General features: G+C 67.2%; 45 protein-coding genes, 6 tRNA genes, 1 other RNA gene and 1 pseudogene (2 of these 53 only partly in view). 41 read left to right on the top strand and 12 right to left on the bottom strand.

The window, feature by feature from the left end:
• The 3 genes from E0W60_RS21560 to E0W60_RS21545 form a co-directional block, all read left to right on the top strand.
• A protein-coding gene (locus E0W60_RS21560; protein WP_133096134.1) for a c-type cytochrome crosses the window boundary here: on the top strand, positions 1–83 show its end. It extends 445 nt beyond the left edge of the window; only the last 83 of its 528 coding nucleotides appear in the window; the start codon falls outside the window, past its left edge; its stop codon occupies positions 81–83.
• Positions 84–271: 188 nt separating this feature from the next.
• Positions 272–739 carry a nucleoside deaminase gene (locus E0W60_RS21555; RefSeq protein WP_195431970.1) on the top strand — a complete coding sequence of 156 codons (468 nt, stop codon included), beginning with the start codon at positions 272–274 and terminating at the stop codon, positions 737–739.
• A 523-nt stretch (positions 740–1,262) separates the two neighbouring features.
• Positions 1,263–2,552: an MFS transporter gene (locus E0W60_RS21545; protein ID WP_133096113.1), complete on the top strand. Its 1,290-nt coding sequence runs from the start codon at positions 1,263–1,265 to the stop codon at positions 2,550–2,552.
• A gap of 106 nt (positions 2,553–2,658) precedes the next feature.
• Here the strand turns inward: E0W60_RS21545 and fabI are convergent, their stop codons facing one another.
• Positions 2,659–3,444, bottom strand: a complete 786-nt coding sequence (gene fabI / locus E0W60_RS21540) for an enoyl-ACP reductase FabI (protein ID WP_133096114.1) — start codon at positions 3,442–3,444, stop codon at positions 2,659–2,661.
• A gap of 211 nt (positions 3,445–3,655) precedes the next feature.
• Between fabI and E0W60_RS21535 the strand changes: the two genes are divergently transcribed.
• The 5 genes from E0W60_RS21535 to E0W60_RS21515 all read left to right on the top strand — a co-directional run bounded on the left by E0W60_RS21535 (position 3,656) and on the right by E0W60_RS21515 (position 10,545).
• Entirely contained in the window at positions 3,656–5,554 is a 1,899-nt protein-coding gene (locus E0W60_RS21535; RefSeq protein ID WP_135705524.1) for an extracellular solute-binding protein, read from the top strand.
• 41 nt (positions 5,555–5,595) lie between these two features.
• Positions 5,596–6,645 carry a microcin C ABC transporter permease YejB gene (locus E0W60_RS21530; protein WP_133096116.1) on the top strand — a complete coding sequence of 350 codons (1,050 nt, stop codon included), beginning with the start codon at positions 5,596–5,598 and terminating at the stop codon, positions 6,643–6,645.
• Positions 6,642–7,778: an ABC transporter permease gene (locus E0W60_RS21525; RefSeq protein WP_133096117.1), complete on the top strand. Its 1,137-nt coding sequence runs from the start codon at positions 6,642–6,644 to the stop codon at positions 7,776–7,778. Before E0W60_RS21530 ends, E0W60_RS21525 begins: the two co-directional genes overlap by 4 nt.
• Entirely contained in the window at positions 7,775–9,442 is a 1,668-nt protein-coding gene (locus E0W60_RS38100; RefSeq protein WP_135705523.1) for an ABC transporter ATP-binding protein, read from the top strand. The genes E0W60_RS21525 and E0W60_RS38100 overlap by 4 nt, the downstream gene beginning before the upstream one ends.
• Before the next feature lie 422 nt (positions 9,443–9,864).
• Positions 9,865–10,545 carry a C40 family peptidase gene (locus tag E0W60_RS21515; protein WP_135705522.1) on the top strand — a complete coding sequence of 227 codons (681 nt, stop codon included), beginning with the start codon at positions 9,865–9,867 and terminating at the stop codon, positions 10,543–10,545.
• Between the two features lie 80 nt (positions 10,546–10,625).
• On the opposite strand, the gene E0W60_RS21510 is transcribed toward E0W60_RS21515, so the two are convergent.
• The gene (locus tag E0W60_RS21510; protein WP_135705521.1) at positions 10,626–11,555 is read right to left on the bottom strand and encodes a patatin-like phospholipase family protein; all 930 of its coding nucleotides are present in this window, start codon (positions 11,553–11,555) and stop codon (positions 10,626–10,628) included.
• A gap of 245 nt (positions 11,556–11,800) precedes the next feature.
• Here E0W60_RS21510 and gltX point away from each other — a divergent pair, with 245 nt between their 5' ends.
• The 7 genes from gltX (at position 11,801) to E0W60_RS21475 (ending at position 14,432) form a co-directional block, all read left to right on the top strand.
• Positions 11,801–13,207 carry a glutamate--tRNA ligase gene (gene gltX, locus E0W60_RS21505; RefSeq protein WP_133096121.1) on the top strand — a complete coding sequence of 469 codons (1,407 nt, stop codon included), beginning with the start codon at positions 11,801–11,803 and terminating at the stop codon, positions 13,205–13,207.
• A 273-nt stretch (positions 13,208–13,480) separates the two neighbouring features.
• Positions 13,481–13,556: transfer RNA gene (locus tag E0W60_RS21500), tRNA-Ala, on the top strand.
• Between the two features lie 66 nt (positions 13,557–13,622).
• Positions 13,623–13,698 (top strand) — tRNA-Glu (locus tag E0W60_RS21495).
• Between the two features lie 68 nt (positions 13,699–13,766).
• Positions 13,767–13,843: transfer RNA gene (locus tag E0W60_RS21490), tRNA-Asp, on the top strand.
• Positions 13,844–14,029: 186 nt separating this feature from the next.
• Positions 14,030–14,105, top strand: a tRNA-Ala gene (locus E0W60_RS21485).
• Between the two features lie 106 nt (positions 14,106–14,211).
• Positions 14,212–14,287 (top strand) — tRNA-Glu (locus E0W60_RS21480).
• A 68-nt stretch (positions 14,288–14,355) separates the two neighbouring features.
• Positions 14,356–14,432 (top strand) — tRNA-Asp (locus tag E0W60_RS21475).
• 105 nt (positions 14,433–14,537) lie between these two features.
• Here E0W60_RS21475 and E0W60_RS21470 read toward each other — a convergent pair.
• The 6 genes from E0W60_RS21470 to trxA all read right to left on the bottom strand — a co-directional run bounded on the left by E0W60_RS21470 (position 14,538) and on the right by trxA (position 21,237).
• Complete coding sequence (locus E0W60_RS21470; RefSeq protein WP_135705520.1) at positions 14,538–15,893, bottom strand: MATE family efflux transporter; 1,356 nt, start codon at positions 15,891–15,893, stop codon at positions 14,538–14,540.
• A 114-nt stretch (positions 15,894–16,007) separates the two neighbouring features.
• Positions 16,008–17,795 (bottom strand): ArnT family glycosyltransferase, encoded by a 1,788-nt coding sequence (locus E0W60_RS21465; protein ID WP_133096123.1) that lies wholly within the window; start codon positions 17,793–17,795, stop codon positions 16,008–16,010.
• Positions 17,796–18,058: 263 nt separating this feature from the next.
• The gene (locus E0W60_RS21460; protein ID WP_133096124.1) at positions 18,059–18,319 is read right to left on the bottom strand and encodes a type B 50S ribosomal protein L31; all 261 of its coding nucleotides are present in this window, start codon (positions 18,317–18,319) and stop codon (positions 18,059–18,061) included.
• Between the two features lie 204 nt (positions 18,320–18,523).
• Positions 18,524–19,375 carry a M90 family metallopeptidase gene (locus tag E0W60_RS21455; protein WP_135705519.1) on the bottom strand — a complete coding sequence of 284 codons (852 nt, stop codon included), beginning with the start codon at positions 19,373–19,375 and terminating at the stop codon, positions 18,524–18,526.
• A gap of 92 nt (positions 19,376–19,467) precedes the next feature.
• Positions 19,468–20,730, bottom strand: coding sequence for a transcription termination factor Rho (gene rho, locus E0W60_RS21450; protein ID WP_042886485.1), 1,263 nt, complete (start codon positions 20,728–20,730; stop codon positions 19,468–19,470).
• A gap of 180 nt (positions 20,731–20,910) precedes the next feature.
• A complete protein-coding gene (trxA, locus tag E0W60_RS21445; RefSeq protein WP_029046118.1) occupies positions 20,911–21,237 on the bottom strand; it encodes a thioredoxin TrxA in 327 nt (108 codons plus the stop codon).
• 458 nt (positions 21,238–21,695) lie between these two features.
• Between trxA and E0W60_RS21440 the strand changes: the two genes are divergently transcribed.
• The 3 genes from E0W60_RS21440 to E0W60_RS21430 all read left to right on the top strand — a co-directional run bounded on the left by E0W60_RS21440 (position 21,696) and on the right by E0W60_RS21430 (position 28,678).
• Positions 21,696–21,968 (top strand): hypothetical protein, encoded by a 273-nt coding sequence (locus E0W60_RS21440; protein WP_116322035.1) that lies wholly within the window; start codon positions 21,696–21,698, stop codon positions 21,966–21,968.
• 174 nt (positions 21,969–22,142) lie between these two features.
• Positions 22,143–25,058, top strand: coding sequence for a PD-(D/E)XK nuclease family protein (locus E0W60_RS21435; RefSeq protein ID WP_135705518.1), 2,916 nt, complete (start codon positions 22,143–22,145; stop codon positions 25,056–25,058).
• A complete protein-coding gene (locus E0W60_RS21430) occupies positions 25,055–28,678 on the top strand; it encodes a UvrD-helicase domain-containing protein (RefSeq protein ID WP_240745884.1) in 3,624 nt (1,207 codons plus the stop codon). Before E0W60_RS21435 ends, E0W60_RS21430 begins: the two co-directional genes overlap by 4 nt.
• 213 nt (positions 28,679–28,891) lie before the next feature.
• Here E0W60_RS21430 and ffs read toward each other — a convergent pair.
• An RNA gene (ffs, locus tag E0W60_RS21425) (signal recognition particle sRNA small type) lies at positions 28,892–28,990 on the bottom strand.
• A 218-nt stretch (positions 28,991–29,208) separates the two neighbouring features.
• Between ffs and E0W60_RS21420 the strand changes: the two genes are divergently transcribed.
• The 11 genes from E0W60_RS21420 (at position 29,209) to E0W60_RS21370 (ending at position 42,642) form a co-directional block, all read left to right on the top strand.
• Positions 29,209–31,692: an adenosylcobalamin-dependent ribonucleoside-diphosphate reductase gene (locus E0W60_RS21420; protein ID WP_135705517.1), complete on the top strand. Its 2,484-nt coding sequence runs from the start codon at positions 29,209–29,211 to the stop codon at positions 31,690–31,692.
• Positions 31,693–31,812: 120 nt separating this feature from the next.
• Complete coding sequence (locus tag E0W60_RS21415; protein WP_135705516.1) at positions 31,813–34,188, top strand: DNA polymerase III subunit gamma/tau; 2,376 nt, start codon at positions 31,813–31,815, stop codon at positions 34,186–34,188.
• A 73-nt stretch (positions 34,189–34,261) separates the two neighbouring features.
• Complete coding sequence (locus E0W60_RS21410; protein ID WP_012353187.1) at positions 34,262–34,594, top strand: YbaB/EbfC family nucleoid-associated protein; 333 nt, start codon at positions 34,262–34,264, stop codon at positions 34,592–34,594.
• Positions 34,595–34,602: 8 nt separating this feature from the next.
• Positions 34,603–35,229, top strand: coding sequence for a recombination mediator RecR (gene recR / locus E0W60_RS21405; RefSeq protein ID WP_133096548.1), 627 nt, complete (start codon positions 34,603–34,605; stop codon positions 35,227–35,229).
• Between the two features lie 56 nt (positions 35,230–35,285).
• Positions 35,286–36,191, top strand: a complete 906-nt coding sequence (locus tag E0W60_RS21400) for a LysR substrate-binding domain-containing protein (RefSeq protein WP_063238140.1) — start codon at positions 35,286–35,288, stop codon at positions 36,189–36,191.
• Positions 36,192–36,377: 186 nt separating this feature from the next.
• Complete coding sequence (locus E0W60_RS21395) at positions 36,378–37,574, top strand: CaiB/BaiF CoA transferase family protein (RefSeq protein ID WP_135705515.1); 1,197 nt, start codon at positions 36,378–36,380, stop codon at positions 37,572–37,574.
• A complete protein-coding gene (locus tag E0W60_RS21390; protein ID WP_135705514.1) occupies positions 37,571–38,539 on the top strand; it encodes a hydroxymethylglutaryl-CoA lyase in 969 nt (322 codons plus the stop codon). Before E0W60_RS21395 ends, E0W60_RS21390 begins: the two co-directional genes overlap by 4 nt.
• A gap of 47 nt (positions 38,540–38,586) precedes the next feature.
• The gene (locus tag E0W60_RS21385) at positions 38,587–39,618 is read left to right on the top strand and encodes a Bug family tripartite tricarboxylate transporter substrate binding protein (protein ID WP_135705513.1); all 1,032 of its coding nucleotides are present in this window, start codon (positions 38,587–38,589) and stop codon (positions 39,616–39,618) included.
• A gap of 207 nt (positions 39,619–39,825) precedes the next feature.
• Positions 39,826–40,869, top strand: coding sequence for an ABC transporter substrate-binding protein (locus E0W60_RS21380; RefSeq protein WP_135705512.1), 1,044 nt, complete (start codon positions 39,826–39,828; stop codon positions 40,867–40,869).
• Between the two features lie 116 nt (positions 40,870–40,985).
• Positions 40,986–41,798 carry an ABC transporter ATP-binding protein gene (locus tag E0W60_RS21375; protein ID WP_135705511.1) on the top strand — a complete coding sequence of 271 codons (813 nt, stop codon included), beginning with the start codon at positions 40,986–40,988 and terminating at the stop codon, positions 41,796–41,798.
• A 52-nt stretch (positions 41,799–41,850) separates the two neighbouring features.
• Positions 41,851–42,642, top strand: coding sequence for an ABC transporter permease (locus E0W60_RS21370; RefSeq protein ID WP_133096542.1), 792 nt, complete (start codon positions 41,851–41,853; stop codon positions 42,640–42,642).
• A 190-nt stretch (positions 42,643–42,832) separates the two neighbouring features.
• On the opposite strand, the gene E0W60_RS21365 is transcribed toward E0W60_RS21370, so the two are convergent.
• Positions 42,833–43,807, bottom strand: coding sequence for an NADPH:quinone oxidoreductase family protein (locus E0W60_RS21365; RefSeq protein WP_063238131.1), 975 nt, complete (start codon positions 43,805–43,807; stop codon positions 42,833–42,835).
• A gap of 220 nt (positions 43,808–44,027) precedes the next feature.
• Here E0W60_RS21365 and surE point away from each other — a divergent pair, with 220 nt between their 5' ends.
• From surE to E0W60_RS21340, 5 genes are read left to right on the top strand one after another with little or no spacing between them, the layout of a single operon-like run.
• Positions 44,028–44,780: a 5'/3'-nucleotidase SurE gene (gene surE, locus E0W60_RS21360; protein WP_133096541.1), complete on the top strand. Its 753-nt coding sequence runs from the start codon at positions 44,028–44,030 to the stop codon at positions 44,778–44,780.
• A 28-nt stretch (positions 44,781–44,808) separates the two neighbouring features.
• A complete protein-coding gene (locus tag E0W60_RS21355) occupies positions 44,809–45,729 on the top strand; it encodes a protein-L-isoaspartate(D-aspartate) O-methyltransferase (protein ID WP_133096540.1) in 921 nt (306 codons plus the stop codon).
• Between the two features lie 8 nt (positions 45,730–45,737).
• Positions 45,738–46,601 (top strand): peptidoglycan DD-metalloendopeptidase family protein, encoded by an 864-nt coding sequence (locus E0W60_RS21350; protein ID WP_135705510.1) that lies wholly within the window; start codon positions 45,738–45,740, stop codon positions 46,599–46,601.
• 6 nt (positions 46,602–46,607) lie between these two features.
• A complete protein-coding gene (rpoS, locus tag E0W60_RS21345) occupies positions 46,608–47,789 on the top strand; it encodes an RNA polymerase sigma factor RpoS (protein ID WP_133096538.1) in 1,182 nt (393 codons plus the stop codon).
• Positions 47,786–48,625 (top strand): 3'-5' exonuclease, encoded by an 840-nt coding sequence (locus tag E0W60_RS21340; protein ID WP_133096537.1) that lies wholly within the window; start codon positions 47,786–47,788, stop codon positions 48,623–48,625. The genes rpoS and E0W60_RS21340 overlap by 4 nt, the downstream gene beginning before the upstream one ends.
• A gap of 43 nt (positions 48,626–48,668) precedes the next feature.
• Here the strand turns inward: E0W60_RS21340 and E0W60_RS21335 are convergent, their stop codons facing one another.
• Positions 48,669–49,523 (bottom strand): endonuclease/exonuclease/phosphatase family protein, encoded by an 855-nt coding sequence (locus tag E0W60_RS21335; RefSeq protein WP_135705509.1) that lies wholly within the window; start codon positions 49,521–49,523, stop codon positions 48,669–48,671.
• A gap of 236 nt (positions 49,524–49,759) precedes the next feature.
• On the opposite strand from E0W60_RS21335, the gene rlmD reads away from it, so the two are divergent.
• Positions 49,760–51,064, top strand: coding sequence for a 23S rRNA (uracil(1939)-C(5))-methyltransferase RlmD (rlmD, locus tag E0W60_RS21330; protein ID WP_240745996.1), 1,305 nt, complete (start codon positions 49,760–49,762; stop codon positions 51,062–51,064).
• Positions 51,065–51,129: 65 nt separating this feature from the next.
• Here rlmD and E0W60_RS21325 read toward each other — a convergent pair whose 3' ends face one another.
• Positions 51,130–51,834: a Bax inhibitor-1/YccA family protein gene (locus E0W60_RS21325; RefSeq protein ID WP_133096535.1), complete on the bottom strand. Its 705-nt coding sequence runs from the start codon at positions 51,832–51,834 to the stop codon at positions 51,130–51,132.
• A gap of 372 nt (positions 51,835–52,206) precedes the next feature.
• On the opposite strand from E0W60_RS21325, the gene ndk reads away from it, so the two are divergent.
• The 6 genes and pseudogenes from ndk to hisS form a co-directional block, all read left to right on the top strand.
• The gene (ndk, locus tag E0W60_RS21320; RefSeq protein ID WP_010809422.1) at positions 52,207–52,632 is read left to right on the top strand and encodes a nucleoside-diphosphate kinase; all 426 of its coding nucleotides are present in this window, start codon (positions 52,207–52,209) and stop codon (positions 52,630–52,632) included.
• 36 nt (positions 52,633–52,668) lie between these two features.
• Positions 52,669–53,818 (top strand): annotated as a pseudogene (gene rlmN, locus E0W60_RS21315) (23S rRNA (adenine(2503)-C(2))-methyltransferase RlmN).
• A complete protein-coding gene (pilW, locus tag E0W60_RS21310; protein ID WP_135705508.1) occupies positions 53,815–54,594 on the top strand; it encodes a type IV pilus biogenesis/stability protein PilW in 780 nt (259 codons plus the stop codon). Before rlmN ends, pilW begins: the two are co-directional and overlap by 4 nt.
• Entirely contained in the window at positions 54,587–55,579 is a 993-nt protein-coding gene (locus E0W60_RS21305; RefSeq protein WP_133096532.1) for a RodZ domain-containing protein, read from the top strand. The genes pilW and E0W60_RS21305 overlap by 8 nt, the downstream gene beginning before the upstream one ends.
• A gap of 52 nt (positions 55,580–55,631) precedes the next feature.
• Complete coding sequence (gene ispG / locus E0W60_RS21300; protein ID WP_133096531.1) at positions 55,632–56,924, top strand: flavodoxin-dependent (E)-4-hydroxy-3-methylbut-2-enyl-diphosphate synthase; 1,293 nt, start codon at positions 55,632–55,634, stop codon at positions 56,922–56,924.
• A 38-nt stretch (positions 56,925–56,962) separates the two neighbouring features.
• Positions 56,963–57,671, top strand: partial view of a histidine--tRNA ligase gene (gene hisS, locus E0W60_RS21295; protein ID WP_133096530.1) — the 5' portion only. The gene runs 686 nt beyond the window's last position; the window shows 709 of its 1,395 coding nt (coding positions 1–709); its start codon is at positions 56,963–56,965; its stop codon lies off the right edge, out of view.

The following is a 57,671-nucleotide window of genomic DNA, read 5'->3' as shown; positions in this document are numbered from 1 at the left end:
TGGCGTATATCAAGAGTACCTGGCCACAGAAAATGGCAGCCGCGCAGCGGGAGGCAACGGAGCAGTACGCCGGTCGCCGGTGACGCGCCGCACCGGGTCCCGGCGAAGGCGTCGCCGTCAAGCCGCGTTGCGGCTCAGCACCGGCAGCGAGCTGGAACCAAATTCGCTGTATAACAACTTGCCGCACGCCGCGCACGCACGCTGGCCTATAGTCTGTCAGCCAGCCACCTCATCGGCCCAACCAGGGCCGAGCCCTCACAGGAGATAACGCGTGTCGACCACGGAAACCTATCTGATCGATTCCATCCGCCTTGCCATGGAAAACGTGCGGGAGCGCAACACCTGGCCCTTCGGCGCCGTGGTGGTCAAGGACGGCAAGGTGCTGGCGCGCGCGGTCAACGAGGTGGAAGCCACCTGCGATCCCAGCGCGCACGCCGAAATGCAGGCAGTGCGCGCCGCGAGCCGTGCACTGGGCAAGCCCGACCTGAGCGGCTGCACGGTCTACGCCAGCGGCTACCCGTGCCCGATGTGCCTGACGGCGATGTACCTGGCCGGTGTCGGGGCGGTCTACTACGCCTATTCCAACGAAGACGGCGCGCCTTATGACCTGTCCGCGGAGCGCGGCTATGTCGAGCTGGCGCGGCCTGTCGAACAGCGCGAGATGAAGCTGGCCTACCTGCCGGCGCGCGACGAAGGCCCAGACCTGTATGAGGCGTGGCGCGAACGGCAGGACCGCTAGGGCATAGGCCTTCACCGGATGCCGCGCGATGCCTTGTCCGCGCGGCCGTGCAGCGCGCGACTTCCTGGCCGCAGGTGCTCCAGCACCCGGGCGGCGCGCGGCGACAGCGGCCACTCGGCACGATGGACCAGCCAGAGCGTATCGACCGCCGGCGGGCCAGCACGACCAGTTCCTGGCGCTCTTCGATAGACGGGCTCGCCGCGCGCCGTGCATCGTCTGGCTTCAGCGTAACCAGCCCAAGCTCATAGCGGTTCTGCAGCACTGCCAGGCGCATTACGCTGGCCTGGCCCGTGGCGGTGCCGGCCTAGTGATCGTCGAAGCGACTGCCGGAGCGCTACCAGCTTCAAGCCTGAGCGCGGGCCGGGCGTGGGCTGAACGCGGCGGCGTGCCGGCACGTTTCCGCGTTTTGCCGCACAATAACGCCTTGCGCGCCGCACAGGAGCACGCTGGATCACCAGAGGCGGGGTCATCGACCCGCCCGGCAGCGGGCGGCATTTTCGTAGAACCCCCTGCAATCCTGTACATGGCCGCCCCACATGCACACGCCGCCGCGGACGCCGTCCGCGGCGTTCCGCCTTCCGGCCCCTCGCGCGATGCGAGCACGCCGAATCTTTCCGACCACCCTGCAAAGGCCAGACGGCCGGCAAGTTCCGGCCGCCTCGCACTGCTGGCGCTTGGCGTCGGCAGCTTCGCCATCGGTACCGGCGAATTTGTCATCATGGGTCTGCTGCCCGATGCCGCGCGCGACCTCGCCATCTCCATCCCCGAAGCCGGCCACCTGATCAGCGCCTATGCGCTGGGCGTGGTCATCGGCGCGCCGCTGCTGGCGGTGCTGGGCGCGCGCTGGCCGCGGCGCAACCTGCTGGTGGCGCTGATGGCGGTGTTCGCGGCGGGCAATCTCGCCAGCGCGATGGCGCCGGCCTACCTGTCGATGCTGGTGGCGCGGCTGCTGACCGGCTTCCCGCACGGCACCTACTTTGGCGTGGCGGCGCTGGTCGCCGCGGGGCTGGTGCCGCGCGAGCGGCGCGCGCAGGCGGTAGGACTGGTGATGCTTGGGCTGACCAGCGCGACGCTGGTCGGCGTACCGATCGCCGCCACGGTCGGCACCTGGCTCGGCTGGCGATCGGCCTTCGTGATCGTGGGTGCGCTCGGCGCGCTGACCGCGCTGCTGGTGTGGCGCTGCGTGCCGTTCGTGCCGGCCGACCGGCATGCCAGCCCGCTGCGCGAGTTGTCGGCGCTCAGGCGCAAGCAGGTGTGGCTGACGCTGGGCATCGGCGCGATCGGGTTTGGGGGCATGTTCTCGGTGTTCAGCTACATCAAGCCGACCATGCTCGAACTGGCGCACATGCCGGCCGCGGGCATCCCCGTGGTGCTGGCGCTGTTCGGCGTCGGCATGGTGGTGGGCAACCTCGCCGGCGCGCGGCTGGCCGACAAGGCGCTGATGCCGACCATCGGCGGCGTGCTGGTGTGGACCGCGCTGGTGCTGGGCGCCTTCACCTTCACCGCGCCGCATGCGTGGCTGGCCGCGGCCAATGTGCTGCTGGTCGGCACCGTGGTGGCACTGGGCCCGGCGCTGCAGATCCGGCTGATGGACGTGGCCGGCGATGCGCAGGCACTGGCGGCCGCGCTCAACCACTCGGCGTTCAACATGGCCAATGCGCTCGGCGCGTGGCTGGGCGGCGTGACCATCGCAGCCGGCTATGGCTGGACCTCGACCGGCTGGGTCGGCCTGCTGCTGGCGCTGGGCGGCCTGGCGATCTATGCCTGGTCGGTGCTCGACATGGACCGCCGCGGCGCCACTGCCACGGCTTGATCTTGCTCGCGGCGCTACGACAGCCGGCTTGCAACCTGCCAGGAAAAAAGGGCGCCATCGCTGGCGCCCCTTGTCGATTCCGGCGCTGCGGCCGGCAGTGCTGCCCTCAGGCGTCCGCGACGCTCGCGCCGACGATATTGAAGCCGCCGTCGACGTAGGTGATCTCACCGGTCACGCCGCTGGCCAGGTCGGACAGCAGGAAGGCGGCCACGTTGCCGACTTCGTCGATGGTCACGTTGCGGCGCAGCGGCGCGGCCTGCTCGAAGTGGCCCAGCAGCTTGCCGAAGTCCTTGATCCCCGACGCGGCCAGCGTCTTGATCGGGCCGGCCGAGATGCCGTTGGCGCGGATGCCGCGCGGGCCGACCGAGGAAGCCAGGTAGCGCACGCTGGCTTCCAGCGCGGCTTTGGCCAGGCCCATGGTGTTGTAGTTGGGAACCACGCGCTCGGCGCCCAAGTAGGTCAGCGTCAGCAGCGAGGCCTTGTCCGACAGCAGCGGCAGCGCGGCCTTGGCCAGCGCCGGGAAGCTGTAGGCGGAAATGTCATGCGCGATGCGGAAGCCTTCGCGCGACAGGCCCTCGAGGAAATCGCCGGCGATGGCTTCGCGCGGCGCAAAGCCGATCGAGTGCACCAGCCCGTCGAACTTCTCCCAGCGCTGGCCCAGCGCGGCGAAGGTCGCGGCGATCTGCTCGTCGCTGCCGACGTCGCACTCGAACACCATGTCGGTACCGAATTCCTTGGCAAACTCGCTGATCCGGTCCTTGAACCGTTCGCCGACATAGGTGAAGGCGAGTTCGGCGCCTTCGCGCTTGCACGCGGAGGCAATGCCATAGGCGATCGAGCGGTTCGAGAGCAAGCCCGTGATAAGGATCCGCTTACCTGCCAGAAATCCCATAAGTTCTCCAAGGTGGTGTATCAGGCACGCTTCCTGCGTCCGCCGTGCGGCCGTGCGCGTGCCCTGGCTGTTCTGCGGCCGTTTTATTGCGCCGCGCAGAGGGAATGTCCGGATGGCTGGCGCCACCCCGGACGCATGTAAAATTGTCTCATACTTGGCCCGGCCGCAGAACGCCGGGACCCCAGAGGTCATAGTGGAGGAATCCAACGGGATGCCTATTCAAGCACGTTGGCCGCTTCAGGCGGCATGGCAGTGCTTCCGGCGGGATGCGGTACTGCGGTTCGGGCTGGCGACCATGCTGGCGGCGGGGGTCTCCCTGGTCTCTCTGGTCTCTTCCCCGGCCATGGCGGCGCATGGGTTCGCGCTGCACGGAGACCTGAAGTACGCCGAGAATTTTCCGCACTTCGACTATGTCAACCCCAACGCACCGGCTGGCGGCACGCTCACGCTCGCCAATCCGGACCGGCGCACCAGCTTCGACAAGTTCAACCCGTTCACGCTGAAGGGCACGTCGGCGCCCGGGCTCAATGCGCTGATGTTCGAGTCGCTGCTGGTCAGCAGCGCCGACGAGACCGCCAGTGCCTACGGCCTGCTGGCCGAGGACGTCACGGTCGCGCCGGACGAGATGTCGGTCACCTTCCGCATCCGCCCGCAGGCGCGCTTCTCCAATGGCGACCCGGTGCTGGCATCTGACGTCAAGCATTCTTATGACATGCTGATGAGCAAGGCGTCGAGCCCCGGCTACCGCAGCATGTGCACCGATGTGAAGGCGGTGGTGGTGACCGGCGAGCGCACGCTGCGCTACGACTTCAAGCAGCGCAACCGCGAACTGCCGCTGATCGTCGGCGCACTGCCGGTGTTCTCGAAGAAGTGGACCGCCAAGGTGCCGTTCGAGAAGCTGACCTTCGAGCCGCCCATCACCAGTGGCCCCTACCTGATCGAGCGCTACGACGCCGGCCGCGGCATCATCTTCAAGCGCGATCCCGGCTATTGGGGCAAGGATCTGGCGGTGCGCCGCGGCACCTTCAACTTCGCGCGCGTGGTCTACCGCCTGTACAAGGACGAGACCGCCAAGCTGGAGGCCTACAAGGCCGGCGAGTTCGATGCCATCGTCGAGTACCGTGCCAAGAACTGGGCCAAGAGCTACCAGGGCACGCGCTTCCGCAACGGCGAGCTGATCAAGACCGAGTTCCCGCACCGCAACGGCGCCGGCATGCAGGGCTTCGTGATGAACATGCGCAAGCCTGTGTTCCAGGACGTGCGGGTGCGCCAGGCGCTGATCCTGGCGCTGGACTTCGAATGGCTGAACCGGCAGCTGTTCTACGGCGCGTACAAGCGGCTGGACAGCTGGTTCTCCAACAGCGAGCTGGCCGCCAGCGCCACCGTCGACGGCCGGCCCGGCCCCGGCGAGATGGCGCTGCTGGAGCCGCTGCGCGCCGAGCTGCCGCCCGAGGTCTTCGGCCCCGACGTGGTGCAGCCCAGCACCGCGGCGCCGCGGTCGCTGCGCGACAACCTGCGCCTGGCCCGGCGCCTGCTGGCGCAGGCCGGCTGGACCTACACCGACGGCGCGCTGCGCAACACCAAGGGCGAGCCGCTGGTATTCGAGTTCCTGGACGATGGCGGCGCCATGAGCCGCGTCATCACCACCTATGTGCGCAACCTGGAAAAGCTCGGCATCCAGGTGCACCAGCGCACCACTGACTTTGCGCTGTACCAGAAGCGGCTGGAAGACTTCGATTTCGACATGGTGTCGATCCGCTTCCCCGACTCGCAGAGCCCGGGCAACGAACTGCGCGACCGCTTTGCCAGCGAGGCCGCGACCACGCCCGGCTCGGACAACCTGTTCGGGCTGAAGTCGCCGGTCGTCGACAAGCTGGTCGACAACCTGCTGCATGCCCATACCCGCCAGGAGCTGATTACTGCCGGGCGCGCGCTCGACCGGGTGCTGATGCACGGCTACTACATCGTGCCCAACTGGTACAGTGCGTCACACCGGGTCTCGTACCGCAAGGAACTGGCTTATCCGGAGCGGCTTCCCTATTTCTATACGGCCGAAGGCTGGATCCTGAGCCAGTGGTGGCGCAAGGACGTCCAGCCGCAAGCGCGCTGACGCTTTCAGTGCAGATTAGCTAAAGGAACAAGGACCGGCCGATGCTTGCCTACCTGCTCAAGCGCATCCTGCTGATGATCCCGACGCTGATCGGCGTCATCACGCTGACCTTTGTCGTCATCCAGTTCGTGCCGGGCGGCCCGGTCGAGCAGATGATGATGGAACTGAAAGGGCGGGGCGGCGCTGGCGAAGCCAGCGGCGGCGGCGCCGAATACCGCGGCCGCCGCGGCGTCGACCCGGAGAAGATCAAGGAGATCCAGGCCCTGTACGGCTTCGACAAGCCGCCGCTGGAGCGCTACTTCCTGATGCTCAAGCGCTTCGCCCAGTTCGACCTGGGCCAGAGCTATTTCCAGCACCGCAGCGTGTGGGAGCTGGTCAAGTCCAAGCTGCCGGTGTCGGTCAGCCTGGGTTTGTGGACGTTTTTCCTGACCTACCTGATATCGGTGCCGCTCGGCATCTCCAAGGCGATCCGGGCGGGCAGCCGCTTCGACGTGGTCACCAGCATCGTCGTGCTGGTCGGCTATGCGATTCCCGGCTTCGTGCTGGGCGTGCTGCTGCTGGTGCTGTTCGGCGGCGGCACCTTCGTGCAGTGGTTCCCGCTGCGCGGGCTGACCTCCGACAACTGGGAACAGCTGTCGCTGATGGGCAAGGTGATGGACTACCTGTGGCACCTGGTGCTGCCGATCACCGCCTCGGTGGTGGGCAGCTTCGCGGTGGTGACCATGCTGACCAAGAACGCCTTCCTGGAGGAAATCCGCAAGCAGTACGTGCTGACCGCGCGAGCCAAGGGGCTGGGCGAGCGCCGCGTACTGTGGAAGCATGTGTTCCGCAACGCGCTGATCCCGCTGGTGACTGGCTTTCCGGCGGCCTTTATCGGCGCCTTCTTCACCGGCTCGCTGCTGATCGAGACACTGTTCTCGCTCGACGGGCTGGGCCTGCTGTCGTATGAGGCCGTGCTGCGGCGCGACTACCCGGTGGTGCTCGGCACGCTCTACCTGTTCACGCTGATCGGGCTGGTCACGCGCTTGATTTCCGACGTCTGCTACGTGCTGGTCGATCCGCGCATCCATTTCGAGGGCCTGCACCGATGAAACCGTTCTCGCACGCGGTGCCCAACGGCCTGCCGCATTCGCCCTCGCCGCGCCAGCGCGCCTGGCAGCGCTTCCGCCGCAACCGCCGCGGCTACTGGAGCCTGGTGATTTTCGTCGCCATCTTCGTGCTGAGCCTGGGCGCGGAGATGTTGTCCAGCAACCGCCCGCTGGTGGTGCGCTACAACGGCGACTACTACTTCCCGATCGTCAAGACCTACCCGGAGACGACCTTCGGCGGCGACTTCCCGACGCAGGCCGACTATCTCGATCCGTTTATCCGCGACCGCATCACCAGCGACGGCAATTTCGCGGTCTTCCCGCTGAACCGGTATTCGTACGACTCGCTGAACTACTTCGCCAAGGAGCCCAACCCGGCGCCGCCGTCGGCCGAGAACTGGCTTGGCACCGACGACCGTGGCCGCGACATCCTGGCGCGGCTGCTGTACGGCTTCCGCGTATCGGTGCTGTTCAGCCTGGCGCTGACCGTGATCGGCGTGGTGATCGGCACGCTGACCGGGGCGCTGATGGGCTTCTTCGGCGGCCGCTTCGACCTGTTCTCGCAGCGTGCCATCGAGATCTGGAGCTCGATGCCCGAGCTGTACCTGCTGATCATCTTCGCCTCGATCTTCGAGCCCAGCCTGGCGCTGCTGATCATCCTGCTGTCGCTGTTCGGCTGGATGGGGCTGTCCGACTACGTGCGCGCCGAGTTCTACCGCAACCGCTCGCTCGACTACGTCAAGGCGGCGCGCGCGCTGGGCTTGTCCAACGTGCAGATCATGTGGCGCCATATCCTGCCCAACAGCCTGACGCCGGTGATCACGTTCCTGCCGTTCCGCATGAGCGCGGCGATCCTGGCGCTGACCAGCCTGGATTTCCTTGGCCTTGGCGTGCCGCCGACCACGCCCAGCTTGGGCGAGCTGCTGGCGCAGGGCAAGGGCAACCTCGATGCCTGGTGGATTTCGCTGTCGACCTTCACCGTGCTGGTGGTGACGCTGATGCTGCTGACCTTCATGGGCGACGCGCTGCGCGATGCCTTCGACACCCGCCTGGGCCTGGCCGCGCTGCGTGGCCGGGTCGAACCCAAGGTCCCGGCCGGCGCGCCGGCGGCGCCGGCGCCGGGAGTCACGCCATGAGCGCCGTGTCGCCGCTGCTGCAGGCCGCCACCGGCCTCGCCCCCGCCGAGATCCCCGCGCCTGGCTCCACGCTGATGTGCGTGGACAAGCTGTCCGTCACCTTCGGTCACGGCGAACATGCCACCCGCGCGGTGCGCGAGGTCAGCTTTGACCTGCGCGCCGGCGAGCGCTACGCGCTGGTCGGCGAATCGGGCTCGGGCAAGACCGTGACCGCGCTGGCCATGCTGCGCCTGGTTGAAGATGCCTACTACGACGGCGCGATCCGCTTCGAAGGCAAGAACCTGCTCGACGTCTCCGACCGCGAGATGCGGGCAATCCGCGGCGCCGAGATCGCGATGATCTTCCAGGAACCGATGACGGCGCTGAACCCGCTGTACACCATCGGCAACCAGATCGTCGAAACGCTGGCGCTGCATGAAGGCCTGGACCGCCGCGCCGCGCGCGAGCGTGCCATCGCGCTGCTGGAGCGCACCGGCATCACCGACGCCGCCCACCGTTTCGACAGCTTCCCGCACCAGCTGTCCGGCGGCCAGCGCCAGCGCGCCATGATCGCCATGGCGCTGGCGTGCCGGCCCAAGCTGCTGCTGGCCGACGAGCCCACCACGGCGCTGGACGTGACCATCCGCGCGCAGATCATGGACCTGCTGCGCGACCTGCAGGCCGAATTCGGCATGGCGGTGATGCTGATCACCCACGACCTGAACCTGGTGCGTTCATTTGCCCAGCGCGTGGGCGTGATGGAGAAGGGCGTGCTGGTCGAGACCGGCGAGACCGCCCAGGTGTTTGCCGCGCCCCAGCACCCGTACACGCGCAAGCTGATCGACAGCCGCCCGAAGCGCGAGGTGCTGCCGCTGGTGCCGCTGGCGCCGGTGCTGCTGGAGGCGCGCAACCTCAGCGTCAACTACGCGCGCAAGCGCCGTGGCGTGGCCGGCTGGTTCGGCAAGGACCAGTTCGCGGCGGTCAAGGATGTCGATTTCCAGTTGCGCGAAGGCGAGACCATCGGCATCGTCGGCGAATCCGGCTCGGGCAAGACCACACTGGCGCATACCGTGCTGGCGCTGCAGCGCAAGGGCGCCGGCACCATCCATTTCCTTGGCCGCAGCTTTGACGACGCCACGCGCAAGGACCGCTGCCAGCTGCGCTCGCGCATGCAGGTGGTGTTCCAGGATCCGTTCGGCTCGCTGTCGCCGCGCATGACCATCGAGCAGATCGTCGGCGAAGGGCTGGCGCTGCACCAGCCCGGCCTGTCGCGCGAGGCCACGCGCGAGCGCGTGATCGACGCCCTGCGCGAAGTCGGGCTCGACCGCACCGCGCTGGGGCGCTATCCGCACGAGTTCTCCGGCGGCCAGCGCCAGCGCATCGCGATCGCGCGGGTGCTGATCCTCAAGCCCCAGGTGCTGGTGCTGGACGAGCCTACCTCGGCGCTGGACGTCTCGATCCAGCAGCAGGTGCTGGCGCTGCTGTCCCAGCTGCAGCACAAGTACAACCTGAGCTATCTCTTTATCAGCCACGACCTGGCGGTGATCCGGGCCATGGCGCACCGCGTCATCGTGATGAAGGCGGGGGAGGTGGTAGAGACCGGGGAAACCGAGGCCGTGCTCGGTGCGCCGCAGCATCCCTATACCCGCAAGCTGATGGCCGCGGCGCAGGTTGGTGCTGCCTGACCGCAGTGCGTCGCAGCATCGCTTTTTGCGCCGCCGGACTGGCGGCGTTTTGATATGCGCAATCCGATAAACAAGATGCAAAATTCGGCCTATATCGTTGATTCGCAAGTCAAATCCGGCGAATTTGTAACGAACTTTGACATGTGAATGACAACCCTTTACCATCCGGCGAGTACTACTTTCGGGGGTGGTGTGTCCGACGCATTGAATCGCGCAGTGCACGTTGACGGTGCGATTGTCGGCGCGGTTTATCGGCGCGGTTTCGGCGCGGTCGTGACGCAATAGCGTCATCTCTGCCTGGCGCGGATGTTGCGTTACGTCCTCCCCGTAGTACCGGCGTGGTGCACACGCTGTACACAGATACCCAGCAGCCCCGGACCTTGTGCCGGGGCTTGCTTTGGAAACGTTCAACGGGAGAACCAATGCAGCGATCGGTGCTTCATTCCCTGGCGCGCGCCGCCGTCGGAATTGCCATTGCCTGCGGTGCGACTGTGTCGAATGGAGTGCTGGCGGACACGGTGTTCAAGGACGCCGACGCCCGTATCGATGCCACGGCCCCGGCCGCGGACTCGCATGCGGAAGGCAAGCGTGGCTTGCTGTCGTCGATGGTGAATTCCACCAGCAACGTTGCCAGCAAGGCTGGCGACCTGGTCATGAACGCGCTGGGCCTGATCGGCGTGCGTTACCGCTTCGGCGGCAACAGCCCCGAATCCGGCCTCGACTGCAGCGGCTTTGTCCGCTACGTGTTCCATGACACCTTCGGCTTCATGCTGCCGCGCCGCTCTGTCGAAATCAGCCGTGTCGGCACCAACGTGGCGACCAGCGACCTGCGTCCGGGCGACCTGGTGTTCTTCAACACCATGCGCCAGACCTTCTCGCACGTCGGCATCTATATCGGCGACAACAAATTCGTGCACGCCCCCTCGACGGGCAGCAAGATCCGTGTCGACGACATGCGCGCCGCGTACTGGGTGACGCGCTACAACGGCGCGCGCCGTATCGAGGACGATGGCAACAGCCGCAGCGAAAGCCTCGGCGACATGGTCGAGACGCTCAAGCGCTACGATCCCAAGGCCGTACGGGCCACCATGTACGGCGGCTGAGCTTCAACGCAACGCCACAAAGGAAAGGGACTGCCGCGGCAGTCCTTTTTGTTTTCCGCGTCGGGCGCCGCTATGCGTCGCTATTGCGCCGCCACCGTGCCGGCCGGCTGTAGCCGCGCCTGCTCCAGCTTGTGCCGCAGCGTGGCCATCACCGCGGCGGTCGCCTGTTCGCCCGCCAGCACCGCGCGGTTGCGGGCGTTGAAGTCGCTGCCGCTCATGTCGGGCAGTTCGGGGCGGATCACCACGTCGGCGCGCGACAGCGCCATCTTGTTGATCGACTGGCCCATGATCGCGGTGGTCTGCAGCAGTACGCCGCTCTGGCCGGCGTTCTTCTGTGCCGACGGGTCGGCGGAGATATTCACCGCGATGACGAAGTCGGCGCCCATGGCGCGCGCCGAGTCGACCGGCACCGGCTCGACCAGGCCGCCGTCGACGTAGTCATGTCCCTGGATCGACACCGGCTGGAATACGCCCGGCACGCTGCTCGACGCACGCACGGCCTGTCCGGTATTGCCGCGGCGGAACAGGATCTTTTCGCCGGTCTTCAGGTCGGTGGCGACGATGCCCAGCGGCAGCTTCATTGCCTCGATCGGCCGGTTCAGCACCTGTCGGTTGACGTAGTTCTGCAGCGCCTCGCCCTTGAGCCAGCCGCCGAAGCGGGTGCCGAAGGGCAGGGCCCAGTCGGCGATCGACGCCTCGTCCATGGTCAGCGCCAGCTTGTTCAGCCTGAAGCCGTCCAGGCCGCTCGCATACAGCGCGGCCACGACCGCGCCGGCGCTGGTGCCGGTCACCAGGTCGGCATGGATCCCCTGTGCCTCGAGCGCCTTGATCACGCCGATATGGGCAAAGCCGCGCGCGGCGCCGCCGCCAAGCGCCAGGCCGATCTTGACCGGACGCGGAGTGGGTGGGACGGCGGGCGTGGTCGCTACCGGCGGCGCAGTGCGCGGGCCGAAGGCGCAGCCCGCCAGCAGGGCGGCCGCGGAGAGGCCGAGGAAATGACGTCGTTGCATGAAGCGGGATCAGTAAATCGGGGGTGGCCGGGACTGCTGTGGCATGTGATGTAAACGCTGCTTTATGCGTCTTGCGCCGGCATGCCTGTCGACCGGCACGATCTCAGACCGGCGCAAGCATAAATGATTCCGCGCACGCCCGGCGCCATGCGGAGGGCGGCAGGAACGTGCTTGTATAATGCAAAGCCTGCACACACCAGCCCGCGCGCCGCTGCGCGCGGGCTTTCTTGTTTCTGCCCCTGACCATGACCCAACGCGTCCGCACCCGCTTTGCGCCGAGCCCGACCGGCTTTATCCACCTCGGCAATATCCGCTCCGCGCTCTATCCCTGGGCCTTCGCCCGCCGCATGAAGGGCGACTTCATCCTGCGCATCGAAGACACCGACGTCGAGCGTTCGTCGCAGGAAGCGGTCGACGTGATCCTGGAAAGCATGGCCTGGCTGGACATGGACATCGACGAAGGCCCGTTCTACCAGATGCAGCGCATGGACCGCTATCGGGAGGTCGTGGCGCAGATGGTCGACGCCGGCCTGGCCTACCGCTGCTACATGAGCACCGCGGAACTCGACGCACTGCGCGAAGCGCAGCGCGAGCGCGGCGAGAAGCCGCGCTACAACGGCTTCTGGCGTCCGGAAGAGGGCAAGGTCCTGCCCGAGCCGCCGGCCGGCGTGGATCCGGTGATCCGCTTCAGGAACCCGATCGGCGGCAGCGTGGTGTGGGACGACGCGGTCAAGGGCCGCATAGAGATCTCCAACGACGAGCTCGATGACCTGGTGATCGCGCGCCCGGACGGCACACCCACGTACAACTTCTGCGTGGTGGTGGACGACCTCGACATGAAGATCACGCACGTGATCCGCGGCGACGACCACGTCAACAATACCCCGCGCCAGATCAACATCATCCGCGCGCTCGGCGGCACCGCGCCGGTCTACGCGCACCTGCCGACCGTGCTGAACGAGCAGGGCGAGAAGATGAGCAAGCGCCACGGCGCCATGGCCGTGACCGGCTACCGCGACGAAGGCTATCTGCCCGAAGCCGTGCTGAACTACCTGGCCCGCCTGGGCTGGGCCCACGGCGACGCCGAGATCTTCTCGCGCGAGCAGTTCATCGAATGGTTCGACCTGGAGCACCTGGGCAAATCGCCGGCGCAGTACAACCCGGAAAAACTGGCCTGGCTGAACAACCACTACATCAAGGTCGGCGACAACCAGCGCCTGGCAGGGCTCACGCAGCCGTTCATTGAAGCGCTCGGCGGCAAGGTGGAAGGCGCCGACCTGGTCGGCGTGGTGGCCCTGGTGAAGGACCGCGCCAACACGCTGAAGGAAGTCGCACAGGCCGCGCTGCTGTTCTATCGCGGCGAGCCGCAGGCGGATGCCGCGCTCAAGGCCGAGCACCTGACGCCGGAGATCCAGCCCGCGCTGGCCGCGCTGTCCAGCCAGCTGGGCGCGCTGCCTGAGTGGAAGCGCGAGGCCATCAGCGCGACCTTCAAGGTAGTGCTGGCCGAGTTCGGCCTGAAGATGCCCAAGCTGGCCATGCCGGTGCGCCTGCTGGTGGCGGGCCAGCTGCAAACGCCGAGCATTGACGCGGTGCTCGAACTGTTCGGCCGCGACACGGTGCTGCGCCGTCTGGGCGCCGGTATCGCCGCGTAAAAAATCTCGCAAAAATCCGCGCCTGGGGCTTGCGCTCCGGGCCGGAGTTGCGCATAATCTCGTTCTCCCTGCAGCGCGGTCCCTGACCAAGCGGGCTGACGGATCCGCAAGGATCTACGCGGTCTCCACGCTTTTTAGAAAGCAAGGAGAAAAGCGAAAAAGTTAAATAGGGAGCTTGCAAAGATTAGTAGTTGATATATAATCTTGGCTTCGCTTGAAACGGTAGTTAAATCCAGCGAAAATAACGCAAGTTGCAGTAAATGGCAGTACCATGGGGCTATAGCTCAGCTGGGAGAGCGCTTGCATGGCATGCAAGAGGTCAGCGGTTCGATCCCGCTTAGCTCCACCAAGATTTAGGTGGCATCCAGTCAGTATCGGGTGGCGCCAGACGGAACGTGTTGAAAGACAAGTTTCTGTCCCCTTCGTCTAGAGGCCTAGGACATCACCCTTTCACGGTGAGTACAGGGGTTCGAATCCCCTAGGGGACGCCAAAATAGCAGGGCGTAATCAAACGCCCAGCGCGTCGCCAAGAGCTTTGCTCGAGGTGGCAGCCGACTAAGGAGTGGTAGTTCAGTCGGTTAGAATACCGGCCTGTCACGCCGGGGGTCGCGGGTTCGAGTCCCGTCCACTCCGCCAAAACTAAACCCGCATGGTTAATGCCATGCGGGTTTTTCTTTTAGTGTGAGGGATTATGTTGATAATCGCCGCGGCAACAGTAAAAAATGTTGCAATCGTTGCGGAAATCGATATATAATCCTGACTTCGCTGCAAATACAGCAGTTTGTGAAAGCCGCGAAAGCAGTATCAGGCAGTTACCCGTATGGGGCTATAGCTCAGCTGGGAGAGCGCTTGCATGGCATGCAAGAGGTCAGCGGTTCGATCCCGCTTAGCTCCACCAAGGATTCGGGAGGCGTCAAAAAAGATGCTTCCCAGGCGCGAAAAAGTCTGTTAGAATGGCAGACTTTCCAGCGCAAGACAGAAAACGCGTTGTAAAACAAGTTTCTGTCCCCTTCGTCTAGAGGCCTAGGACATCACCCTTTCACGGTGAGTACAGGGGTTCGAATCCCCTAGGGGACGCCAAAATAGCAGGGCGTAATCAAACGTCCAGCGCGTCGCCAAGAGCTTTGCTCGAGGTGGCAGCCGACTAAGGAGTGGTAGTTCAGTCGGTTAGAATACCGGCCTGTCACGCCGGGGGTCGCGGGTTCGAGTCCCGTCCACTCCGCCAAATTAAACGCCCGCGCAAGCGGGCGTTTTTCTTTTCAGCTCCAGGATTTTCACCCACATCGGTAGAGTGGCGCGCCTGCGGCAAGCGCAGTGCTTAGCGCCGGGCTCAGTGCTTCACGTCGGCGCTGCTTACCCGCGCGAAATACCGCACCAGCAATCCGCCGGCAATGGCAAGGCTTATGCTGTTGGCCAGCCAGAACCCGCTGGCCCCGTGCGTGAACGCCGGCAGGCCTTCAATCAGTCCGAACCCGAGCACATAGCCGCCACCCAGCCCGATGCCCCACAGCGATCCCGCATAGATCAGCGTCGGAATCACCGCGATCTTGTAGGCGCGCAGGATAAACGCCGTCAGCACCTGCACGGCATCGAACGCCTGGTAGAAGGCCACGAACAGCACCAGCGGCAGCGCGGCCGCCACCACGGCGGGGTCGCTCGCATAGGCGTGCAGGATCGGTTCGCGCAGCAGCCACAGCAGCGCGCCGGTCAGCATGGCCAGTGCCACGGCTGCGCGGATGCCGCGCCAGGCAATGCGGCTTGCGCCGGCGAGATCGCGTGCGCCGATATGCTGAGCGACCAGTGTCGAGGTGGCGATGCCCAGCGACAGCGGCAGCATGTAGGCAACGGCGCCCAGGTTGGCGATGATCTGGTGCCCCGCCAGCGTGACCGTGCCCAGCCGCGTGATAAAGATCGACATCAGCGTGAACGAGGTGATCTCGATCAGGTAGGTCAGCCCCATCGGCACGCCCAGGCGCAGCAGCGCGCGCAACGGCGCGGTTGCCGGCCAGCTCCATGTCGCAAAGATCCGCAGCGGCTGGTAGGCGGCGCCATAGCGCAGGACCAGCAGCGCGGCGATGCACCATGCCCAGCTGATCAGCGTCGAGGCCAGCCCGCAGCCGGCCCCGCCCATGGCGGTCACGCCCAGGCCGCCGTGGATAAACCAGGCGTTGAGCGGAACCTTCAGCGCCAGGCCGCCGACCTGCAGCACCGTGACCATGATCGGCCGCGACATCGCATTGTTGAGCGCCGAATAGATGCGGAAGCCGAGCGCCGCGGGCAGCCCGAACGCGGCGAAATGCAGGTAGGCGGTGGCCTTGTCGACCAGTTCGGGCGGCGCCTTGGCAAAGGCCAGCAGCGGCGCCGGGAAGGCCAGCAGCAGCACGCCGGGGAGCGCCAGCGCGGCGCCGAGCCACGCGGCCTGCCGCACCTCCGAACCAATCGCCTCAAGGCGGCCGGCGCCATAGAGCTGGCCGGCGACGGGCGCCAGCGCCTGCAGCACGCCCATCAGGCTGATATAGACGGTAACGTAGATCGAACCGCCCAGGCCGACGGCGGCGAGGTCGGTGGCGGAGGCGCGGCCGGCCATCACGGTGTCGATGACACCAAAGGCGATCACTGCCAGCTGCCCGGCCAGTACCGGGGCCGCCAGGCTGAAGATGCGGCGAAGGTCTTGGAGCAGGGTCATTCAGGCCTCAGGGGCAATGTCAGGGGCGTTGACCGGGCACGATGCCCGCAGCCGCCTGCGGCCGGAATGGATCGATGGCGCTGCGGTGCGCTGCGGAGGCTCGTGCCGGTGGGGTCAGGGCTGCCGCGGCAGGCGGCGGCGCGGCAGGTCGGGGCGCGGGTGCACCGCGCGCGCGGTATCGACCAGCCGGTACATGCGGAAGCGCTCGTCGCGGTCCGCGGGGCGGCGGCCTTCCCAGATCAGCCGCCATTCGAAATGCGAGATATTGCCGGGCTCGCCATAGTCCACCGCATCGTGGCGCAGCAGCACGTCGCAACCGTCGCTTGGGCCGCCAAAGCGGATATGGCCGAAGTAGGCGAACGACGCGAGCTGCGCGTCGCCCATGCGGATCGGCTGCACGCACCGGTATGCGGGCGGCAGCGCCATCGCGGCGGCCTGGGCCACGTCACGATAGGTCTTGCCGTAGTTGATCGACGGCAGCCACAGCGTCATCGCCATCACCCACATCAGCGTGGTGCCGGCGGCCGAGATCACCACCGGGCGCCAGATCTGCTTGGGCGCGCGCGACAGGCGCCAGCGCACGATCAGCACCCAGGCAATGGTGGCCGCCAGCGCGATCAGCACCGCGGTGATCGTGAACTCATGCTGGTAGCCGGGCAGCTGGCGGAACACATTGCGCGCTACGCGCGGCGGCCAGCCGGTGGTCTTTGCGATCCACATGAACCAGACCGTGCCGCCGAAGATGGTGAAGAACAGCAGCGCGAACCAGTCGATCGCGTTGATCACGCCGCGCGCCAGCGTGGGCAGTGCGAAGGCTGCCAGCACCGCCATCGGCGGCAGCAGCAGGATGAACTGCACGTCGCCGCCGCTGCGTTGCAGAAACAGCAGCACCACGACAGGCAGCAGCACCGCCAGCGGCATGGCCACATGGGCGGCGCGGCGCATTCCAGCCCAGGCAACCCATGCCCATGCCGCGATCGGCCAGACCGGCCACGTGTACAGGAACAGGTTGCGCATGTTGAAGCCGAACGTCTGCATGTTCGGCGAACCATAGTTGCGCCGGTCGTAGCGCGCCCATTCGCGGATAAAGGTGACAGCCTCGGTGCGGTCCGTCGCGCCGAAATAAGTCGAAGCCAGCCAGGCCGCGACGATCAGCAACGCCAGCGGAATGCCGATGGCGGCGAGCCGCTGCCACGGCAAGGGCTTGCACACCAGCGCGCAGACGACGGTGCCGAACAGCAGCGCCAGCGGCAGGATGGGGCCGCTGGCCAGCGCCAGGCCGCCAAGCGCGGCGCCATAGACCAGGCTGCCCATCAGCGGCTTGTCGAGGCTGCGCACCAGCGCGTACAGCGCCAGCGCGATAAAGGCCACCTGGCCGACCTGCGGCGTGGTCTCGTGCCCGCGCATGGCCAGGCCGACGCAGGCCAGGAAGATCAGCAGTGCGCCATCGGCCAGCGTGCGGCCATAGTCGCGCGCATTGGGCTGGCCGCCGAACGCATAGGCGAACGGCTGGACCTCGTCGCGCCGGCCCAGCAGGTAAGTGCTGTACCAGATGCAGGCGCAGGTCGAGAAGAAGAACAGGGCGGTGGCAAGGCGCGCGGCGTCGGTGGGTCCCAGCCAGCCGCCGAAGCCGCGGATCATCAGCGCGCCGATCCAGAACACCAGCGGGCCGTCCTCCGTAAACGGCCGGCCGACGATATTCGGCATCAGCCAGTCATGCAGGCCGCCGGTGGCCAATTGCCACATCACGCCGAAGCCGGCGGCGTCCTCGTTCTTCCACGGATCGCGGCCGAACAGGCCGACCAGGCCGTAGATGATGCAGATCGCCAGCAGCAGGGCGCGCGGCAGGGCGCCGGTCGCGGCAGCGGTCAACTGGACGGGTGAGGTATTGGCTTGACGCATCGATGCTCAGGTCGGGCCGTGGCGCAATGGCGCGAAGGCCACAGTATCGCGCATGCGGCGGCCGCGAGGGCCGTGACATGCCGTAGAAGCCTCACGCGGGTGAGGGATTCCGGTGGATACAATAGTGCCGGCGCCGCTCGGCCGGTGGCACGCAAACGGCGGGCACAAAAGAAAAGAGGCAGCCGATGCTGCCTCTTTGCTGGTTCGCGCCGGCCTGGAGCATCTGTCCGCAGGCCGCGCGAAGCGGGGTTCGCCGAAAGCGATTACTTCGCGACCTTGCCCAGCTTGCTGCCGAACTTCTGGCGGAACTTCTCGACGCGGCCGGCCGTGTCCATGATCTTCTGGGTGCCGGTGTAGAACGGGTGCGATTCCGACGAGACTTCGATCTTGGCCAGCGGGTATTCCTTGCCGTCCTTCACGATCGTGTCCTTGGTCTGGATGGTCGAGCGGGTGATGAAGCTGAAGTCGCTGGACATGTCCTGGAACACGACTTCGCGGTAATTCGGGTGAATGCCTTCTTTCATGATGAGTCCTTTCTGGTTGGGTAGCCAGTCCGTTGCGATCCGCGCTTTACTGCTGAATTCACCGCTGAAAACACGACGCGTCGACGAACGAACCACTTGCCGGTAACGGGCAAACCGGGATTATGGCAGAAAAACAATAACTTGGGGAAGGGGAACAGGTATATCGCGCGCCGTCTGCCTGCAAGGCTTGATATGCCTTTTTACTCACATCGCAGCGGGGTGCTGGCGGTAAAAAGAGGCGAGCGACTGGTAGACAACCGGCCAATGGCGAGCCAGCCCGCCCGGCTCAACAAAAAATGCCTCGGAGGTCACTGCAAAGAATTCGCTGGGTGCCTCGCCACCGTACGGGTCGATGACGCGCAGCGCCGGCGGCAGCCGTTCGGGATGCTCCCAATCCGATTCCTTGCGTGCCTCCCATGCCTCGGCAAAGCGGTCGTATTCGGTGAGGAAAGTGTCCGCCCACGCTTCCGCATCGATATCCGGATGCAGCACGCGCGAGAAGGGCGGCACGCCGTCCGGCTCGCCGTCGAGCATGTCCAGCTTGTGGGCAAATTCATGGATGACCACGTTGTAGGTGTCTGCCGGCAGCTCGTGTTCGCTGTCGATGCCGGCGCCCGGCGTATGCACGTCCGGCCAGGACAGGATCACGGGGCCATGCTCCCAGGCTTCGCCGCTGGCTTCCTCCACCACGCCGTGCACCAGGCCGATCTCGTCCTGCACGGTCCGGCGGATGATGAATTCACCGGGATACAGCACGATGCCATGCCAGCCGCGGTACCACGCCAGCCCCAGCTTCAGTATCGGCACGCACGCTTGCACGGCGACGCTGACGACCATGTCGTCGTCCAGCGGCAGCTCGTGCGCGGTGGAGTATTCCTTCTCCGCAATGAATAGCGTGGCCAGCTCGCGCAGCGCGGCCAGATCTTCGCTTCCATAGCGTTGCACGAACGGCAGCGCGGCGACGGTGCGTTCCCACAGGTCGTCGGGGATCGCGTAGTGCTCCAGCTTGCGGGCCTTGGAGCGGGTGCGCAGGAATGCAGTCAGTTTGCCGAGCATAGGAAACCCATCGGGCAACAAAAAAGGCGTGCCGTGGCACGCCTTCTTGTTCATCTTGCGGCGCGTCCGTAAGCGGTACGCCGCACCGAGGCTTAGCCGCCTCTGCGCATCATATCGAAAAACTCCGCGTTGTTCTTCGTGGCCTTCATCTTGTCCATGATGAATTCCATGGCCTGCACTTCGTCCATGTCGGAGATGAACTTGCGCAGCACCCAGATCTTCTGCAGGATTTCCGGCTTGATCAGCAGTTCTTCGCGGCGCGTGCCGGACTTGTTCAGGTTGATCGACGGGTAGACCCGCTTTTCGGCCAGGCGGCGTTCCAGGTGCACTTCCATGTTGCCGGTGCCCTTGAACTCTTCATAGATCACGTCGTCCATGCGGCTGCCGGTTTCGATCAGCGCGGTGGCGATGATGGTCAGCGAACCGCCTTCTTCCAGGTTGCGCGCGGCGCCGAAGAAGCGCTTCGGACGCTGCAGCGCGTTGGCGTCGACACCGCCGGTCAGCACCTTGCCCGAGGCCGGCACCACCGTGTTGTAGGCACGCGCCAGGCGGGTGATCGAGTCCAGCAGGATCACCACGTCGCGCTTCAGCTCGACCAGGCGCTTGGCCTTCTCGATCACCATTTCGGCGACCTGCACGTGGCGGATGGCCGGTTCGTCGAAGGTGGACGCTACCACTTCGCCGCGCACCGAACGCTGCATCTCGGTCACTTCTTCCGGACGCTCATCGATCAGCAGCACGAACAGGTCGGCTTCCGGATGATTGTTGGCGATCGCGTGTGCAATGTGCTGCAGCATCACGGTCTTGCCGGACTTGGGCGAGGCCACCAGCAGCGCGCGCTGGCCGCGGCCGATCGGCGCGATCATGTCGATGATGCGGCCGGTGATGTTCTCTTCCGCCTTGATGTCGCGTTCGAGCGTGAGCGGCCGATTCGGATGCAGCGGCGTCAGGTTCTCGAACATGATGCGGTTCTTGACCGCTTCGGGAGGCTGCCCGTTGACCTTGTCCACCTTCACCAGCGCAAAGTAGCGCTCGCCGTCCTTGGGCGTGCGCACTTCACCTTCGATCGAGTCGCCGGTATGCAGGTTGAAGCGGCGGATCTGCGACGGGCTGATGTAGATATCGTCCGTGCTGGCCAGGTACGAAGTCTCCGGCGAGCGCAGGAAGCCGAAGCCGTCCGGCAGAACTTCCAGCGTGCCGTCTCCGAAGATGGTTTCGCCCATCTTGGCGCGCTTCTTCAGGATCGCAAACATCAGTTCCTGTTTGCGCATCCGCTGTGCGTTGTCGATCTCGAGCGTTGCCGCCATTTCGAGAAGCGCAGACACGTGAAGCGATTTGAGTTCTGTCAGGTGCATAGACGAGGGGTACAGATTTGCCCGGACGGGCGAGACTGAAAGAGAAGGGGGAAAAATGAGCGAACGCTCGGGGAGTTGTTGGTGGCATCTTAGCACAATCCGACCGGTGCGCCAGGGTGTGGCGCACGCACGTCGGATCGTGACAAAACCGGAGCGGCTGGTCTGGCTCCGGTGCGCAGCTTACAGGTTGCCGTCGAGGAAGGCAGTCAGTTGCGACTTGGACAGCGCGCCGACCTTCTGGGCCGCGACCGCGCCGTTCTTGAACAGGATCAGCGTCGGGATGCCGCGGATGCCGAACTTGGCCGGGACCTGCTGGTTTTCATCGACATTGATCTTGGCGACCTGCAGCTTGTCGCCATAGTCCTTGGCGACTTCGTCCAGGATCGGGGCGATCATCTTGCAGGGGCCGCACCATTCGGCCCAGAAATCGAGCAGGACGGGCTTGTCGGACTGGAGGACGTCGGCGTCGAAGGAGGCGTCGCTCACATACTTGATTTGTTCGCTCATGGCGGAAAACCTCTGGTTTCGCTCTGTTTATGTTGAAGGCCGGGAAACTGGGTAGGGCAGAACCGTAACCTTACACGAGATTGCGCGGACCCGCCGGGGACGCCATTGCCGCCTGCCGGCTGGCTCTGGCGGCCGTAGCCGCGCCCGTTGCTGCCGATATGTTACCAGTTTGCCGATTTTCAAGACCGGCACCGGTGTGGGGCTGAAAACCCGCCGGCAACGGTAATGATTCTGCTGCAATCGGGTGATTAGTAGAAATGCTTATTTTCAATGGCGCCAAGAGATTCAGCCAATCGGGGTGGGTGCCATGGCGTGCACATGGGGGCGCGGCGCAGTGCCGGATCCGCGTTGCGTGCGCGTAGAATAGAAAGTGGGCCGCGCGCCGGCCGGCCGATCCTCACGAACCCTGCTCTCCCCAGAAGGCCATCCACAAGGCGGCCATCGACAAGGTCATCGATATGAACACCGATCCCCGCAAGCCTACCCAGCCCGAGTCCGGCCAGGCGCCGGACGTGGACCACCTGAGCGATGCGCTGGACCATATCAGCAGCGCGGTCGAGACCAACAGCATTGCCAGCGGCGCCGCCAAGGGCCTGGTCTACAGCATCATCGAGACGCTGGGTACCCTGGTGGGCGACCCGGACCTGCCCGAGCATGCGCGCTCCGGCTACGAGGGCCTGCTCGAGACCGCGCGCGAGATCCGCGCCAGGCTGGAGGGCGGCACGCACTGAGCGGCCCGCCCGCGCGCAAGCCGCTCCGCCCACCGGGGCCCTTCCATGAATCGCCGCCGGCCGTGCTGGCCGGCGGCGTGCGGTATTCTCTTTGCCCCCTGACGCCCTGACGCCTGACTTCTTCCCCGACCGATGCAGTTACCGCAGCCACGCCGCGCTGCGGCTCAAGAGCCCATGACGTCGCTGAGTTTTCGCCCTGGCCCTGATTTCCTCGAGCAGGCGGCCACTGCTGCCTGGTTTTTCCTGGACCGCTGCGGCGCGCCCGAAGCCGGCGCACACGTAGTGGTGCCGACCGCCGCGCAGATTCCTGGCGTGCGCGAGGCGCTCGATGCCGCCGCGCGTGCGGCCGGACGGCCGCGCCTGTTGCCGCGCGTGCTGACGCTGGGCCACTGGCTGCTGGACCTGCCGCCCGACGGCACGCCGTTACGCAGCCATGCGGCGCGGCTGTTGGCGGTGCAACAGGCCGTGCGCGGGCAAGAATGGCTGCGCCGCGCCTTCGGCGCGCAGAACGAGACCGCGGCGTGGGGCCTGTCGCAAACGCTGCTTGCGATTTGCGACGAGCTGAATGCGCGCTGGCTCGAGGACGCCGCCATCCGCGATGACGACGACATTGACGGCGACGACCGCGCCGCGTTGCTGCAGGGCGCGCTGGAACGCACCTACTCGCACCTGTCCGAACGCTTCCTCGGCGAAGAGGCGCGCATCGTGCTGGCGTTCTGGCAGGCGCTGTCGGGGCCCGACGATCCGCTGCCGGCGCGGCGCCGCGCGCTGCGCGAACTGTCGCAGCAGCTGCGCGGCCCGGTGGTGTGGATCGCGCCGACGCCCCCTACGCCGCTCGAAGCCGCGTTCCTGCGCGATGCCGCCGAACTGGTGCCGGTACTGCAGGTCGGGTACGACTGGGCGGGGCAGGGAGATGTGGACTCCGATGCGGACGCCGCCGACTGGTACCAGACGCTGCTGTCGCTGTGGCCCGAAGCACGGATTGCCGAAGATGGAGACGTCACTGCGCCGCCCGCCATGCCGGCACTGCCCGAACAACGCCCGGCCATCCGCGTGATCGGCAGCGCGCGCTTCGAGGACGAAGCCGCGGCCGCAGCGGCGCAGCTGGTGCAATGGCTCAACGAAGGCCGCCGCCAGGTTGCGCTGGTGGCCCATGACCGCGTGGTGGCGCGGCGCGCGCGGGCGCTGCTGGCGCGTGCCGGCGCACCGGTGCGCGACGAGACCGGCTGGAAGCTGTCGACCACACGCGCGGCCGCCGCGCTGATGCGCTGGTTCGACCTGCTGGTGCGCGACGGCGATACCGCGGCGCTGCTCGACCTGTTGAAAAGCCCGTTCTGCCTGCCCGATTTCGCCGAGCGCGGCGCGGCCATCGCGCTGCTGGAGCGCCAGGTGCGGCGCGAGGGCATCACCGGCGGCTGGCCGCGCCTTCGGCAATTGTTCGGCAGCGTACCGACCAGCGCGCCCGAGCCTGGCAGCTACGAGGACGAACAGGCGGACGAACAGGCGGACGAGGCAGCCCAGGCGCCGCGTCGCGCCGCACGTGCATTGGTCGCCGTGTTGGCCGACGAGGCGGCACGCTGGCCGCGCGGCCTTGCGCAGCATCCGCTGGCAACGTGGCTGGAGCGGCTCGACGGCATGCTCGACGGCCTTGGCATGCGCGCCGCGCTGGCCGCCGACGATGCCGGCAGCCAGCTGCTCGACGCACTGGCCCGGCTGCAGGAGCTGCCGCACGATGAAACCGGCGGCCACGCCACGCTGTCGCAGGGCGAGTTCCGCGCCATGTTGTCGGCGCTGCTCGAATCGGTCGCATACAAGGAGCCTTCGGCAAGCGGCCCGGCGCGCATCACCATCCTGCCGCTGAACGGCGCGCGCATGCGCCGTTTCGAGGGCGTGGTGATCGTAGGTTGCGACGATGCGCAATTGCCGTCGAGCGCGGCCGAGCTGATGTTCTTCTCCAACCAGATGCGCCGCGAGCTGGACCTCGAAGACCGCGAGGCGCGCTTCGCCCAGCAGGCGCGCGACCTGGCGGAGGTGCTGCTGAACAACGCCGACGTGGTGATGACCTGGCAGCGCTTCGGCGGCCGCGGCGAACCGCATCACGTGTCGGGCTGGATCGAGCGGCTGGCGGCATGCTGCGCACGCAGCGGCGTCGTCATCGACGGCAACGCCGTGCCGCAGGCCCATGAAACCTTCGCCGAACCGCAAGGCATGCCCGCGCCGTCCGCGTTGCCGGAGCTGGTGCCGCAGCGCTGGAGCGCGCAGGCCTACAACATGCTGCGCCGCTGCCCGTACCAGTTCTTCGCCGGCCGCATGCTCGGCCTCGCCGGGCTCGAGACCGTCAGCGACGAACTGGAAAAGCGCGAGATCGGCGAGCACCTGCACCGCGTGCTGCTGCGCTACCACAAGGACCTGCACGCGCGCCGCGAGCGCGGCGAAACGCTGCCGCAAGACCAGCGCCTGGCGCGGCTGCGCGAGATTTCGGACGATGTGTTCGGCGCGCTGATGGCCGAGGACGGCAATGCCATTGCCTATTACCGGCGCTGGTGCGAGGTGCTGTCGTCGTATGTCGCCTGGCAGTCGGCGCGCGAGGCCGAGGGCTGGTTCTGGCGCGGCGGCGAGCTCGATGCCGGCATCGACCTGCCCATGCCCGACGGCCAGCCCTTGCGGCTGACCGGACGCATCGACCGGCTCGACCAGGGGCCGGACGGCGCGCATGCGGTGCTCGACTACAAGACGCAGAGTGCCACGCGGCTCAAGCGCAAGCTGGCCGAGGTCGAGGAAGACTGCCAGCTGCCGTTCTACGGGCTGTTGCGCGCCGATGCGGTGGACGGCAGCTGGGTGTCGCTTGAAGGCGCGAAGGAAAGCGCGCGCGACACCTCGGCGGCAGCGCAACGCGAGGTCGGGCTGCCCGACTTCCAGGCCGCCGTCACCTGGCTCGAACGGCAGATGCGCCATGACGTGATGCGGCTGCGGCAGGGGGCTAAGCTTCCAGCATTTGGCGATGCCTCGGCCTGCGTGTATTGCACCGCCCGCGGCCTGTGCCGCAAGGGCTTCTGGGAATCCACCGCCGTGCCGGTGCTGAAAACATGATGGTCCACGATCCGCTCAATACCCAGGTCCAGCCTTACCAGCGCGATGGCCATCCCGTGTCGGAGGCCGAGTTCACCCGCGCGGCCTGCGATCCTGCGCGCTCCGTCGTGGTCGAGGCCTGCGCCGGCAGCGGCAAGACCTGGCTGCTGGTGGCGCGCCTGGTGCGCCTGCTGCTGGCCGGCGCCGCGCCGCACGAGATCCTCGCGATCACCTTCACGCGCAAGGCTGCCGAAGAAATGCGCGACCGCCTGCTGGAAGTGCTGGCGCAACTGTCGCGCGATCCCGACGACGACGTCATCGCCGCGCTGGTGCAGCGCGGCCTGAGCCCGGAGGCCGCCCGTGAGGCGCTGCCGCGCGCGCGCCGCTTGCACGCGCAGGTGCTGGCCGCGCCCGGGCGCATGGCCATCGATACCTTCCACGGCTGGTTCGGCACGCTGCTGCGCGGCGCGCCGCTGGCGTCGGGCATCGTGCCCGGCGCGTCGCTGCGCGAAGATGCGTTGCGCATGAAGCGTGAAGCGTGGGCGCCGGTCTGGCGCGCGCTGGCCACGCCGCAATACGAAGACCTGCGCGCCGCATGGGAAACGCTGGTCGACACCGTGGGGGACTTCCAGGCGCGCGCGCTGCTCGACGCCATGTTCCACGCCCGCAGCGAATGGTGGGCGATGCAGGAGGGCGGCAGCCCGCTGCAGGCGCTGTCCGACTGCCTTGGTGAAGACGCCCAGGGCGACGTGCTGCTGCAGGCGCTGGCCGACGAAGGCTGGCGCGATGCCTGCGAGACGCTGGCACTGCGCCTGGGCGGCGGCGGCAAGACCGAGCAGACCCATGCCACGCGCATCACCGACGCGCTGATGGCCATTACTGCCTGGCGCGAAGCCGGCGCGGCGCCGGGCAAGGCCGCCGAACGCGTGTTCGCACAATTGCGCGCGGCGTTCTTCACCACCACGGGCGAGCCGCGCTCGCTGCGCCGGACCAACGCCCTCGTCAAGGCCGCGGGAGGCGAGGGCATGGTCGATACGCTGCTCGACCAGCATGCTTCCATCTGCGCGATGCTCGACGAGATCAGCGCCCGCTGCTGCGAGGCCGCGGTGCTCGCCATCAACCAGGCGCTGTTCTGCATCGGCGACGCGTTGCTGACGCGCTACCAGCAGCACAAGCAGGAACAGCGCGCGATGGACTTCGCCGACCTCGAATGGCAGGCCGCGCAGCTGATGTCCGACGAAGAGACCGCGACCTACCTGCAGGTGCGGCTCGATGCGCGCTACCGCCACCTGCTGCTCGACGAATTCCAGGACACCAACCCGCTGCAGTGGCGCATCCTGCAGGGCTGGCTGGCTGGCTACGCAGGCCTGGGCGAGCGCCCGACGGTGTTCCTTGTGGGCGATCCCAAGCAGTCGATCTACCGCTTCCGCCGCGCCGACGCGCGCCTGTTCGGCGCTGCCGGCGAGATGCTGCGCGACGCGTTCGGGGCGACGGTGCTGCGCACCAACCGCACCCGGCGCAATCGCGCCGAGGTGCTGGAGTGGGTCAATGCCGTGTTCGACGCGGCGCGCGCGGAAGGGCGCTACCCGCTGTACGAGACGCAGACCTCGGCGCTGGCCGAAGGCGGCGGTCCGGTGTGGCTGCTGCCGCTGGTAGAGGCCGAAGAGAAAGCCGAAGGCAAGGCGGGCGACAGCGAAGCGAGCGAGACGGAAGCGCAGGCCGGCGACGGCGCCATGCACCGCGACACGCTGCTGCAGCCGCGCCGGCAGGCCGGCGATTCGCTGCGCCTGGAGGAAGGCCGGCGTGTGGCCGCGTGGCTGCGCCATGTGCGCGACACCGTGCCGGTCCACGAGAACGGCGCCACGCGCCCCGCCCGCTGGAGCGACATGCACCTGCTGGTGCGCCGCAAGACCCATCTCGCCGACTACGAGCGCGCGCTGCGCGAGGGAGGCATCCCATGCCTGAGCCCGCGCCGCGGCGGCCTGCTGGCCACGCTGGAAGCGCTGGACCTGTCGGCCTTGCTGGCCTTCCTGATGACACCGGAGTCCGATCTCGATCTCGCCCATGTGCTCAAGAGCCCGCTGGTCGGCGCGACCGACGATGACCTGCTGGCCCTGGCGCAGCTGGAAGGCGAGGGCGGCTGGTGGGCGCGCATCGAAGCCAGCGGCCTGCCCGGGCACGTCTCGGACGCATTGCGCGAAGGCGTGCCGCGGCTGCGCCAGTGGCTGCGCGTCGCGCCGCACCAGCCGGTGCACGACCTGATCGACCAGATCTTCCACGGCGGCGAAGTCCGGCGCCGTTATGCCGAAGCCGCGCCGCCGGATATCCGCGAGCAGGTGCTGGCCAATCTTGATGCCTTCCTGAAGCTGTCGCTGGATCTGGACGGCGGCCGTTACCCGAGCCTGCCCAAGTTCATCGACGAGCTGCAGGAGATCCGCCGTGGCGACGAGGGCGAGAGCCCCGACGAAGGCGGCATGGGCGACAACGCCGAAGACGTCGAACCGGCGGAGGACGATGCCGCCTTTGCCGGCCTCGACGCAGTTCACATCCTGACCGTGCATGCGGCCAAGGGCCTGGAGGCGCCGTTCGTGGTGCTTCTCGATGCCAACCACAGCGATCCCGCCGCGGACAAGGGCGGGATCCTGGTCGACTGGCCGCCGTCGTCGCCGGTGCCGCGGCATTTCTCGGCGTATGGCAAGCGCAGCGAACGCGGACTGGCGCGCGCGCCGATGTTCGAGGCCGAGGCTGCGCTGGGCGAGCGGGAGAATTGGAACCTGCTCTACGTCGCCATGACGCGGGCGCAGCAGGGCCTGCTGGTCAGCGGCGTGAAGGGCCGCGCCAGTCGCGCCGCCGCCGGCGAGAACAACGCGGAAATCGCCGGCAGCTGGTACGTGTGGCTGCAGGGCGCGGGCGTGGGCGAGATGTTGCCCGCGTACCCAGGGCAACCGGAACAAGCGGGCGACAGCGAGGCGCCAGTACTGGCACGCCTGAGCGAGCCGGTGCGCTTCACCGACTTCCGCCTGCGCTACCGCGACGCCGGGGCGCTGCCATCGTTCGAGGACGACGCGCGGGCCGAGGAGGGTCCGTCGGCAGACGACGGCATCGTCTTCAACGCCGCGGCAGCCCGCCACGGCGAACTGGTGCACGCCCTGCTGGAGCGGCTGACGCGCTATCCGGAAGCCTTTGCCGGCATTCCGGACATCGACACGGTGCTGCGCTGGTTCCCGCTCACCGGCGCGCATACCGTCGAGGCACGGCAAGCGTGGCGCGAGCAGGTAGATGAAGCGCTCGCGGCGGTGCGCGCGATGCTGGGCGCGCCGGCGCTGGCGCCACTGCTGTCGTCGGACGAGGCCGGCAGCGCGCGCAATGAAGTCGAGCTGTATGACGCGCGCGGCCGGCTGCTGCGCATCGACCGGCTGGTCGAGTTCGACGACCGCGTCGTCATCGTCGACTACAAGCTGAGGCTGCTGCCGCAGGAGCACGCCGCCTATCGCGCGCAGCTGGGGCGCTACGTGGCGGCGGTCGCGCCGCTGTTCCCGGGCAAGCGCATCGAGGCCGGCGTGGCCACTGCCGACGGCCAGTGGATTCCCGCCGAGCGGCTGGCGCCGCCGATGCTGACGCAGCAGGGTTCGCTATTCTGAGTGGCGATCGCGCCGGACAGCTTCCGCAAATCGGCGCAGAATGGGCCGTGGGTGCGCCGGGTCCGGCGCGCGCCAGATGGCATGCTGTACTAAAGTGACAGGGACGGCGCTGCAGGCGGCGTGCGCATGTCGATGCGGAAACGATGCGGAAAGCTGTTCGCGTAAGCGTGGGGTGAAGCGGTGGAAGGGTGAAGCAGGAGGGATAGCGGGGAGGTGGACGAGCCTGACCCTCGGCACTGGTGGAAAACGGCTGTGGCTGCTTCGTTCCCGACCTGACCAGGTTGACCGCGCCACCATGCGAGGAGGCCCGTCCGAGCGGCATTGTAACCTAGTCCGAGGCATCGCGTCGAATTGCCTTGTCCGCCATGGGTCATTGCATGCGGCAAGGCGCCGGCTTGATCTGGCGCAGGCAGTGCAGGCCGCGCTGGCCCGACCATGACAGGCCGCCGCATTGCAGCGGCGCGGCGCGCCGGCGATGCGCGTCCCGGATCCACCGATTCACCCAACTTCGGAGCGTGGTGAGCCCAGACATGAACGCAAACGACCAGATCATTCACGGTGCCATGGCGCCGCAGGAAATCTCCACCGAAGTCCTGATCGAAAAATACGCCAAAGGCGAAGAAGGCAGCATTGCCGACGTCAGGCAGCGTGTGGCGCTGGCGCTGGCCCAGGCCGAGCCGGAGGACCAGCGCGAGGCCTGGAGCGCGCGCTTCCTGTGGGCGCAGGAAAACGGCTTCGTGCCCGCCGGGCGCATCAATTCCGCCGCCGGCACCGGTATCCAGGCCACGCTGATCAACTGCTTTGTGCAACCGGTGGGCGACTCGGTGTCGGAAGCGCGCGACGGCCGGCCCAGCATCTACACCGCGGTGGCGCAGGCGGCCGAAACCATGCGCCGCGGCGGCGGCGTCGGCTATGACTTCTCGGCGATCCGGCCGGCGGGCGCGCTGGTGCGTGCGACGCATTCGCGCGCGTCGGGGCCGGTGTCGTTCATGAAGGTATTCGATGCCTCGTGCGCGACGGTGGAATCCGCCGGCGCGCGCCGCGGCGCGCAGATGGGCGTGCTGCGCTGCGACCATCCCGATATCGAGAGCTTCATCCACGCCAAGGACAAGGGCGACCTCACCAACTTCAATATCTCGATCGGCGTCACCGACGAATTCATGCGCGCGGTGCAGGCCGACGGCGAGGTCGAGCTGATCCATGAAGCCGAGCCCGGCGCCGACATGATCGCCGCCGGCGCCTATCGCCGCGACGACGACCAGTGGGTGTACCGCCGCCTGCCGGCACGGCAGCTGTGGGATCAGGTGATGCAGGCCACCTACGACCACGCCGAGCCTGGCATCCTGTTCCTGTCGCGCATCAATGCCGACAACAATCTCTATTACTGCGAGCGCATCGAGGCCACCAATCCCTGCGCCGAGCAGCCGCTGCCGCCGTATGGCTGCTGCTGCCTGGGTTCTATCAACCTGACGCGTTTCGTGCGCCAGCCGTTCTCGCCGCAGGCTGAATTCGACTTCGATGCCTTTGCCGAAGTGGTGCGCGTGGCCACGCGCATGCTCGACAACGTGCTCGACGTGACCTTCTGGCCGTTGCCCGAGCAGCAGGCCGAGGCCCACGCCAAGCGCCGCGTCGGCCTGGGTTTCCTGGGGCTGGGCAGCGCGCTGGTGATGCTGGGCCTGCGCTACGACACCGAGCCGGCGCGGCAACTGGCGGCGCGCATTGCCGAGCGCATGCGCGACGAGGCCTACCTGGCCTCGACCGAACTGGCGGCGCAGAAGGGTGCCTTCCCGCTGCTGGATGTCGACGCCTACCTGCAGAGCGGCTTCGCCAGCCGGCTGCCGCAGGCCGTGCGCGATGCCATTGCGCGCAACGGCCTGCGCAATTCGCACCTGCTGTCGATCGCGCCGACCGGCACGATCACGCTTGCCTTTGCCGACAATGCCTCCAACGGCATCGAGCCGGCCTTCTCCTGGACCTACAACCGCCGCAAGCGGATGCCGGACAACAGCTACCGCTCGTTCGAGGTGGCGGACCACGCCTGGCGCCTCTACCGTCACATGGGCGCCGACATGGCGCAGCTGCCGGACAGCTTTGTCACGGCGCTGCAGATGTCGGCGCTGGACCATATGCGCATGCTGGAAGCGGTGCAGCCGTATATCGACACCAGCATCAGCAAGACCGTCAACGTGCCGGAGGACTATCCGTACGAGGCCTTCCGCCACCTGTACCTGGAGGCTTGGCAGGCGGGGCTGAAGGGGCTGGCGACCTATCGCCCCAATCCGGTGCTTGGCGCGGTGCTGTCGGTCGACGCCCCGGCGGCAGCGCCTGCTGCGGTGGCCGACGACAACCCGCTGGTGCGCCCGTTCAACAGCCGGCCGGTCGGCGACCTGGAGGGCGTGACCTCCAAGGTCGAATACCTGACCTACGAAGGCCACAAGACCGTCTACCTGACCGTCAATTTCATGCGCGTGGCGGGCGTCGCCGACGGCAGGCCCGTGGCCATCGAGCGGCCGGTGGAGTTCTTCATGCCGGCGGGGCAGCGCAGCGAGGGCCAGCAGTGGATCACCTCGACCATGCGGCTGCTGTCGATGGTGGCGCGCTCGGGCGGCTCGGTCGCCAAGGCGCTGGCCGACATGCGCAACGTGGTGTGGGACAAGGGTACCGTGCGCTATGGCTCGCTGGTGCGGCAGGACGGCACCGAGGTGCCGCGCTTCCATGACTCGGAAGTGGCGGCGCTCGGCTATGCGCTGCAGCGCATCCTGATCAAGCGCGGCTTCCTCGATGCGGAAGGCGGGCAGGTGCCGGTGGCGGCGCTGGCAGCCCGCCTGGCGCAGCGCGAGGCGGGCGGGGCGGCGGCCGCGGAGGCCGGGATCGCGGTCCAGGCCGGCGCCGGCGTGGCCACTCCCGGCGTGGGCACCGGCAAGCCTTGCCCGGAGTGTGGCGCGCACGCCCTGCACAAGGTCGACGGCTGTGCGAAATGCGCCAATTGCGGCTACGTGGGCGAATGCGGCTGAGGCCGTCCCGCGCCTGAAACCCGCCAGCGGCGCGGCGCCGCTGGCAGGCCTGCGCTCCAGGCCGCAAACTCCGGCCCCGCCGCGGGTTGCGGGCGGTCGCCATTTGCTACAATCGCCGCCATGAGTTATCAAGTTCTAGCGCGCAAATGGCGCCCCAGGGATTTCACCACGCTGGTCGGCCAGGAGCACGTGGTCCGCGCGCTCACGCACGCGCTGGAACAGCAGCGGCTGCACCACGCCTACCTGTTCACCGGCACGCGCGGGGTCGGCAAGACCACGCTCTCGCGGATCCTGGCCAAGGCCCTGAATTGCACCGGCGCTGACGGTAACGGCGGCATCACCGCCCAGCCATGCGGGGTGTGCAAGGCCTGCACCGAGATCGACAGCGGCCGCTTCGTCGACTACATCGAGATGGACGCCGCCTCCAACCGCGGCGTCGACGAGATGGCGCAGCTGCTCGACAAGGCGGTCTACGCGCCGGGCACCGGGCGCTTCAAGGTCTACATGATCGACGAAGTGCACATGCTCACCAACCACGCCTTCAACGCCATGCTGAAGACGCTGGAAGAGCCGCCCGGGCACGTCAAGTTCATCCTCGCCACCACCGATCCGCAGAAGATCCCGGTCACGGTGCTGTCGCGCTGCCTGCAGTTCAACCTCAAGCAGATGCCGCCAGGGCATATCGTCTCGCACCTGGACCATATCCTGGCGCAGGAAGGCATTGCCCATGACGGCAACGCGCTGCGGCTGCTGGCGCAGGCCGCGCACGGCTCGATGCGAGATGCGCTGTCGCTGACCGACCAGGCCATCGCCTACAGCGCGGGACAGGTCTCCGAGGAAGCAGTGCGCGGCATGCTGGGCGCGATCGACCAGGGTTTCCTGGTGCAGCTGCTCGATGCGCTCGCCGCCGAAGATGGTGCCGCCATGCTGGGCATCGCCGATGCCATGGCCGACCGCAGCCTGTCGTTTGCCGGCGCGCTGCAGGACCTGGCTTCGCTGCTGCACAAGGTGGCGCTGGCGCAGGCCGTGCCGGCTTCGGTGCAGGAGGAATGGCCGGAGGCGGACGATGTGCGCCGCCTCGCCGGCGTGTTCGACGCGCAGGAGGTGCAGCTCTTCTACCAGATTGCCAACCTCGGCCGCAATGAGCTGGCGCTGGCGCCGGACGAGTACGCCGGCTTCACCATGACGCTGCTGCGCATGCTGGCGTTCCGGCCCTCGGCGTCGCCGGAGCCGACGCCCCCGACCGTGGCGCAAGGGCAGGGCGGCGGCGCCGCGCCGTCGCGGCCGCGCAGTGCGGCGCTGGCGGCCGATCCGGCCACGCCCCGGCATGCCGCCGTGGCGGCAGCACCGGCTGCACCTTCCGCTGCACCTTCCGCTGCACCTTCCGCTGCACCTTCCGCTGTAGCGGCGCCGATGCCCGTGGCGGCAAAGCCGGCGGCGCCGGCGCCCGTATCCGAACCGGTGGCCGAGCCCGTTGCAACCACCGCACCGGCTGCGCCCGCCGCACCCGCGCGCCCAGCGCCGGATGCTGCCATGTCGCCGGCCCGTGCCGCGCTGGCGGCCGCCCGTGCCGCATCCGCGCGCGGTGGCGCGCGCAATGCCCCGCCGCCTGCCGCGCCCGCCGCCGCAGCGGCTCCCGCGCAGCGTCCGCCGGCACAGCCCTTGCGCGCGCCCGGTGCATCTGCCGTCAGCCGTCCCGCCGCGGCGCCTGCGCGGCCGGCACCGCAGGCACCGGCACAGCGCGCTGTGCCGCAGCCATCGGCCGCGCCCGCCAGGCCAGGTCCGGCCGCTCGCCAGTCCGAACCCGAATCGGTGCCGCCGTGGGAGATGTCCGGCGGCAGCGATGTGCCGCCATGGGAAGACCTGCCGCCGGACTTGCCGGTGATCGGCCCCTATGACAGCGACCCCGGTTTCCGTGCGGACGAGCGAGACAACGGCTTCAGCGACAACGGTTTCAGCGAGCGGCCGGCCCGCGTCAATCCACGCAGCGGCGCCACCAGCGCGCCCGTACGCGAAGCCGAACCTGTGCGTGAGGCCGCTGCGCCCGCGGCACCGGCCGAGGGTGCCAAGTACGTCGCCCCGCGCCCGCCCGCGCCGGCCGAAGACGGCTCGCCGCCGGTCTTCGCCGGCGACTGGCCGGTGCTGGCTGCCGGCCTGCCGCTCAAGGGCCTGGCGCAACAGCTGGCGTACCAGAGCGAACTGACGCAGGTGGTCGGCAAGACCTTCAACCTGCGCATCCCGGTGGCCGCCCTCGGCGAGAACGGCGTCGCCGAACGCCTGCAGCAAGTTCTGTGCGACCACTTCGGCCAGCCCGTGCGCGTGCTGTGCGAAGTCGGCGCGGTCGCGGTCACCGCCGCGGCGGCCGATGCCCAGGCCCGTGCCGAGCGCCAGCGCGAAGCCGAGGCCGCGATCGAGGCCGATCCGTTTGTGCAAGGGCTGCTGCGCGACTTTGGCGGCCAGATCGTGCCGGGCTCGATCCAGCCGCGCGCGGCCTGACAGCCCCAGTCCGCGCCATCCGCCACGAATTTCCACCACCGAATTTTTTTACCGAATCCAGGAGCGTTCCATCATGATGAAAGGTCAACTCGCCGGGCTGATGAAGCAAGCCCAGCAGATGCAGGAAAACATGAAGAAGATGCAGGAGCAACTGGCCCAGATCGAGGTCGAGGGCCAGTCCGGCGCCGGTCTCGTCAAGGTGGTCATGACCTGCAAGAACGACGTCAAGCGCGTCACCATCGACCCCAGCCTGCTGGCCGAGGGCGAGGACAAGGACCTGCTGGAAGACCTGGTCGCCGCCGCCTTCAACGACGCCGTGCGCAAGGCCGAGGCCACCACGCAGGAAAAGATGGGCTCGATGACCTCCGGCCTGCCGCTGCCCCCGGGCTTCAAGCTGCCGTTCTGAAGGCAAGCGTGAAAGCGGGGGGGAAGGGTTCCGCGCCGACTTCGCTGCAGGCGCTGGTCGAGGCGCTGCGGGTGCTGCCGGGCGTCGGGCCGAAGTCGGCCCAGCGCATGGCGTACCACCTGCTGCAGCACGACCGCGAGGGCGCGCGCAAGCTGGGCGACGCGCTGCGCGGCGCGGCGGACCATATCCGCCACTGCCAGCGCTGCAACACCTTCACCGAGCAGGAAATCTGCGAGACCTGCCTGGATGACCGCCGCGACGCCGCGCTGCTGTGCGTGGTGGAAACGCCGGCCGACCAGGTCATGATCGAGCAGACCCTCACTTACCGCGGCAAGTACTTCGTGCTGATGGGCCGGCTGTCGCCGCTGGACGGCATCGGCCCGCGCGAGATCCACCTGGACCGGCTGCTGGCGCGCGCCACCGAGCCGGAGCTGGGCGGGCCGGTCGGCGAAGTCATCGTCGCCACCAACTTCACCAGTGAAGGCGAGGCCACCGCGCACTACATCGGCGAAATGCTGAAGGCGCGCGGCCTCAAGGTGTCGCGCCTGGCGCGCGGAGTGCCGGTCGGCGGCGAGCTGGAATACGTCGACGCCGGCACCATCGCGCGGGCGGTGATGGACCGCCGCAACCTCTGATCCCTGCGGCGCTGGGCGGCATGCCCGCGCCGGACTTTTTCGCGTCCGCCTGTCCCATGAACCTGGCCCGCTTCGATCTCGTCACGCTTGGCTTGTTCGTTGCCGTGGCGCGCCAAGGCAGCATCTCGGCCGGCGCGCGCCAGTCGCACCTGGCGGTGGCGGCCGCCAGCAAGCGCATCTCGGACCTTGAGACCGCGGTGGGCGCGCCGCTGTTTTTCCGCCATGCCGCCGGCGTGCAGCTGACCGAGGCCGGGCAGGCCTGCTTCCACCACGCGCTGACCATCCTGCAGGACGTGGAGCGCATGGCTGGCGTGATGTCCGACTATGCGTCCGGCGTGCGCGGGCAGGTGCGCGTCTGCGCCAACACGTCGGCGATCACGCAGTTCCTGCCCGACGACCTGGCGTCGTTCATGCAGCGCCATCCCACCATCCGCATCGAGCTGGAAGAACAGAACAGCCGCGACATCGTCGCCGCGCTGGTGGAGAACCGCGCCGACGTCGGCATCTTTGCCGACCGCACGCCAGCGGCGGGGCTGATGACGGTCGAGTACCGCCAGGACGAACTGGTCATCATCACGCCGCCCAACCATCCGTTGGCTGCACGCGGCCCGGTGCGGTATGCCGATACGCTCGAATTCGACTTCGTCAGCCTGCCGCAGGAAACTTCGCTGGCGGCGCGTCTGCTCGAAGAAAGCAGCCGGCTCGACCGGCCCTTCCGGCTGCGCATCCAGGTGCGCAGCTTCGACGCCATGTGCCGCATGGTGATGGCCGGCCTCGGCGTGGGCGTGCTGCCGCGCATCGCGGCCGAGCCGCACGTCAAGTCGATGGGTTTGTCGCTGGTGTCGCTGCAGGATGCGTGGGCGCGCCGCTCGCTGCTGATCGGGCTGCGCGATCCTGCAGGCCTGACGGTGTCGGCGCGTCTGCTGATCACCCATCTTTGCGGAGACAAGGCGCCGTTCTGACGTCCTGGGGCGCCAGGTGCCCCCCGGAGCCTTTCGCGTTCCGAGAAAGCCCGCTTCTCCGATTGCCGATTCCTGGCTCGCCCCTCGCTGGGGCACACTCCGTGCCAATGACAGACGCGGCGGTATCGATCACCAGATCGAATTTCCGCGGCGCAACGAATCCCCCGCATTGCACGGAGACACGCCATGGCGCAACAGATCCTCGAGGGCATCCGCGTCCTCGAACTCGGACAACTTATCGCCGGCCCCTTTGCCGCGAAAACCCTGGCCGATTTCGGCGCCCACATCATCAAGGTAGAGCCGCCCGGGCAGGGCGACCCGCTGCGCAAATGGCGCATGCTGCATGAGGGCACGTCGGTGTGGTGGGAAGCGCAGTCGCGCAACAAGGAATCGATCTGCATCGACCTGCGCCAGCCGGAAGGGCAGGCGCTGGTGCGAAAGCTGGCCGCCGAGGCCGATGTGCTGATCGAGAACTTCCGCCCCGGCACCATGGAAAAGTGGGGCCTGGGCTGGGACGTGCTGCATGCCGACAACCCGCGCCTGATCATGCTGCGCGTGTCGGGCTACGGCCAGACCGGCCCCAAGAAAGACGAGCCGGGCTTTGCCGCGGTGGCCGAGGCCATGGCGGGACTGCGTCACCTGACCGGCGAGCCGGGCCGCGCGCCGGTGCGCGCCGGATTGTCGCTGGGCGACACCATCGCCGGGCTGCACGGCGCCATGGGCGTGCTGCTGGCGCTGTACCAGCGCGATGCGCGCGGCGGCGAGGGCCAGGTGATCGACGTGGCGCTGTATGAATCGCTGTTCAACCTGAGTGAAAGCCTGCTGCCGGAATACTCCGCCTTTGGCGCGGTGCGCCAGCCCGCCGGCGGCGCGCTGCCGGGCATCGCCCCGTCCAACGCCTATCCCTGCAGCAGCGGCGAATACGTGCTGGTGGCGGCCAACGGCGATGCCATCTTCAAGCGCATGATGCTGGCCATCGGCCGGCCCGACCTGGCCGATGACCCGGCGCTGGCCCAGAACGACGGCCGCGTGAAACGTGTCGACGAGATCGATGCCGCCATCGCCGACTGGACCCGCACGCAGACGGTGGAATCGGTGCTGGCGGTGCTGCGCGAGGCGCAGGTGCCGTCGGGCCGCATCTATACCGTCAAGGATATTGCCGAAGACCCGCACTACCGCGCCCGCGGCGTGATCGAGTCGGTGACCTCGGCCGGCGGCCTGACCGTGGAAGTGCCGGGCGTGGTGCCCAAGCTGTCGGCCAGCCCGGGCGGCATCCATGACCGCGCGCCCACGTTGGGCGAGCATACCGATGCGGTGCTGAAGCAGGCGGGCTTCGACGATGCCGCCATCGCCGACCTGCGCGCGCGCAAGGTGATCGCATGAGCGCCGCCGCCCAGCTGCGCGGCCCGGCCCGCGTCGAAATCAATGAAGTCGCGCCGCGCGACGGCCTGCAGATCGAGCCGGTGGTGGTGCCCACCGACGGCAAGGTCGCCTTTGTCGATGCGCTGTCGGCCTGCGGCTTCGCCCGCATCGAAGCCACCTCGTTCACGTCGGCACGCGCCATCCCCGCGCTCGCCGATGCCGAAGCGGTGATGCACCAGATCCAGCGCTTCCCCGGCGTGCGCTACACCGTGCTGGTGCCCAACCTGCGCGGGCTGGAACGCGCGCTGTCGTGCCGGCCGGACGAGGTCAACCTGGTGATGTCGGCCAGCGAGACGCATAACCGCGCCAACCTGCGCATGACGCGCGAGCAGTCGCAGGCGCAGTTGCTGGCGATGATCGAAGCCGCCAGCGCCGCCGGCGTGCCGGTCAATATCTCGCTGTCGACGGTGTTCGGCTGCCCCTTTGAGGGCGAGGTCGAGGCCGGCGCGGTGATGGCGCTGGCCACGCGCTTCGCCGAAGCCGGCGCGGCGGGCATTACGCTGTGCGACACCACCGGCATGGCCTATCCCACGCAAGTGGCCGCGCTGTGCGAGCGCTTCCAGGCGGCGCTGCCCGGCACCGGCCTGACCATCCACCTGCACAACACGCGCGGCATGGGCCTGGCCAACGCGCTGGCGGCATGGGAGACCGGCGTAACCCGCTTCGACGCGGCCGCCGGCGGCCTCGGCGGCTGCCCCTATGCACCCGGGGCCAGCGGCAATGTCAGCACCGAGGACCTGGTCCACATGTTCGACTGCATGGGCGTGCAGACCGGGGTCAGCCTCGGCGCGCTGCTCGGCGCGGTGGCCGGCCTGCCGGCGCTGGTCGGGCGCGACATCCACAGCCAGTTGCTCAGCGCCGGCCCGCGCCTGCGCACGCACCAGCCGCCGGGATGGATGGCGGAGCATTTCGCGGTGCAGGCCTAGCGCCGCACCCCGACAACAACAAGACAGCAATACAAATGGAGACCCTCATGAAGCAAGCCCTTCAACGCAACGCTGCCAAGCCGGCCACGTCCACCCTTATCGCCCGGCGCAAGGCCGTCGCTGCCACGCTGGCCGCGCTCGGTACCGCGTGGCTGGCGCCTGCCGCGCTGGCGCAGGACGCCTATCCCAGCCGCCCGGTCACGCTGGTGGTATCCGCCGCGGCAGGCGGCACCACCGACATCGCGGCACGGATGATTTCCGAGCCGCTGTCCAAGGCGCTTGGCCAGCCGGTGGTGGTCGACAACAAGCCCGGCGGCAATGGCGGAATTGCCGCGCAGCTGGTGGCGCGCGCCAAGCCGGACGGCTACACGCTGATGCTGCAGTACTCGGGCTTCCACGTGATCACGCCGCTGCTGATGAAGAACCTGTCGTGGGATCCGGTCAAGGACTTCGCGCCGGTGGCCAATATCCTGTCGGCGCCGCAGGTGCTGGTGGTGCGCCAGAACCTGCCAGTCAAGTCGCTGAAGGAACTGGTCGCATACGCCAAGGCCAACCCGGACAAGCTCAACTACGCGTCGTCGGGCAACGGTTCGCTGCAGCACGTCTCGACCGAGCTGCTGAACCAGATGGCCGGCACCAAGATCGCGCACGTTCCTTACAAGGGCACCGGGCCGGCCATCACCGACCTGCTGGGCGGCACGGTCGACCTGACCATGACCACGCCGCCGCCGCTGATGGGGCATATCGCCGCCGGCAAGCTGCGCCCGCTGGTGGTGACCAGCAAGACGCGCCTGCCCAGCCTGAAGGACGTGCCGTCGGCGCCCGAGGCGGGCTATCCCGACCTCGACGTGTCGTCGTGGTTCGCAATGTATGCGCCGGCCGGCACGCCCAAGGCCGTGGTCGACAAGCTGACCGGCGAGATCGAGAAGATCATGCGCACCGAAGCCTTCCGCAAGAAGGCGGAGGAACTGGGTGCCGAGGCGAAGTACATGAACCCACAGCAACTGGCGCAGTACCAGAAGGCCGAACTGGCGCGCTGGGGCAAGGTGATCAAGTCTGCGGATATTCACGCTGAGTAAGCATTGAAGCGCGGATGTTGTCTCCCCTCTCCCGCATGCGGGAGAGGGGAGCACACCAGGAGCCCGCCTAGGTATAGATACCGATGCGGACCCTCCATCCACCCGGTAGCATCGCAACTTGCCGCACGGCGGCACGCCGTGCTTTCGCGCATCGCCGTCCGAATCCAAATGGACAACAAACGGACAGGAAACGGGTAGGAGACAAGCATGTATAACAAGAAATTCTGGAAGCAGTTCCTGATCGCGCTGGCGCTGTTCCTGGCCGGCTGGTTCACCTTCGGTCATGCGCAGGCGCAGGGCAAGCCGGAGAAAACCAAGGTCACCATCGCGGTCGGCGGCAAGAACCTGTTCTACTACCTGCCGCTGACCATCGCCGAGCGCCAGGGCTATTTCAAGGACGAAGGCCTGGACGTCGAGATCGTCGACTTCGCCGGCGGCGCCAAGGCGCTGCAGGCCGTGGTGGGCGGCAGCGCCGACGTGGTTTCGGGCGCCTACGAGCACACCATCAACCTGCAGGCCAAGGGCCAGCGCTACCAGGAATTCGTGCTGCAGGGCCGTGCGCCGCAGATCGTGCTGGTGGTGTCGAACAAGACCATGCCTAACTTCAAGTCGATCGCCGACCTGAAGGGCAAGAAGATCGGCGTGACCGCGCCGGGGTCGTCGACCAACATGATGGCCAACTTTGTGCTGGCCAAGCATGGCCTGAAGCCGTCGGACGTGTCGTTCATCGGCGTGGGCGCCAGCGCCGGCGCGGTGGCGGCGATGCGTTCGGGCCAGATCGATGCGATGGCCAACCTCGACCCGGTGATCTCGATGCTGATGCAGAAGAACGAGGTGCGCATCGCCTCGGACACGCGCACGCTCAAGGACACGCAGGCGGTGTTTGGCGGCAACATGCCGTCGGGCTGCCTGTATGCATCGCAGGCCTTTATCCAGCAGAACCCCAACACCACCCAGGCGCTGACCAATGCCATGGTGCGCGCGCTGAAGTGGCTGCAGAAGGCCGGCCCGTCCGACATCGTCAAGACCGTGCCGGAAAGCTACCTGCTTGGCGACCGCGCGCTGTACCTGGCCGCGTGGGACAAGGTCAAGGAAGCGATCTCGCCGGACGGCACCATGCCGGCCGATGGTCCGCGCACCGCGCTGAACACGCTGCAGCAGTTCGACGCCGAACTGAAGGGCAAGCCGATCAAGCTGGAAGAGACCTATACCAACGCCTTCGTGCAGAAGGCCAACGCCAAGTACAAGTAAGACCGCGTCGCGCACGCCACCGGCCCGCTGCCCGCAGCGGGCCTTTGCTTTGCGGCAGCGGCAGGCATTCCCTCATCACTCGCCAGCGGCACGAATGGCGAACGACACGGTGCACCATGAGCATTCCCGCACTTTCCCTCGACAAGGTCACCTGCACCTTTGTCTCGCGCGATGACCGCAGTCAGCGCTATACCGCGGTCAAGGACGTCACGCTGTCGATCCAGCCGGGCGAGTTCGTCTCGGTGGTCGGCCCGACCGGCTGCGGCAAGTCGACGTTGCTGAACGTCGGGGCGGGCCTGCTGGAGCCTTCCAGCGGCGAGGTACGCGTGTTCGGCGAGCCGCTGCGCGGCATCAACCGGCGCGCCGGCTACATGTTCCAGACCGAGGCGCTGATGCCGTGGCGCAGCGCGCTCGACAACGTCGTCGCCGGGCTCGAATTCCGCGGCGTGGCGCGCGCCGAGGCCGTGCGGCAGGGCGAGGACTGGCTGCGCCGCGTGGGCCTGGGCGGCTTCGGCGACCGCTATCCGCACCAGCTCTCCGGCGGCATGCGCAAGCGCGTGGCGCTGGCGCAGACGCTGGTGCTGGACCCGGACATCATCCTGATGGACGAGCCGTTCTCGGCGCTCGATATCCAGACGCGACAACTGATGGAGAACGAGGTGCTGGACCTGTGGGCCGCGAAGCGCAAGGCGGTGCTGTTCATCACCCACGACCTCGACGAGGCCATCGCCATGAGCGACCGCGTGGTGGTGCTGTCGGCAGGCCCGGCCACGCATCCGATCGGCGAGTTCGCCATCGACCTGCCGCGCCCGCGCGACGTGGCCGAGATCCGCAATCATCCGCGCTTTGTCGAACTGCACGCCGCGATCTGGGACGTGCTGCGCGAGGAAGTGCTCAAGGGCTATGCGCAGCAGCTCAAGGTGGCCTGAGCCTGCCATTGCTACGTCATCACAACGACAACCGAACGACAACCGAACCCTGATGGCATTCCGCAACGACTCCAAGGGCATGCTGCGCGTCTGGCAGCTGCTGGTGCTGGTGGTGATCCTGGGCATCTGGCACATCGCCACGCGTTCGCAGCAGGTCGCCTTCTTCTTTGGCGAACCGCTGATGGTCGCGCAGCGGATCTGGAACTGGTTTTTCATCGAGCGCGATATCTACCTGCACCTGGGCGTGACGCTGCTCGAGACCGTGCTGGCCTTCGGCATCGGCACGCTGGCGGGTCTCGGCGTAGGCCTGTGGCTGGCGCTGAGCCCGATGACCTCGGCCATCCTGGATCCCTACGTCAAGGCGATGAACTCGATGCCGCGCGTGATCCTGGCGCCGATCTTCGCGGTGTGGTTCGGCCTGGGGATCTGGTCGAAGGTGGCGCTGGCGGTGACGCTGGTGTTCTTTATCGTCTTCTTCAACGTCTACCAGGGCGTGAAGGAAGTGAGCCCGGTGGTGCTGGCCAACGCGCGCATGCTGGGCGCAAACCAGCATCAGCTGCTGCGCCATGTGTACCTGCCGAGTGCAACCAGCTGGGTGTTTTCGTCGCTGCATACCTCGGTGGGACTGGCCTTCGTCGGTGCAGTCGTGGGCGAGTACCTGGGCTCGGCGCGCGGCGTGGGCTACCTGATCCTGCAGGCCGAGGGCACCTTCGACATCAACACGGTGTTTGCCGGCATCGTGGTGCTGACGGCATTCGCGCTGATGCTGGACTGGATGGTCGGCATCGGCGAGAAGCGGCTGATGAAGTGGCAGCCCAGGAGCGGGGAGACGGAGAAGCTCTGACCTCCGGGTCCGCGCTGGTTTGCTTCCTTTGCCTTAAGCGAGAGACGGCACACAGTCCTGTGGCCCCGAAACAGACCGACACCGTCAGCAGCGGGCGCAGGGCGTTGCCGCATGTCCTGCGCCTCTCTTATCGGCGGCGGGCAGGGCGCCCGCCGCCTGGCGCGTGCTTCAGCGCACGCCGAGGGCACGATTAGGGCACGATCACGATCTTGCCGGTCACCTTGCGCGCTTCCATGTCCTTGAGCGCCTGCGGCGCCTGTTCCAGCGGATAGCGCGCCGAGATATGCGGACGGATCTTGCCTTCCTTCATCCAGCCCAGCATCTGCGCCATGTTGGCCTGGTTGGCCTTAGGCTCGCGGCGCACGAAGTCGCCCCAGAACACGCCCACCAGCGATGCGCCCTTGAGCAGCGCCAGGTTCAGCGGCAGCCTCGGGATCTCGCCATTGGCAAAACCCACCACCAGGTAGCGGCCGCGCCAGCCGATCGAGCGGAACGCCGGCTCGGCATAGATGCCGCCCACCGGATCGTAGACCACATCCGGGCCCTTGCCGTCGGTCAGCGCCTTGACGCGCTCGCGGAGGTCTTCGGTGCTGTAGTTGATCAGCGCATCGGCTCCGTGCTCCTTGCACACCGCCAGCTTTTCGTCGGTAGACGCGGCGGCGATCACGCGCGCGCCGATGGCCTTGCCGATCTCGATCGCCGCGATGCCCACGCCGCCGGCCGCACCCAGCACGAGCATGGTCTGGCCCGCCTTCAGCTCGCCGCGGTCGATCACCGCATGGTGCGAAGTGCCGTAGGTCAGCGTGAAGGCCGCGGCGGTCTCGAAGTCGATGCCCGGCGGCATCGGCACCACCGAGGCGGCGGGCGCCTTGGCCTGCGTGGCAAATGCGCCATTGCCCAGGTAGGCGATGACCTTGTCGCCCGGCTTGACGTGGGTGACGCCTTCGCCCACAGCATTGACCACGCCGGCCAGCTCGGAGCCGGGGCTGAACGGCAGCGCAGGCTTGGCCTGGTATTTGTTCTGGATGATGAGCACATCCGGGAAGTTGACGGCGGCCGCCTTCACGTCGATGACCACTTCGCCAGCGCCCGGCACCAGGTCAGGCAGGGTTTCCACGGTCAGGGAATCAGGGGGGCCCCAGGCTTTGCACAGTACGGCTTTCATCTTGTCTCCGTTTCGATGTGTATGGCTTCCGCGCCAGTCAAGCTTAAGCGGGCGGGCAGGGCAAGTGTAGCGTACAAATAGCACGGTCGTTCTGTTCCATGCCGAACCCGCGGGGGCGGTTATTTGCGCCCTGCATACCGGCTCGCGGCGTGCGCCCGGACGGGATTCCGGCGCGGCGCACGGGGCGCTTGTGCGGCGCGCGCTCAGGTACAATCGCGCCATGCATATCCTCCTTGCCAACGATGACGGTTATCTCGCGCCGGGATTGGCCGTTCTGCATGCTGCGCTCGCCCCGCTGGGCCGGATTACGGTCATTGCGCCCGAGCAGAACCACAGCGGCGCTTCCAACTCCCTGACGCTGCAGCGCCCGCTGTCGATCTACGAAGCGCGCGAAGGCGTGCAGAAGGGATTCCGCTTCGTCAACGGCACGCCGACCGACTGCGTGCACATCGCGCTGACCGGGCTGCTGGATGAGAAGCCCGACCTGGTGGTGTCCGGCATCAACCAGGGACAGAACATGGGCGAGGACGTGCTGTATTCCGGCACCGTCGCCGCCGCCATCGAAGGCTATCTGCTCGGCATCCCGTCGGTGGCCTTCTCGCAGGTCGACAAGGGCTGGGAGCATCTCGATGCAGCCGCGCGCATCGCGCGCACCGTGGTCGAGCGCATCATCAGCCAGCCGCCCGCCGAGCCCTTCCTGCTCAACGTCAATATCCCGAGCCTGCCGTTCGAACATATCAAGGGCTATCGCGCCACGCGCCTGGGCAAGCGCCATCCTTCCCAGCCGGTGATCACGCAGGTGAATCCGCGCGGCGACACCAACTACTGGATCGGCCCGGCCGGCGATGCGCGCGATGCCAGCGAAGGCACGGACTTCCATGCCACTGCCGCCGGCTATGTCTCGCTGACGCCGTTGCAGCTCGACCTGACCCACCGCGGGCAGCTCGACGCGCTCGACCAGTGGCTGAAATAGGCAGCCGCTCCGCAGTGTCGCGCCCCCGATGAGTTCCACGCCCCGACGCAACAAGTTCCCCCTGCCGCTGGACGCGGTCGTCGAACGCAAGCCCGCACCGGCACGCACCGCCGGCATGCCTGCCGTCGACGCGCGGCGCACGGGGACGGCAGCCGCGCCGCCCCCGAAACCCGCCAAGCCAAGGCTGCCGCGTACAGCCGCGCCTGCGCCGGCGCCCGCACCCGCGAGCGCCGTGGAGCAGCGCGCCTCGGCGGCTACGGCCGGCGGCGGGGGCATGGCTTCCGCGCGTGCGCGTGCCGCGCTGGCGGGCCGGCTGCGCGCCGGCGGCATCCGCGACGAGCGCGTGCTGTCGGCCATCGCCACGGTGCCGCGCCACCTGTTCGTCGAGCCGGGGCTGGCCTCGCAGGCGTATGAAGACGCCGCGCTGCCGATCGGCCACCAGCAGACCATTTCCAAACCGTCGGTGGTGGCGCGCATGATCGAACTGCTGCGCGACGGCCTGGCCGCCGACACGCCGCTGGAGCGCGTGCTGGAGATCGGCACCGGCTGCGGCTACCAGGCCGCGGTGCTGAGCCAGGTGGCGCGCGAAGTCTTCTCGATCGAGCGCATCCGGCCGCTGCACGAACAGGCCAAGGCGAACCTGCGCCCGCTGCGCGTACCCAACCTGCGCCTGCACTATGGCGACGGCATGCTCGGGCTGCCGCAGGCGGCCCCGTTCTCGGCCATCATCCTGGCCGCTGCCGGCATGGAGGTGCCACAGGCGCTGCTGGAACAGCTGGAGGTAGGCGGGCGGCTGATCGCCCCGGTGGCCGTGGTGCCGCCGGCGGGCGTGCCCGGCCAGACGGTGACGCAGCAGCTGCTGCTGATCGAGCGGCGCAACCGCCATCGCTTTCACCGAACCGCGCTTGAAGCCGTTTTCTTTGTGCCCTTAAAATCGGGCACCATCTGAGTCGAACTATGCACAACATCGTGAAATCGCAATATTTCGCACGCGCCGGTCAACTTTTTACGGCTTCCGCGCTGACGGCCCTGCTGGCCGCCTGCGCTAATTCGCCGATGCCGGCCCCTGTCGTTGACCGCACCTCCACCTCGGGCGCTGCCGCCGCGTCGATGGAGCCGGCACCGCCTGGATACTATCGGGTCAAGCGAGGCGATACGCTTTATCGAATCGCCCTGGAAAACGGCCAGTCGTACCGTGACGTCGCGACCTGGAACAACCTGTCCAATGTGAACCAGATCGAAGTTGGCCAGTTGTTGCGCATCGTGCCTCCGGGTGCCGACGTCAACGCTGCGCCCGGGGTTTCCACCACGCCGATCGCCCCGGCCACGGTGCAGTCCCAGCCGATCGACCAGGCGCGCCCGGTGGGCACGCCCGCAGCACCGCCTGCCGCCGCAGCGGCGGCGCCGGCAACGCCCGCGGCAGCGGCCGCCACCCCCGCCGCGCCGGCCGCTGACGGCGCGATCAAGCTGGCCTGGCCGGCAACCGGCCAGATGGTCGGTAAATTCGATGACAAGGGCAATAAAGGCATCGATATTGCGGGCAAGAAGGGCGATGCGGTGCTGGCCGCCGACGATGGCCGAGTGATTCACGTTGGCCCCTTGCGCGGCTACGGGAATCTTGTCATCATCAAACACAACGAGACATTTCTTACTGCGTACGGGCACAACGAAAAGGTGCTCGTGGCAGAGCAATCCGCGGTCCGCAAGGGCCAGAAGATTGCGGAGATGGGCAACAGTGATACCGACCGGGTGAAGCTTCACTTCGAAGTTCGCAAGAACGGAAAACCGGTTGATCCGATGCGGTACCTGCCGCCACAGTGAGGGTTCATGCCACGCCAGAAAACCGTCTCCTCCGGAACAACTGTCAGCAGGGCTCGCCGTCCCAAGCAGCCGGAAGTGAAGGCTGGTGTGGCACATCCCGACGAGCACGCCGACGCGCAAGCGTTCGAGCCCGATCTCGCTGCCGACCTGATTCCCGCGACCGACGAGCCGATCGCCACGTCCACTTCGGTGGGCCTGCGCGAAGCGGACCTGCTCGCCGACGACAACGACCGCCATCTGCGCGATGATGACGATGACGAGTCCGAGGACGAGGAAGACAGCGAAGGCGAGAACGGCAGCGACGGCGCAGCGGCCGAGCACGATGACTTCCGCACGGTGCTGCATACCGAGCTGGCCGCCGACACCGTCCAGCATTACCTGAACCGCATCAGCATCAAGCCGCTGCTGTCCGCGCCGGAGGAACTGCATTTTTCCACGCTGGCCAAGGACGGCGACTTTGCCGCGCGCCAGGTCATGATCGAGCGCAACCTGCGGCTGGTGGTCAGCATCGCCAAGGGTTACCTCAATCGCGGCGTGCCGCTGCTCGACCTGATCGAGGAAGGCAACCTGGGCCTGATGCACGCGATCGAGAAATTCGATCCGTCGCGCGGGTTCCGCTTCTCGACCTATGCGACCTGGTGGATCCGCCAGAGCATCGAGCGCGCCATCATGAACCAGGCCCGCACCGTTCGCCTGCCGGTGCACGTGATCCGTGAACTGAACCAGGTGCTGCGCGCCAAGCGCCATCTGGAGAAGGGCGGCACCGACGGGCGCGATGCCAGCCTGGAAGACATCGCCCACCTGCTGGGCAAGACGCCGGACGAAGTGCAGGACGTCCTGGCACTCAACGAACATACCACCTCGCTCGATACGCCGTTCGACCTCGATCCCGGCTCGAGCCTCCTGGATTTCCTCTCCGACGAGCACAACGCCGCCCCCGACCAGGAGGTGGCGCACCGCGAGCTGGAAGGGCTGATGAAGCTCTGGCTGGCACGCCTGTCGGAAAAGCATCGCTATGTGGTGGAGCGCCGCTTCGGCCTCAACCATATCGAGCCCGCCACGCTGGAAGAGCTCGCCGAGGAGATGGGCCTCACGCGCGAGCGCGTACGCCAGATCCAGCAGGAGGCGCTGGTCAAGCTCAAGCGGCATTTCGCTTCGCAAGGTGTCAGGAAGGACGCCGTTTTATGACCCCTGTGCTGGTATTCGACATCGAGACCATTCCCGATGTCGCCGGCCTGCGCCGTTTGCATGACCACCCCGATGCGATGAGCGACGGCGAAGTCGCCGAACACGCCTTCGCCGCCCGCCGCGAGAAAACCGGCAGCGATTTCCTGCCGCACTACCTTCAGCGTGTCGCCGCGATTTCCTGTGTGCTGCGGCGCACGCACCGCGATGGCTCGGCGGTGTTCCATGTGGGCTCGCTCGGCACCATCGAGGACAACGAAGCCACGCTGATCCAGAAGTTCTACGAACTGATCGCCCGCTACAGCCCGCAACTGGTTTCATGGAACGGTGGCGGATTCGATCTCCCCGTGCTGCATTACCGCGGCCTGGTCAACGGCGTCACCGCGCCGCGCTACTGGGAGATGGGCGAGGGCCGCGACGAAGATAGCCGTGACTTCAAGTGGAACAACTACATCAGCCGCTACCACATGCGGCACCTGGACTTGATGGACCTGCTGGCGATGTACCAGCCGCGCGCCAGCGCGCCGCTGGATGACCTCGCCAAGCTCTGCGGTTTCCCGGGCAAGATGGGGATGGATGGCAGCAAGGTCTGGCATGCTTACCAGGCTGGCCAGCTCGACGAGATCCGCGCCTACTGCGAGACCGACGTCGTCAATACCTACCTGATGTACTGCCGTTTCCAGCTGATGCGCGGCGGCATGTCGCCGCGCGAGTTCGACATGGAGATGGAACTCGTTCAGGAATCGCTGGCGGAACTGCCTGGCGAACAGTGGATGGAATACCTGCAGGCCTTCCGCCTGCAGCGCCTCACGCCCGAAGCCGACGACTTCGAGGACTGATCGCGCCTGCGCCCGCGGACACCCGCCGGCGGGCGCCACGGCCTTAAAGGTCCAGCGATAGCAGGATCGGCTGGTGGTCCGAGTCGGCCGTATCTGCGTTGATCTCGCAACGCCGGATCCGCGCGGCCAGGTTGTCCGTGACGAACATGAAGTCGCAGGCGAACGGTGGCTCGGGCCATTGCTCCTTGTCATGGATGGCGCAGGTCGGCGCGTGCGGCTGGCCGGGATGTGTGAGCAGCCAGGCGTCGCGCCATGGCGTGGTGGCGTCGTCGAACGGCTCCAGCATGCGCCGATAGGCAATGTCGTCGGGTTTGCTGTTGAAATCGCCGCACAGGATGGCTTCGGCGGGGCGCGGTTCCGGCGTGAACGGCCCGGGCCACTTCTCGCTGCGGCCCGGGCGACGCGCGTGGTCGCAGGCCTGGGCATGCCAGTCGCGCAGGGCTTCGGCCTGCGCCGCGCGCTGGAGCGCCGAGTAATACTCAAGGTGCGTGCAGATCACGCGCAGCGACTGCGTGCCGGCTTCGACGGTGACTTCCAGCGCAACGCGCGGCATCGACGCCACTTGCGGGTCCGCCGGCCACGGCAAGGCGTGCCGGAATACCTCGCGTACTGGTAGCCGCGTGGCGATCAGGTTGCCGAATTGCTTGTGTGTGCCGTTGCGGTCGCGCCGGTCCACGCCTGACGCAAAGAGCAGGTGATAGCCTGGCAGCAGGGCGGTCAGTTCGGCAACCTGGTCGATGCTTGGCTCGCCGCGCAGTTCACCGAATCCGCGCGTGACTTCCTGCAGGCAGATCACATCGACATCGGCCATCGCGTGCAGTGTGTCCACCTGCCGCGCCAGGTCCACACGCCCGTCCGCGCCGCGGCCCCATTGGATATTCCAAGAAATCAGTTCCATGCGACGCCTCCATCGTTGACCCGGCCGGTCTGGCATACAATCGCGCTTTCGTAAAACAATACGTCAGGTTTTATCTGGTGTCCCAAGCCGTGTCCTCCCCACAAGAAACGACCGCCGTCGCGCCCGAATCAGCTGCACCGGGTGCCGCTCCCGCCGCAAAAGAGCCCCGTGGCCGTGGCAATGCCAATGGCAATGCTCCGGGCGTCGACCCCGTGGTGTCGATCGACAGCCTCGACATGGAGGCACGCGGCGTCGGCCGCCTGGTGAACGAGGACGGCACGCCTGGCAAGGTGATCTTCGTCGAAGGCGCATTGCCGGGCGAGACCGTCAGTTATCGCAGCTACCGGCGCAAGCCCAGCTTCGAGCAGGCGCACCTCGGCGAAGTCCTGCAAGAATCGGTGATGCGCGTAAAGCCGGGCTGCCAGCATTTCGGTGTCTGCGGCGGGTGCTCGATGCAGCATCTGGATTCGCGCGCGCAGCTTGCGATCAAGCAGCGCGTGCTGGAAGACAACTTGTGGCACCTGTCCAAGGTGAAGCCCGACGTGGTGTTCCGGCCGATCGCCGGTCCGGACTGGGGCTACCGCTACCGCGCGCGCCTGACCGTGCGCCACGTGGTGAAGAAGGGCGGCGTGCTGGTGGGCTTCCATGAGCGCAAGAGCAGCTATGTCGCCGACATGACGCGTTGTGAAATCCTGCCGCCGCATGTCTCGGCGATGCTGGTGCCGCTGCGCGAACTGGTGGCGGGCCTGTCGATCCGCGACCGCATGCCGCAGATCGAGCTGGCCGTCGGGCATGAAGTGACGGCGCTGGTGCTGCGCATCCTCGAGCCGCTGACCGATGCCGACAAGGACCTGCTGCGCGCCTTCGCCGATGAATACAAGGTGCAGTTCTGGCTGCAGCCGAAGGGGCCGGACACGGTCTACCCGTTCTACCCGACCGACGTCGAGCTGGCCTATACGCTGCCGGAATTCGGCATCCGCATGCCGTTCAAGCCGACCGACTTCACGCAGGTGAACCACCAGATCAATCGCGTGCTGATCGGCCGCGCGCTGCGCCTGCTCGATGCGCAGCCGGGCGACCGCCTGCTCGACCTTTTCTGCGGCATCGGCAATTTCACGCTGCCGCTGGCCACGCAGGGCAAGTCGGTGATGGGCATCGAGGGCAGCGAGGCGCTGACCACGCGCGCACTGGCCAATGCGGAATACAACGGGCTGGCCGCCAAAACCGAGTTCGCGTGCCGCAACCTGTTCGAAGTCACTGCCGACGACATCGCCGCGCTGGGCCGCTTCGACCGCTGGCTGGTCGATCCGCCGCGCGAAGGCGCGCTCGCGGTGAGCAAGGCGCTCGGCGAGCTGGCGCAGCAGGGCAGCCACGTGCTGCCGCGGCGCATCGTCTACGTGTCGTGCAGTCCCGCCACGCTGGCGCGCGATGCCGGCCTGCTGGTGCACGAGGCGGGCTACCGCCTGAGCGGCGCCGGCGTGGTCAATATGTTTCCCCACACGTCGCACGTGGAGTCGATTGCGGTATTCGACCGCGACTGACCGCGCCGTGCGCCAAAAGAAAAAGCCGGCCTTGGCCGGCTTTTTTCATGCCGCGGCGTTTGCCGTCATTCCCGGCTGCCGCCGAAGATGCCCAGCAGCGCCAGCAGGTTGGCGAAGACGTTGTACACGTCGAGGTAGATCGCCAGCGTGGCGGTGATGTAGTTGGTCTCGCCGCCGTTCACCACGCGCTGTACATCGAACAGGATGTAAGCCGAGAAGATACCGATCGCGATCACCGACACCGTGATCATCAGCGACGGCAGCTGCAGCCAGATATTGGCAACGCTGGCCAGGATCAGCAGGATCAGGCCGACGAACAGGAACTTGCCCAGGCCGGAAAAATCGCGCTTGCTGACGGTGGCGATGGTCGCCATCGCGCCGAACACTGCCGCCGTGCCGCCAAAGGCGTACATGATCAGCGCCGGTCCGTTGGAAAACGCCAGCGTTGCGCTGATCAGGCGCGACAGCATCAGTCCCATGAAGAACGTGAATGCCAGCAACAGCACCACGCCCATGCTGCTGTTCTTGGTTTTCTCGATGGCGAAGAAGAACCCGAACGCGATGGCCAGGAACAGGATTAGCGACAGGCCGGGGCTGCCCGCCATGAAGCTGAAGCCGGTGGCCACGCCGACCCATGCACCCAGCACGGTGGGGATCATCGAAAGGGCCAGCAGCCAGTAAGTGTTGCGCAAGACCCGGTTGCGAACGACGACGTCAGTGACGGTCGACGCACTGTTGCCGAAACCGTAGGTATTCAGCTTGTTATCCATGGTGACTCCTGTCTCGAAACGGTGAGGCGCCGGGCCTGTCCGAAATAAAGAGAATTTTCGGATCGACCGCGGACGGAACCATCGTCAATGTGGCATCTGGTTGGCCGAATTGCAAGGGCGGGGTAATCCCGCAGGCACCCGCGCCCCTGTTTCGGCCTGTTCCGCGCTGCCTTCGTTTGACGGACGCCGGGGCGCCACGTTCCAGACATGACGAGGATGTAATGTGCAGCCAGTGCTACTTGCGGCCAGGATGTGGCTTTTGACCGGTGACACCCGCGCCAGAGCGGCCCAGACCCTCGAAAGGGTCATCGTCTTCGTGCTAGAATTGCACGTTTAATCCATTTGTAACCCCTTCATTTTTCGGAGTTTTTCATGGCGATCGAACGCACCCTGTCGATTATCAAGCCGGATGCCGTGGCCAAGAACGTCATCGGCCAGATCTACGCCCGTTTCGAGGCCGCCGGCCTGAAGATCGTTGCTGCCAAGATGGTGCACCTGTCGCGCGGTGAAGCCGAGCAGTTCTATGCTGTGCACAAGGAGCGTCCGTTCTTCAAGGATCTGGTCGACTTCATGGTTTCCGGCCCGGTCATGATCCAGGCCCTGGAAGGCGAAAACGCCATCGCCAAGAACCGTGACCTGATGGGCGCCACCGACCCGAAGAAGGCCGAGAAGGGCACCATCCGCGCCGACTTCGCCGACAGCATCGACGCCAACGCCGTGCACGGCTCGGACGCCGCCGAAACCGCTGCCGTGGAAGTTTCCTTCTTCTTCCCGGGCATGAACGTCTACAGCCGCTAATTGGCTGCTGACTGAACTGAAGCCGAGTTTGCCGTCATGAACGATCTCGTCAACCTGCTCGACCTCGACGCGGACGCGCTCACCGCCTATTGCGGCGAGCTCGGCGAGAAGCCGTTCCGTGCGCGGCAACTGCAACGCTGGATCCACCACTACGGTGCCAGCCGTTTCGACGCCATGTCGGATCTCGCCAAGTCGCTGCGCGAAAAGCTCTCGACCCGGGCCGAGATCCGCGCGCCTGCCGCCATCACCGACAACCTGTCGGCCGACGGCACGCGCAAGTGGCTGCTCGACGTCGGTGAGGGCAATGCGGTGGAAACGGTGTACATCCCCGAGAAACGCGCGGCACGCTGTGCGTCTCCTCGCAGGCGGGCTGCGCGTCACTGCCGCTTCTGCTCGACCGGCAAGCAGGCTTTTCGCGCAACCTGACCACGGCGAAATCATTGGCCAGCTGTGGATGGCGGAGTTGCCATGCGCGAGCAGCTGTGCCGAGGCCCCAAGGACGACCGCGTCATCTCCAACGTGGTTGATGATGGGCATGGGCGAGCCGCTGCTGAACTACGATGCCGTGGTGCCGGCCATGCGGCTGATGCTGGACGACAACGCCTACGGCCTGTCGCGCCGCCGCGTGACCCTGTCCACTTCCGGCGTGGTGCCGATGATGGACCGGCTGTCCAAGGACCTGCCGGTGGCGCTCGCCGTGTCGCTGCACGCGTCCAACGACGCCTTGCGCGACGTGCTGGTGCCGCTGAACAAGAAATACCCGCTGGCCGAACTGGTGGCGGCATGCCGCCGCTACCTGGAATTCGCGCCGCGCGATTTCATTACTTTCGAATACTGCATGCTGGACGGCGTCAACGATGGCGTCGAGCATGCGCGGGAACTGCTGAAGCTTGTCGCCGACGTGCCGTGCAAGTTCAACCTGATCCCGTTCAACCCGTTCCCCGAATCGGGCCTGAAGCGTTCCAACAACGAGCAGATCCGGCGCTTCGCGCAGGTGCTGATGGACGCGGGCATCGTGACCACCATCCGCAAGACGCGCGGCGACGATATCGACGCCGCCTGCGGACAGCTGGCCGGGGAAGTGAAGGACCGTACCCGCCTGGCCGAGCGCGGCAAGTTCGGCAAGATCACGCCACTGGTGCCGGTCAACAGCGCCGGCCAGCCTCGGGAGGCTCGCCCTGCATGATCCGTCTGATCGCTGCGGCCCTGTTCGGGCTGCTGATGTTGTCCGGCTGCCAGCTGCCGCACTCGCCGGCTCAGGATCTCCAGACCGCTTCCGACCAGACCGATGCAAGGCGCCGCGCCGGCATCCGGCTGCAGCTGGCCACCAACTATCTCGAAGCCGGCCAGAATGCGGTCGCGCTTGACGAGATCAAGCAGGCGATCGCCATCGATCCGTCGCTCGCGGATGCCTACCATGTGCGCGCGCTGATCTACATGAATATGAACGAGCAGGCGCTGGCCGACGACAGCTTCCGCACCGCGGTATCGATGCGCGGCAACGACGGCGACCTGCTCAACAACTATGGCTGGTTCCTGTGCCAGTCGGGCCGCTATGGCGAGGCCGTGCCGATGCTGCAGCGCGCCGTGTCGGCGCCGTCGGCCGGTGGTCCGGTGAAACCGCTGATCAGCCTGGGTGCGTGCGAGCTGCGTCGCGGCAACAGCGCCGAGGCGGAAAAGAATCTGAAGGCCGCACTAGGCTACGACCGCAACAATCCGGTGGCAAACACCAATCTGGCGCTGGTCTACTACCGGCGCGGCGATTTCGCGCAGGCCCGGCAGTATGCCCAGCGCGTCAACAGCAGCCAATTTGCCAGTGCGCAATCCCTCTGGCTGGGAGCGCGCATTGCACACCGCCAGGGCGATGGCCGCACGCAGGATGCGCTGGTCGCGCAGCTGCGCAGCCGCTTCCCCGATTCGCGTGAGTTGACCGCATACGAACAAGGAGCATGGGATGAGTGAGCACGACCGCGCCGCAGGCCAGGCCGTACCGACGCAATACGTCGGCGGTGGCGCGCACGAAGGAGAACGCGAAGCCGCAGCGCGCGAGATTGGCGCGGCACTGGCGCGCGAGCGCGAAGCGCAGCGGCTGTCGGTGGAAGATGTCAGCGCACGCCTGAAAGTGGCGGCGCCAAAGCTGCGCGCGATCGAAGCCGGCGACCTGCAGTCGCTGCCCGACGTCACTTTCGCCAAGGGCGTGATGCGGGCCTACGCGCGCATGCTGCATGTCGATATCGACGCGCTGCTGGCGCGCTTCCAGCCTCCGGTGGCACCGGTCAACGAAATCGCGCGCCAGCGCGAGGGCAGCCTCAATGCGGCGTTCGACGACCGCAAGCGCTTCCGCAGCGGCGGAGCTGGCGGCCGCTGGGTCTGGCTGGCGCTGGTGGCGGTGGTGCTGGCCGCCGGTGGCTGGTTCGGCCTGGACCATATCCGCCAGTGGATCGAGACCCGCAGCAGCGCGACCGAGACTGCCGTGACGGAAGAACATGCCGCCGCGCAACCGACCGAGCCCGGCACGGTGACCGCAGCGCTGCCGCCGGTAATGGCCGCCGCCGACTCGCCGGCGCCCTCGGCCGAAACCACGCCGGTCAGCGCCGCGGTCGCGACTGCCGCGCCGGCATCGGCCGTGGCTGCCGTGCCAGTTGTTGCGCCCATTGTTGCGCCGGCCGCAGCAACGCCCGCGCCGGTGCCCGCAGCGCCTGCGGGCGCCGGCGAACTGCAGATCCGCTTCGCCGCCGACACCTGGTATGAAGTCCGCGACAGCAGCGGCAAGATCGTGCTGGGCGGCACGGCCAAGGCCGGCCAGGCCGTGGCCGGCGGCGGCAAGGCCCCGTACAAGGTGGTGATCGGCAACGTCAAGGGTGTCGAGTCGATGACGCGCAACGGCGAGCCGGTCGACCTGAAGGCAGCCAACCGCAACAACGTGGCGCGCCTGACGCTGCCCTGATCCGGGCCGGCGAAAGGTGCGGCGCAGTGCGTCTTTGCAAGGTGGTAATGCTATGAACCAACAGCTCTGTCTCCCGGTCCTGCCCGGCTCGCTGCCGCGCCGCCAGACGCGCCAGGCGCGCGTCGTGTGGGGCGATAACGTGGTGACCATCGGCGGCGATGCGCCGGTGCGCGTGCAGTCGATGACCAACACGGACACGGTCGACGCCATCGGCACGGCGATCCAGGTGAAGGACCTGGCGCGCGCGGGTTCGGAAATCGTGCGCATCACGGTGAACACGCCCGAGGCCGCCGCCGCGGTGCCGTCGATCCGTGAGCAGCTCGACCGCATGGGCGTCGACGTGCCGCTGGTGGGCGACTTCCACTACAACGGCCACAAGCTGCTGCAGGACTATCCGGCCTGCGCCGAGGCGCTGTCCAAGTACCGCATCAACCCGGGCAACGTGGGGCAGGGCGCCAAGCGCGACACGCAGTTCGCGCAGATGATCGAGATGGCGTGCCGCTACAACAAGCCGGTGCGCATTGGCGTGAACTGGGGCAGCCTGGACCAGGACCTGCTGGCGCGCATCATGGACGAGAACGCGTCGCGCGCCGAGCCTTGGCCGGCGCAGAGCGTGATGATCGAGGCGCTGATCACCTCGGCGATCGATTCGGCGAAAAAGGCTGAAGAGATCGGCCTGCCGGGCAGCCAGATCATCCTGTCGTGCAAGGTATCGCAGGTGCAGGAGCTGATCGCGGTCTACCGCGAACTGGCGCGCCGCTGCGACTATGCGCTGCACCTGGGCCTGACCGAGGCCGGCATGGGCAGCAAGGGCATCGTCGCCTCCACGGCGGCGCTGTCGGTGCTGCTGCAGGAAGGCATCGGCGACACGGTCCGCATCTCGCTGACGCCGGAACCCGGCGCGCCGCGCGAGAAGGAAGTGTATGTGGGGCAGGAAATCCTGCAGACCATGGGCCTGCGCAACTTCACCCCGATGGTGATTGCATGCCCGGGATGTGGCCGCACCACCAGCACGGTGTTCCAGGAGCTCGCGGCAAGCATCCAGACGTACCTGCGCGAGCAGATGCCGCATTGGAAAACCGCCTATCCGGGCGTCGAGGAAATGGATGTGGCCGTGATGGGCTGCATCGTCAACGGCCCGGGCGAGAGCAAGCACGCCAATATCGGCATTTCGCTGCCGGGCTCGGGCGAGTCGCCCGCGGCGCCGGTGTTCGTCGACGGCGTCAAGGTAAAGACGCTGCGCGGCGAGCGCATTGCCGAGGAATTTCAGGCGATCGTCGACGAGTACGTTCGCACGCATTACGGCCCGGGTGCTGCACGGGCCGATAAAGAAGTGGCAGCCTGAGCCGCACCGGCCAGGCCCCAGAAGCTGACAAGAACAGAATGACGCAATCCGACAACGCAGCCGCCGCCGGCGCTGCCAAGACTGAACCGAAGGCTGAACTGAAAGCCGAGCAGAAGGTGAAGCCCGCCAAGGCGCTGCAGGGCGTGAAGGGCATGAACGACATGCTTCCGGCCGACGCGCCGCTGTGGGAGCATTTCGAGAATGCCGCCCGCGCCATGTTGCGCGCCTACGGCTACCAGCAGCTGCGCACGCCGATCGTCGAGCACACGCAGCTGTTCGTGCGCGGCATCGGCGAGGTGACCGACATCGTCGAGAAGGAGATGTACTCCTTCACCGATGCGCTCAACGGCGAGCAGCTGACGTTGCGTCCCGAAGGGACCGCCGCCGCCGTGCGCGCGACCATCGAGCACAACCTTCTGTACGACGGCCCCAAGCGCCTGTGGTACACCGGCCCGATGTTCCGCCACGAGCGCCCGCAGCGCGGCCGCTATCGCCAGTTCCACCAGCTGGGCGCCGAGGCGCTGGGCTTTGCCGGTCCGGACGTCGACGCCGAGATCATCCTGATGTGCCAGCGCCTGTGGGACGACCTGGGCCTGGTCGGCGTGCGCCTGGAGATCAATTCGCTGGGGCAGGCCAATGAGCGTGCCGCCCACCGCGAGGAGCTGATCAAGTACCTGGAGGGCTTCCAGGACATCCTGGACGATGACAGCAAGCGCCGCCTGTACACCAACCCGCTGCGCGTGCTGG

The organism is Cupriavidus oxalaticus (assembly GCF_004768545.1).
Lineage (GTDB): Bacteria > Pseudomonadota > Gammaproteobacteria > Burkholderiales > Burkholderiaceae > Cupriavidus > Cupriavidus oxalaticus_A.
Note: the sequence above shows the minus strand (reverse complement) of the source record. Positions and strands in the feature narration are given on the sequence as shown.

Coding starts and splice junctions, on each gene's coding strand:
- E0W60_RS21545 (WP_133096113.1), top strand. CDS start 1,263: ATGGCCGCCCCACATGCACACGCCGCCGCGGACGCCGTCCGCGGCGTT.
- fabI (WP_133096114.1), bottom strand. CDS start 3,444: ATGGGATTTCTGGCAGGTAAGCGGATCCTTATCACGGGCTTGCTCTCG.
- E0W60_RS21535 (WP_135705524.1), top strand. CDS start 3,656: ATGCCTATTCAAGCACGTTGGCCGCTTCAGGCGGCATGGCAGTGCTTC.
- E0W60_RS21530 (WP_133096116.1), top strand. CDS start 5,596: ATGCTTGCCTACCTGCTCAAGCGCATCCTGCTGATGATCCCGACGCTG.
- E0W60_RS21525 (WP_133096117.1), top strand. CDS start 6,642: ATGAAACCGTTCTCGCACGCGGTGCCCAACGGCCTGCCGCATTCGCCC.
- E0W60_RS38100 (WP_135705523.1), top strand. CDS start 7,775: ATGAGCGCCGTGTCGCCGCTGCTGCAGGCCGCCACCGGCCTCGCCCCC.
- E0W60_RS21515 (WP_135705522.1), top strand. CDS start 9,865: ATGCAGCGATCGGTGCTTCATTCCCTGGCGCGCGCCGCCGTCGGAATT.
- E0W60_RS21510 (WP_135705521.1), bottom strand. CDS start 11,555: ATGCAACGACGTCATTTCCTCGGCCTCTCCGCGGCCGCCCTGCTGGCG.
- gltX (WP_133096121.1), top strand. CDS start 11,801: ATGACCCAACGCGTCCGCACCCGCTTTGCGCCGAGCCCGACCGGCTTT.
- E0W60_RS21470 (WP_135705520.1), bottom strand. CDS start 15,893: ATGACCCTGCTCCAAGACCTTCGCCGCATCTTCAGCCTGGCGGCCCCG.
- E0W60_RS21465 (WP_133096123.1), bottom strand. CDS start 17,795: ATGCGTCAAGCCAATACCTCACCCGTCCAGTTGACCGCTGCCGCGACC.
- E0W60_RS21460 (WP_133096124.1), bottom strand. CDS start 18,319: ATGAAAGAAGGCATTCACCCGAATTACCGCGAAGTCGTGTTCCAGGAC.
- E0W60_RS21455 (WP_135705519.1), bottom strand. CDS start 19,375: ATGCTCGGCAAACTGACTGCATTCCTGCGCACCCGCTCCAAGGCCCGC.
- rho (WP_042886485.1), bottom strand. CDS start 20,730: ATGCACCTGACAGAACTCAAATCGCTTCACGTGTCTGCGCTTCTCGAA.
- trxA (WP_029046118.1), bottom strand. CDS start 21,237: ATGAGCGAACAAATCAAGTATGTGAGCGACGCCTCCTTCGACGCCGAC.
- E0W60_RS21440 (WP_116322035.1), top strand. CDS start 21,696: ATGAACACCGATCCCCGCAAGCCTACCCAGCCCGAGTCCGGCCAGGCG.
- E0W60_RS21435 (WP_135705518.1), top strand. CDS start 22,143: ATGACGTCGCTGAGTTTTCGCCCTGGCCCTGATTTCCTCGAGCAGGCG.
- E0W60_RS21430 (WP_240745884.1), top strand. CDS start 25,055: ATGATGGTCCACGATCCGCTCAATACCCAGGTCCAGCCTTACCAGCGC.
- E0W60_RS21420 (WP_135705517.1), top strand. CDS start 29,209: ATGAACGCAAACGACCAGATCATTCACGGTGCCATGGCGCCGCAGGAA.
- E0W60_RS21415 (WP_135705516.1), top strand. CDS start 31,813: ATGAGTTATCAAGTTCTAGCGCGCAAATGGCGCCCCAGGGATTTCACC.
- E0W60_RS21410 (WP_012353187.1), top strand. CDS start 34,262: ATGATGAAAGGTCAACTCGCCGGGCTGATGAAGCAAGCCCAGCAGATG.
- E0W60_RS21400 (WP_063238140.1), top strand. CDS start 35,286: ATGAACCTGGCCCGCTTCGATCTCGTCACGCTTGGCTTGTTCGTTGCC.
- E0W60_RS21395 (WP_135705515.1), top strand. CDS start 36,378: ATGGCGCAACAGATCCTCGAGGGCATCCGCGTCCTCGAACTCGGACAA.
- E0W60_RS21390 (WP_135705514.1), top strand. CDS start 37,571: ATGAGCGCCGCCGCCCAGCTGCGCGGCCCGGCCCGCGTCGAAATCAAT.
- E0W60_RS21385 (WP_135705513.1), top strand. CDS start 38,587: ATGAAGCAAGCCCTTCAACGCAACGCTGCCAAGCCGGCCACGTCCACC.
- E0W60_RS21380 (WP_135705512.1), top strand. CDS start 39,826: ATGTATAACAAGAAATTCTGGAAGCAGTTCCTGATCGCGCTGGCGCTG.
- E0W60_RS21375 (WP_135705511.1), top strand. CDS start 40,986: ATGAGCATTCCCGCACTTTCCCTCGACAAGGTCACCTGCACCTTTGTC.
- E0W60_RS21370 (WP_133096542.1), top strand. CDS start 41,851: ATGGCATTCCGCAACGACTCCAAGGGCATGCTGCGCGTCTGGCAGCTG.
- E0W60_RS21365 (WP_063238131.1), bottom strand. CDS start 43,807: ATGAAAGCCGTACTGTGCAAAGCCTGGGGCCCCCCTGATTCCCTGACC.
- surE (WP_133096541.1), top strand. CDS start 44,028: ATGCATATCCTCCTTGCCAACGATGACGGTTATCTCGCGCCGGGATTG.
- E0W60_RS21355 (WP_133096540.1), top strand. CDS start 44,809: ATGAGTTCCACGCCCCGACGCAACAAGTTCCCCCTGCCGCTGGACGCG.
- E0W60_RS21350 (WP_135705510.1), top strand. CDS start 45,738: ATGCACAACATCGTGAAATCGCAATATTTCGCACGCGCCGGTCAACTT.
- rpoS (WP_133096538.1), top strand. CDS start 46,608: ATGCCACGCCAGAAAACCGTCTCCTCCGGAACAACTGTCAGCAGGGCT.
- E0W60_RS21340 (WP_133096537.1), top strand. CDS start 47,786: ATGACCCCTGTGCTGGTATTCGACATCGAGACCATTCCCGATGTCGCC.
- E0W60_RS21335 (WP_135705509.1), bottom strand. CDS start 49,523: ATGGAACTGATTTCTTGGAATATCCAATGGGGCCGCGGCGCGGACGGG.
- rlmD (WP_240745996.1), top strand. CDS start 49,760: ATGGAGGCACGCGGCGTCGGCCGCCTGGTGAACGAGGACGGCACGCCT.
- E0W60_RS21325 (WP_133096535.1), bottom strand. CDS start 51,834: ATGGATAACAAGCTGAATACCTACGGTTTCGGCAACAGTGCGTCGACC.
- ndk (WP_010809422.1), top strand. CDS start 52,207: ATGGCGATCGAACGCACCCTGTCGATTATCAAGCCGGATGCCGTGGCC.
- pilW (WP_135705508.1), top strand. CDS start 53,815: ATGATCCGTCTGATCGCTGCGGCCCTGTTCGGGCTGCTGATGTTGTCC.
- E0W60_RS21305 (WP_133096532.1), top strand. CDS start 54,587: ATGAGTGAGCACGACCGCGCCGCAGGCCAGGCCGTACCGACGCAATAC.
- ispG (WP_133096531.1), top strand. CDS start 55,632: ATGAACCAACAGCTCTGTCTCCCGGTCCTGCCCGGCTCGCTGCCGCGC.